This window comes from Myceligenerans indicum (genome assembly GCF_016742955.1).
Classification (GTDB): Bacteria; Actinomycetota; Actinomycetes; order Actinomycetales; family Cellulomonadaceae; genus Myceligenerans; species Myceligenerans indicum.
In genome coordinates this window covers 1-48,156 of record NZ_JABBYC010000036.1, presented here as the reverse complement: position 1 = coordinate 48,156, position 48,156 = coordinate 1, and the positions used below count along the sequence as shown (strand labels likewise).

General features: G+C 71.8%; 43 protein-coding genes. 17 read left to right on the top strand and 26 right to left on the bottom strand.

Annotation, left to right across the window (positions count from 1 at the left end):
• From HGK34_RS16315 to HGK34_RS16305, 3 genes are all read right to left on the bottom strand, one after another.
• Positions 1–249, bottom strand: a 249-nt coding sequence (locus tag HGK34_RS16315; RefSeq protein WP_201849336.1) for an ArsA-related P-loop ATPase, incomplete at its 3' end; no start/stop codon positions are given.
• Positions 250–394: 145 nt separating this feature from the next.
• Positions 395–661 carry a cory-CC-star protein gene (locus tag HGK34_RS16310; protein ID WP_201849335.1) on the bottom strand — a complete coding sequence of 89 codons (267 nt, stop codon included), beginning with the start codon at positions 659–661 and terminating at the stop codon, positions 395–397.
• Positions 662–665: 4 nt separating this feature from the next.
• Positions 666–2,369: a carbon starvation CstA family protein gene (locus HGK34_RS16305; RefSeq protein ID WP_201849333.1), complete on the bottom strand. Its 1,704-nt coding sequence runs from the start codon at positions 2,367–2,369 to the stop codon at positions 666–668.
• A 178-nt stretch (positions 2,370–2,547) separates the two neighbouring features.
• Between HGK34_RS16305 and HGK34_RS16300 the strand changes: the two genes are divergently transcribed.
• On the top strand, positions 2,548–3,381 hold the full coding sequence (locus tag HGK34_RS16300) for a CPBP family glutamic-type intramembrane protease (RefSeq protein WP_201849343.1): 834 nt from the start codon (positions 2,548–2,550) through the stop codon (positions 3,379–3,381).
• 15 nt (positions 3,382–3,396) lie between these two features.
• Here HGK34_RS16300 and HGK34_RS16295 read toward each other — a convergent pair whose 3' ends face one another.
• Positions 3,397–4,113, bottom strand: a complete 717-nt coding sequence (locus HGK34_RS16295) for a DUF305 domain-containing protein (protein ID WP_201849332.1) — start codon at positions 4,111–4,113, stop codon at positions 3,397–3,399.
• Positions 4,114–4,204: 91 nt separating this feature from the next.
• On the bottom strand, positions 4,205–5,674 hold the full coding sequence (locus tag HGK34_RS16290) for an LVIVD repeat-containing protein (protein ID WP_307816015.1): 1,470 nt from the start codon (positions 5,672–5,674) through the stop codon (positions 4,205–4,207).
• A gap of 131 nt (positions 5,675–5,805) precedes the next feature.
• Here HGK34_RS16290 and HGK34_RS22875 point away from each other — a divergent pair, with 131 nt between their 5' ends.
• On the top strand, positions 5,806–6,534 hold the full coding sequence (locus tag HGK34_RS22875; RefSeq protein WP_201849331.1) for a DUF305 domain-containing protein: 729 nt from the start codon (positions 5,806–5,808) through the stop codon (positions 6,532–6,534).
• A gap of 42 nt (positions 6,535–6,576) precedes the next feature.
• On the opposite strand, the gene HGK34_RS16280 is transcribed toward HGK34_RS22875, so the two are convergent.
• A complete protein-coding gene (locus HGK34_RS16280; protein ID WP_201849330.1) occupies positions 6,577–7,392 on the bottom strand; it encodes an MBL fold metallo-hydrolase in 816 nt (271 codons plus the stop codon).
• Positions 7,393–7,595: 203 nt separating this feature from the next.
• Between HGK34_RS16280 and HGK34_RS16275 the strand changes: the two genes are divergently transcribed.
• From HGK34_RS16275 to HGK34_RS16260, 4 genes are all read left to right on the top strand, one after another.
• Positions 7,596–8,510 (top strand): ABC transporter ATP-binding protein, encoded by a 915-nt coding sequence (locus tag HGK34_RS16275; protein WP_201849329.1) that lies wholly within the window; start codon positions 7,596–7,598, stop codon positions 8,508–8,510.
• Positions 8,510–9,694: an ABC transporter permease gene (locus HGK34_RS16270; protein WP_201849328.1), complete on the top strand. Its 1,185-nt coding sequence runs from the start codon at positions 8,510–8,512 to the stop codon at positions 9,692–9,694. The genes HGK34_RS16275 and HGK34_RS16270 overlap by 1 nt, the downstream gene beginning before the upstream one ends.
• Positions 9,695–9,803: 109 nt before the next feature.
• The gene (locus HGK34_RS16265; protein ID WP_201849326.1) at positions 9,804–10,016 is read left to right on the top strand and encodes a hypothetical protein; all 213 of its coding nucleotides are present in this window, start codon (positions 9,804–9,806) and stop codon (positions 10,014–10,016) included.
• Positions 10,017–10,076: 60 nt separating this feature from the next.
• The gene (locus tag HGK34_RS16260; protein WP_201849325.1) at positions 10,077–11,630 is read left to right on the top strand and encodes an outer membrane protein assembly factor BamB family protein; all 1,554 of its coding nucleotides are present in this window, start codon (positions 10,077–10,079) and stop codon (positions 11,628–11,630) included.
• A 12-nt stretch (positions 11,631–11,642) separates the two neighbouring features.
• Here HGK34_RS16260 and HGK34_RS23605 read toward each other — a convergent pair whose 3' ends face one another.
• Genes HGK34_RS23605 through HGK34_RS16245 form a run of 3 tightly spaced genes read right to left on the bottom strand, consistent with a single transcriptional unit; the run spans position 11,643 to position 15,661 of the window.
• Positions 11,643–13,358 carry an outer membrane protein assembly factor BamB family protein gene (locus HGK34_RS23605; RefSeq protein ID WP_201849324.1) on the bottom strand — a complete coding sequence of 572 codons (1,716 nt, stop codon included), beginning with the start codon at positions 13,356–13,358 and terminating at the stop codon, positions 11,643–11,645.
• A 47-nt stretch (positions 13,359–13,405) separates the two neighbouring features.
• Positions 13,406–14,830, bottom strand: a complete 1,425-nt coding sequence (locus HGK34_RS16250; protein ID WP_201849323.1) for a PQQ-binding-like beta-propeller repeat protein — start codon at positions 14,828–14,830, stop codon at positions 13,406–13,408.
• A 42-nt stretch (positions 14,831–14,872) separates the two neighbouring features.
• Positions 14,873–15,661, bottom strand: coding sequence for a deoxyribonuclease IV (locus tag HGK34_RS16245; protein ID WP_201849322.1), 789 nt, complete (start codon positions 15,659–15,661; stop codon positions 14,873–14,875).
• 72 nt (positions 15,662–15,733) lie between these two features.
• Between HGK34_RS16245 and HGK34_RS16240 the strand changes: the two genes are divergently transcribed.
• From HGK34_RS16240 to HGK34_RS16230, 3 genes are read left to right on the top strand one after another with little or no spacing between them, the layout of a single operon-like run.
• Complete coding sequence (locus HGK34_RS16240; RefSeq protein ID WP_201849321.1) at positions 15,734–16,636, top strand: DNA/RNA non-specific endonuclease; 903 nt, start codon at positions 15,734–15,736, stop codon at positions 16,634–16,636.
• Between the two features lie 59 nt (positions 16,637–16,695).
• Positions 16,696–19,392 (top strand): phosphoenolpyruvate carboxylase, encoded by a 2,697-nt coding sequence (locus tag HGK34_RS16235; RefSeq protein ID WP_201849320.1) that lies wholly within the window; start codon positions 16,696–16,698, stop codon positions 19,390–19,392.
• A 17-nt stretch (positions 19,393–19,409) separates the two neighbouring features.
• On the top strand, positions 19,410–20,156 hold the full coding sequence (locus HGK34_RS16230) for a sirohydrochlorin chelatase (RefSeq protein ID WP_201849318.1): 747 nt from the start codon (positions 19,410–19,412) through the stop codon (positions 20,154–20,156).
• Here HGK34_RS16230 and HGK34_RS16225 read toward each other — a convergent pair.
• Positions 20,139–21,128: a 5'-3' exonuclease gene (locus tag HGK34_RS16225; protein ID WP_201849316.1), complete on the bottom strand. Its 990-nt coding sequence runs from the start codon at positions 21,126–21,128 to the stop codon at positions 20,139–20,141. The genes HGK34_RS16230 and HGK34_RS16225 overlap by 18 nt on opposite strands.
• 387 nt (positions 21,129–21,515) lie before the next feature.
• Here HGK34_RS16225 and HGK34_RS23290 point away from each other — a divergent pair, with 387 nt between their 5' ends.
• A complete protein-coding gene (locus HGK34_RS23290) occupies positions 21,516–22,628 on the top strand; it encodes a glycoside hydrolase family 11 protein (protein WP_201849314.1) in 1,113 nt (370 codons plus the stop codon).
• 133 nt (positions 22,629–22,761) lie between these two features.
• On the opposite strand, the gene HGK34_RS16215 is transcribed toward HGK34_RS23290, so the two are convergent.
• From HGK34_RS16215 to HGK34_RS16195, 5 genes are all read right to left on the bottom strand, one after another.
• The gene (locus HGK34_RS16215) at positions 22,762–23,148 is read right to left on the bottom strand and encodes a fluoride efflux transporter FluC (protein WP_201849312.1); all 387 of its coding nucleotides are present in this window, start codon (positions 23,146–23,148) and stop codon (positions 22,762–22,764) included.
• The gene (gene crcB, locus HGK34_RS16210; protein WP_244666838.1) at positions 23,145–23,666 is read right to left on the bottom strand and encodes a fluoride efflux transporter CrcB; all 522 of its coding nucleotides are present in this window, start codon (positions 23,664–23,666) and stop codon (positions 23,145–23,147) included. The genes HGK34_RS16215 and crcB overlap by 4 nt, the downstream gene beginning before the upstream one ends.
• Positions 23,667–23,710: 44 nt before the next feature.
• A complete protein-coding gene (locus tag HGK34_RS16205; RefSeq protein WP_244666842.1) occupies positions 23,711–24,181 on the bottom strand; it encodes a universal stress protein in 471 nt (156 codons plus the stop codon).
• Between the two features lie 72 nt (positions 24,182–24,253).
• A complete protein-coding gene (locus tag HGK34_RS16200) occupies positions 24,254–25,270 on the bottom strand; it encodes a sigma-70 family RNA polymerase sigma factor (RefSeq protein ID WP_201849308.1) in 1,017 nt (338 codons plus the stop codon).
• Between the two features lie 46 nt (positions 25,271–25,316).
• Positions 25,317–27,575 (bottom strand): SpoIIE family protein phosphatase, encoded by a 2,259-nt coding sequence (locus HGK34_RS16195; protein WP_244666837.1) that lies wholly within the window; start codon positions 27,573–27,575, stop codon positions 25,317–25,319.
• A 180-nt stretch (positions 27,576–27,755) separates the two neighbouring features.
• Between HGK34_RS16195 and HGK34_RS16190 the strand changes: the two genes are divergently transcribed.
• Together HGK34_RS16190 and HGK34_RS16185 are read left to right on the top strand one after the other, a co-directional pair.
• A complete protein-coding gene (locus HGK34_RS16190; protein ID WP_307816014.1) occupies positions 27,756–28,451 on the top strand; it encodes a hypothetical protein in 696 nt (231 codons plus the stop codon).
• A gap of 156 nt (positions 28,452–28,607) precedes the next feature.
• Positions 28,608–30,566 (top strand): penicillin-binding transpeptidase domain-containing protein, encoded by a 1,959-nt coding sequence (locus HGK34_RS16185; protein ID WP_307816013.1) that lies wholly within the window; start codon positions 28,608–28,610, stop codon positions 30,564–30,566.
• A gap of 45 nt (positions 30,567–30,611) precedes the next feature.
• On the opposite strand, the gene HGK34_RS16180 is transcribed toward HGK34_RS16185, so the two are convergent.
• From HGK34_RS16180 to HGK34_RS16150, 7 genes are all read right to left on the bottom strand, one after another.
• Positions 30,612–31,097, bottom strand: a complete 486-nt coding sequence (locus HGK34_RS16180) for a hypothetical protein (protein ID WP_201849306.1) — start codon at positions 31,095–31,097, stop codon at positions 30,612–30,614.
• A 100-nt stretch (positions 31,098–31,197) separates the two neighbouring features.
• Positions 31,198–31,503, bottom strand: a complete 306-nt coding sequence (locus HGK34_RS16175) for an SHOCT domain-containing protein (RefSeq protein ID WP_201849304.1) — start codon at positions 31,501–31,503, stop codon at positions 31,198–31,200.
• A 119-nt stretch (positions 31,504–31,622) separates the two neighbouring features.
• Positions 31,623–32,294, bottom strand: a complete 672-nt coding sequence (locus HGK34_RS16170) for a response regulator (protein WP_201849302.1) — start codon at positions 32,292–32,294, stop codon at positions 31,623–31,625.
• Positions 32,291–33,637, bottom strand: coding sequence for a sensor histidine kinase (locus HGK34_RS16165; protein ID WP_201849300.1), 1,347 nt, complete (start codon positions 33,635–33,637; stop codon positions 32,291–32,293). Before HGK34_RS16165 ends, HGK34_RS16170 begins: the two co-directional genes overlap by 4 nt.
• Before the next feature lie 64 nt (positions 33,638–33,701).
• The gene (locus HGK34_RS16160) at positions 33,702–34,937 is read right to left on the bottom strand and encodes an amidohydrolase (protein WP_201849298.1); all 1,236 of its coding nucleotides are present in this window, start codon (positions 34,935–34,937) and stop codon (positions 33,702–33,704) included.
• A 206-nt stretch (positions 34,938–35,143) separates the two neighbouring features.
• Positions 35,144–35,425 (bottom strand): HU family DNA-binding protein, encoded by a 282-nt coding sequence (locus tag HGK34_RS16155; protein WP_201849296.1) that lies wholly within the window; start codon positions 35,423–35,425, stop codon positions 35,144–35,146.
• 228 nt (positions 35,426–35,653) lie between these two features.
• A complete protein-coding gene (locus HGK34_RS16150; RefSeq protein WP_201849294.1) occupies positions 35,654–36,502 on the bottom strand; it encodes a copper resistance CopC family protein in 849 nt (282 codons plus the stop codon).
• 131 nt (positions 36,503–36,633) lie between these two features.
• Between HGK34_RS16150 and HGK34_RS16145 the strand changes: the two genes are divergently transcribed.
• The gene (locus HGK34_RS16145) at positions 36,634–37,983 is read left to right on the top strand and encodes an MFS transporter (RefSeq protein WP_201849292.1); all 1,350 of its coding nucleotides are present in this window, start codon (positions 36,634–36,636) and stop codon (positions 37,981–37,983) included.
• Positions 37,984–38,119: 136 nt separating this feature from the next.
• Here HGK34_RS16145 and HGK34_RS16140 read toward each other — a convergent pair whose 3' ends face one another.
• From HGK34_RS16140 to HGK34_RS16125, 4 genes are read right to left on the bottom strand one after another with little or no spacing between them, the layout of a single operon-like run.
• Positions 38,120–40,231 (bottom strand): NAD(+) synthase, encoded by a 2,112-nt coding sequence (locus HGK34_RS16140; protein WP_201849290.1) that lies wholly within the window; start codon positions 40,229–40,231, stop codon positions 38,120–38,122.
• Between the two features lie 46 nt (positions 40,232–40,277).
• A complete protein-coding gene (locus HGK34_RS16135; protein ID WP_201849288.1) occupies positions 40,278–42,857 on the bottom strand; it encodes a lysylphosphatidylglycerol synthase transmembrane domain-containing protein in 2,580 nt (859 codons plus the stop codon).
• Between the two features lie 46 nt (positions 42,858–42,903).
• Entirely contained in the window at positions 42,904–43,692 is a 789-nt protein-coding gene (locus HGK34_RS16130; protein WP_201849286.1) for a CPBP family glutamic-type intramembrane protease, read from the bottom strand.
• A 48-nt stretch (positions 43,693–43,740) separates the two neighbouring features.
• Positions 43,741–45,264: a S10 family peptidase gene (locus tag HGK34_RS16125; protein ID WP_201849284.1), complete on the bottom strand. Its 1,524-nt coding sequence runs from the start codon at positions 45,262–45,264 to the stop codon at positions 43,741–43,743.
• A gap of 114 nt (positions 45,265–45,378) precedes the next feature.
• Here HGK34_RS16125 and HGK34_RS16120 point away from each other — a divergent pair, with 114 nt between their 5' ends.
• Genes HGK34_RS16120 through HGK34_RS16105 form a run of 4 tightly spaced genes read left to right on the top strand, consistent with a single transcriptional unit; the run spans position 45,379 to position 48,077 of the window.
• A complete protein-coding gene (locus HGK34_RS16120) occupies positions 45,379–46,044 on the top strand; it encodes a hypothetical protein (protein WP_201849282.1) in 666 nt (221 codons plus the stop codon).
• Positions 46,037–46,342, top strand: a complete 306-nt coding sequence (locus HGK34_RS16115) for a transcriptional regulator (RefSeq protein WP_201849280.1) — start codon at positions 46,037–46,039, stop codon at positions 46,340–46,342. Before HGK34_RS16120 ends, HGK34_RS16115 begins: the two co-directional genes overlap by 8 nt.
• Positions 46,339–47,286, top strand: coding sequence for an ABC transporter ATP-binding protein (locus HGK34_RS16110; protein ID WP_201849278.1), 948 nt, complete (start codon positions 46,339–46,341; stop codon positions 47,284–47,286). The genes HGK34_RS16115 and HGK34_RS16110 overlap by 4 nt, the downstream gene beginning before the upstream one ends.
• Positions 47,283–48,077, top strand: coding sequence for an ABC transporter permease (locus HGK34_RS16105; protein ID WP_201849276.1), 795 nt, complete (start codon positions 47,283–47,285; stop codon positions 48,075–48,077). The genes HGK34_RS16110 and HGK34_RS16105 overlap by 4 nt, the downstream gene beginning before the upstream one ends.
• Positions 48,078–48,156 lie beyond the last annotated feature (79 nt).

The window sequence follows — 48,156 nt, the reverse complement described above, 5'->3', positions numbered from 1 at the left end:
GGTCAGGCGGGTGGGGTGGTCCGACAGGGGGCGGCCCCACAGGTGGCCCAGGTTGTGGGCCGGGTCCGTGGAGACCAGCAGGACTCGGCGGCCCGCCCGCGCCTGCGCAAGAGCCAGCGTGGAGGCCACCGTCGTCTTCCCGACGCCACCCTTGCCCCCCGCGAACAGCACCCGCACCCGCGAGGCGAGATCCCCCAGGGCCTGCCCGCCGGGCCCGGTCAGCAGACCGCGGGGTCCGTCGTCGGGCATCCGTCTCATCGTGCACCTCTTCCCTGGCGTCTCGTCCTCACCCGAGGCTCCTGCGCGCCGACCACGCGATGCTGCGCGGCGGGAACGCGACCACCACGCACAACGGCGTGGCGGGGACCGGACGGAGAGCCTGCCGGGCCGGCTGTCAGCAGCACGACACGTTCTCCAGGGGGGACCGGTCCATGCCCATGCGGGTGTGCCAGTCGTGGACCCGCTCGTGGATGAGCGGAAGCAGCTCGATCGTGTAGTACGACGCCGGGTTGGGCACCCCCAGCGCCTCGGACAGCACGATGAGGGTGAAGAGGTCGTCCTCCTCCCGCCGGGCGCGCGCGAAGGTGCGGCGGTAGGGCGCGACGTAGAACTCCCGGAGCCCCTCCGAGACGCCGTGCCACCACCGCCGCACCGTGCTCATCCGGTCAGTCCTCCGATCCACCGGCCGACGCCGACGCCGCCGCGGTCTCGGCGTCGTCCGTGATCTCGGGGCCGCGCCAGGCCCGCACCATGGCGATCGCGGCCTCGAAGGCGACCCACAGGGAGGCGACGAGGATGATCACGTCGAGCACGAGCTGCAGCCACTGGCCGTTCGTGGCGAACGTCCCCAGCTGCACGATCAGGGCGTACACCGACATGATCAGCACGAACACCAGCGGCACGAGTGCCGGGAGCGCGTTGCGCTTGCGCTGCAGCAGGATCACCGCGACCACCGCGAGGGTGAGGGACGCGAGAAGCTGGTTCGTCGTGCCGAACAGCGGCCAGATGACCTGCAGCCCGCCGTCTCCGCCCGCGCCCATGCTGAACGTGATCCCCACGGCGACGCCCACGGCGACGACCGTGCCGACCACCTTGGAGATGCGCAGGCCCATGAGGTCGCCCGCCTCCTGCACCACGAACCGGGACAGCCGCACGCCGGTGTCCATGGTCGTCGCGGCGAACAGGATGGCGGTGGTCGCCAGGATCGTGGCGGACAGCCCGCCGGGAATGCCGAGACCGGCGTTCACGATCGTGGCGCCGCCGGAGACGAAGGCTCCCACACCACCGTTGCCGAACTCGGCATACACCTCCTCCCAGTTGGCCAGGGTGGCGAAACCGGCGGTCGCGGCGATGATCGCGCCGAGCGCGAGCAGGCCCTCGCCCACCGCGCCGAAGTACCCGACGAGGCGGGCGTCGGTCTCCTTGTCGAGCTGCTTTGCCGACGTGCCGGACGACACCATGCCGTGGAAGCCGGAGATCGCGCCGCAGGCGATGGTGACGAACAGCAGCGGGACGAGGCCCGGGGTGCCCTCGGGCACGTTGTGGTTGACGGCCGGCGCGACGACGGCCGGGCTGGCGAACAGCACCGCGCCGTACAGGATGCCGAGGGCGATGAAGAGCTGGACGCCGTTGATGTAGTCGCGTGGCTGCAGCAGCACGTGCACCGGGAGCAGGGAGGCGATCGCCGCGTAGAGGAAGAGGATCGTCAGCCAGAGCGGTGCCGCGGAGTCCTCCGGCAGCGCGATCGGGACGGCGTCGCCCAGCAGGATCAGCGCGTACAGCGCGACGACCCCGATCACCGTGGTCAGTGCGAGGTTCATGCGCCAGCGGTAGATCATCTGGCCCACGACGATCGCCACGACGATCGCGCCCCAGGTGGGGATGACGGCCGAGGGGGTGGCGATGAGCAGGTTCTTGATGACCGTCGCGAACGCGGCGTTCACCATGAGCAGCAGCAGGAAGATGACCACGAGGAACAGCGACCGGCCCCGGGCGCCGATGTAGCGGCCCGAGAGCATGCCCATCGACTGGCCGCGGTGGCGGGCCGATGCCCACAGGGCGCCCATGTCGTGCATGCCCGCGAAGAAGACCGTTCCGAGGGTCACCCACAGGAACGCGGGCAGCCAGCCCCAGATCACGGCCACGGCGGGGCCCACGATCGGTGCGGCTCCCGCGACGGACGTGAAGTGGTGGCCCCACAGCACGAACTTGTTGGTGGGGACGTAGTCCACGCCGTCGTTCTGCGTGTGGGCGGGGGTGGCGTATTCCGGGTCCAGCCGGTACACGCGGCTCGCGAGGTACTTCGAGTAGAGGAAGTAGCCTCCGAGCACCATGGCGATGCCGATCACCGCCAGGAGGAGGGAGTTCATCGGTGCTCCGATCTGTCGTCCTTGACATCCGGCCCTTGGTCGCGACATTGCGCCCAAGTGCGGATCAAACGTTACCGATGAAGAACTCTACGACGACACGTCTCATGCCTGGTTCGTTGCTTCGCACAACGTGAAGCCCCTTCAGTCGTCGGACGTCACCCACCGGGGAGGTAGTTTGCTGCCCGTGACGACCGACGCCGTTCCCGCCCGGACCGCGGCCCGCACCGTGCTGCGGTATGCCGCCGCGTTCCTGGTCTGCTCGTCCGCGGTCCTGCTGTTCGCGGTCCATGTCCGGCCGCTCGCCTACCTGCCGCTCGTGCTGGGTGTCTTGCTGGGGCTGTGGATCGACCGGGAACTCGGCACGGACCTCGTGCTGATCGCCGTCGGGCTCGGGATCATCTCGACGATCTCCCTGGCGGCGGACCTGTCGAACGCCGGGATGCTGCGGTTCACCCTCGCACTCGGCGGTGCGGTGCTCGTTCCGTGGGTGCTGGCACGGTACGTGGTGCGGCACGACGCCGTGAAGTTCCCCGTCGCGACCGGGCGCCGCTGGGGACGGGGCCAGTGGGCCTACCTCGCGATCGTCGTCGCCGTGGGGTATCTGGTCCTGCCGTTCTACTTCCTGGGGTCCGGGGCGTATCTCAACTGGCCGGACCTCGACGGTGCCCAGGACGTCTGGCGCCTGTTCGTCGGGGTCAACGCCGTCGGGATCTGGGACGAGCTGTTCTTCGTCTGCGTCTGCTTCGCCCTGCTGTGCCGGCACTTCCCGGTGGCGCACGCGAACGTGCTCCAGTCGATGATCTTCGTGTCGTTCCTGTGGGAGCTCGGCTACCGCGAGTGGGGGCCGCTGCTGACCGTCCCGTTCGCGCTCGTGCAGGGCTGGATCTTCGCGAGGTTCAAGTCGCTGCCCTACGTCGTGACGGTCCACCTGCTGTTCGACGCCGTCGTCTTCGCGGTTCTCGTCCACGGGCACCGTCCGGACCTGTTCGACATCTTCCTCACGGCGCCGTAGGGGCAGGGCCGGCCGTCAGAGGCCGGCCGAGAGCGCCAGCAGCTCCTCCACCTCGGCCCGGATCCGCTGCCGTTCGGCGTCGGCATGCGCGGTCGCCTCCGTATCCATCCCGCCGGTGACCTCGTCGTCGGCCGGCCGGAGGCCGCCGTTGTGGTGCGCGATCAGCGCATCCACCAGCGCGGTGTCGAACTCGGCACCGCGCAGGCGCGCCAGCTGCGTGACCTCCTCGGGCGTCAGCATGCCGTGGTCGGTCGCCGTGCCGTGGACGTGGTTCAGCCCGGCGGGCGGGCGGGGGCCGGAACCGTCGTCGTCCCGGTCGTCCCCGGCTCCGCGCAGACCACCGGACTCCACCAGGGCGAGTGCCACCGTGGCGGACCCCGGTACGGGGATCGTCCGGTCCCGGAGCCATACGGCCAGCGCGTCGGTCTGCTCCGCCGACGTCGTCCCGACGTCGTGCGCGAGCCGCAGGACCTGCGCGTTCTCGCTGCGGTGCGGTGCGAGCGACGCGAGTTCGACCGCCTGCGCGTTGTGCTCGGCCATGACCTGTGCGTAGATGCGATCGGCGTCGTTGTAGCCGTCCGCGGCCTGGCGTGCGGGAACCGCCACGCCGAGCCAGTACACGAGGGCGAGGATGGTGGCGATGCCGCCGGCTAGGACCGCACCCATGAGCGGCAGGCGTCTGCGCAGGTCATAGCCGCTGGGCAGGGACGACGGCGGGCGCTCCTGAGTCATGCGGAGAAGATTCGCACGACTGCGCACAGGGCCGCCACCGTCCCCTGTGGGACGGCGGCGGCCCGGCACTGCTCAGCGTCCGGACATCAGGTCAGAACCGCCGCTGCGCCTGCGGGTTGAGCGACCACAGGTGCTTCGCCCGGCGGTCGAGGGACGAGTCCAGCTCGAACGTGTCGAAGCCCAGCGACAGGTCGTTCGAGTACACGTAGCCGTTGTAGTAGTACGACGACCACGTGCCCCAGTTCCCCTCGGCCCAGCCACGGTCGAACCAGGCGACCTCCCGGGGGTTCTCGGAGTCCGTGAAGTCGAACACCGAGGTGCCGCCCTGGTACCAGGACTGGACCATGAGGTCCTTGCCCTTGACCGGGATCAGCGACCCGTTGTGCGCCACGCAGTTCTCGTCCTCGGTGTTGATGCGCGGGATCTTGTAGTACGACTTGAGGACGAGCTCCTTCTCGGCCCACCGCTTGCCGCCGCCGTGGTGCCAGGAGGTCTCGATGTCGTAGATGCCGTCGGCGCCCTGCTCGTCCCGGAACTCACCGGTGCAGGTCGCCAGGCCGCCGCCCCCGAGCTCGTCGGTGAACACCACCTTGGTGCCGTCGTTGTTGAACGTGGCCGAGTGCCAGAATGCGAAGTTCTCGGTGTCCCGCACGCTGCTGATGACCTTCGGCTCCTCCCGGTCGGAGATGTCCAGGAGGATGCCGTCACCCATGCAGGCGCCGGCGGCGAGGTCGAGCTGCACGTAGGTGGTGATGTCGTGGCAGCCCGACGTCGAGTAGTAGCTGTCCGGGCCGGACGGTGACTCGTACCCGCCGTCCGGGAACAGCACCGGTTCGGCGACGACCTCGGCCGACTCCAGGTCGCGGGTCGGGATCTTGACCACCGAGATCAGGTCGTGCGGCGGGCGGCAGTTCGCGAGCTGGTCGCTCGGGAAGTACGAGGAGACGTAGACGTAGAGGTTCCTGCCGTCCCTCGTCGGCGCCAGGGAGTTGGTGTGCGAGCCGCAGTCCGTCGCCACGGACTTGACGTACTCGGGGTGCAGCGGATCCGAGATGTCCCAGATCTTGAGGCCCTCCCAGTAGTTCTCGGGGTCCGACGTCGGCGCGCTGCCGCAGGAGTCGTCCGTCCGCCGCGAGTCCGTGGACAGCACCAGGATGTCCTTGTAGACGGAGACGTCGTTCTGGCCGCCCGGGCAGTACACCTGCACCGCCTGAACGGGCTGGGCGGGGTTCGACAGGTCGTAGACCGTGAAGCCGTCGTAGTTGCCGGCGAACGCGTACCTGCCCTGGAACGCGATGTCGGAGCCCGTGCTCAGCAGCGACCCGTTCTTGGGGACGTTGCTGGTGTGCTCCATGTTGAAGCTCTCGACCTCACCCGGCGGAACGTCGGGATCGGCGACCGCCTCCGCCGTCGTGGTCCCTGCCGTCTGCCCGGCTTCGTCGCCGGGCTCGGCAGAGGCCGTCGGTGCCACCGTCGCCACGGCCGCCGTCGCCAGGGTGAGCGACAGAACGGCACCGGCGACGCCCCTGCGGTGGGATCTCTTCAGGGTTGATCGACGCACGTGCGTCACACCTCCTTGTTAGGGTCATTTGCGAGTCTCACCTCCTATTACTGTTTCGTCCAGTAAACTCAGATATTTTTTACATGTCAGTGACACGACTCGCGGGAGGGTCACCAGTGGTTCGAGGCAGTGTGAAGACTTCTCCAGGGCATCGACATGACCCGTCGTGGTGGATCCGGGGCGCCGGGGCGGGCCTTCTCGTCCTCGCGCTGACGGCGACGGCTGCGTGCACCGCCGAGGACGACGCTCCAGGGGCGGTGTCGACGCCGTCGTCGGTGGTCCTCAAGCCCGGGAAGCCGGGCGAGCCCGCCGAGACCGTCGCGCCGGAGGACTTCGACGGCGTCGTCGCCGAGGACGAGTGGAACGAGGCGGACGCCGAGTTCATGACCGGGATGATCCACCACCACGATCAGGCGGTGCTGATGACGTCCTGGGTACCGGACCATGCGGCGTCGGAGCAGCTCAAGACACTCGCCGACCGGATGCACCACACCCAGGAGGCCGAGATCCGCCTCATGTCGCGCTGGCTGTCCGAGCGCGATCAGCCGGTGCCCGTGCTCGCCGAGGGCACCGACGGCACCGGCCCCCGTGCGCCGGAGGACGCGCACGACCACGGGCCCGCACTCCAGCCGGGAATGCTGACCGACGCGGAGCTCGCCGAGCTGGAGGCCGCGTCGGGCGCGGAGTTCGACCGGCTGTTCCTGGAGGGCATGATCAAGCACCACCAGGGTGCGATCACGATGTGCTCGGACGTGGCAGGCTCCGGGATCGACCGGTCGATCCAGCAGCTGGCGGCCAACATCGGCGTCGACCAGGCGGCCGAGATCGATCGCATGAAGGACCTGCTCGCCGAGCTCTGAGCGGCGCGCCGCGTCCGCACGCCGCCGAGAGCTCGGCGCAGGTCACGTCAGGTGGTCGAAGTCGCCCCTCGTCCAGGCGGCGTGCCGCTGCGCGGAGCGCTGCACGACGGTGCGCGCGTCGGCTGCGATGACCGAGTCGAAGTTGTTGTAGAGCCGATCGAACTCGAAATGGCTCACGTGATCCGCGATCCGCAGCGCCACGTTCCCCGACAGCGGGATGCGGTTCGGGTAGCTGCGCATGAAGGAGACCGACTTCCGGTCCGGGTTGGCGAAGATCGTGTCGCCGGTCAGGAGCACCCCACGCCCCTCGGCGCCGGCGGCCCAGTGCGCCACGGCGTTCCCGGGGAAATGGCCTCCCGGCTGCGTGATCGTGACGCCCGGAAGGATCTCCCGGTCCTCCTTCCAGGTCTCGACCGCCGCGTCAGGCCGCGCGACCCACTCCGCGTCGGCCTCGCTGACCAGCACCGGGACCCCGCCCAGCCGCCGGCTCCACTCGACCTGCACGCCGTACATGTGCGGGTGGCTCGCCAGGATGAAGGCCAGCCCGCCGAGTTCCTCGACCCGTGCGACGGCGTCGTCGTCGATGTACCCAGGAACGTCGAACATGAGGTTGCCGGCGGAGGTGCGCACGATCTTCGGGGTGGGGCCGATGCCGACCTCCGGGACGGTGTGGAGGCCGAACAGGTCGGGTTCGAACTCGAAGAACTCGAGACGCTCACCGGCGGCGGCCAGCTCGTCGAGGGTGGTCCACTGCTGGCCGCCGGCCGGTACCCACTGCCGCTCGTCGGCGCAGATGGCGCAGACGTCGGGCCGTACGGCGTGTTCGACGCCGCACGTACTGCAGATCCAGAAGCTCATGATCTGAGAGTAGGGTCTCGGCGGCGCCCGAGGTCAAAGGCATTACGGGCTGCGCGTGGAACGCGCGGGACGCGCCGCCCTCGGCGGGACACGCCGCCCTGGGCAGAGCCCGCCCGCTCCCCGGCGGAACCCACCGGCAGGGGGAGACGACTCCGCCTCCTGGCCGATCCCGACGCCACGGCCCCGGCCTTAGCGTGACGTGCATGAGCACAGCACAACAGGCGGGCGACCTGGAGGTCAGGTCCCTCGTCCGCGTCTTCGGGACGGGTGACGGCGCAGTCCGTGCGGTCGACGACGTCTCGTTCCGCGCGCCGTCGGGCCTGCTGACGGGCTTCGTGGGCGGGAACGGGGCCGGCAAGACCTCGACCATGCGGATGATGATGGGAGTCCTGGCGCCGACGTCGGGCGAGACGTTGTTCGACGGCCGGCCGATCACGGCGGCGGACCGGCGCGCGTTCGGCTACATGCCCGAGGAACGCGGCCTGTACCCCAAGCAGGCGGTCCTCGACCAGCTCGTCTACCTCGGCCGGCTGCGCGGGATCCCCGCCCGGGCCGCCCGGGCCGAGATCCTCGGTCACCTGGAACGCCTGGGCCTGGCCGACAGGGCGAAGGACCCCGTGGAGAAGCTGTCCCTCGGCAACCAGCAGCGGGTCCAGATCATCGCGGCGCTCATGGGATCGCCCCGCGCCCTCATCCTGGACGAGCCGTTCAGCGGCCTGGACCCGGCGGCCATCGACGGCATGGCCGACCTGCTGCGCGAGCACACGGCGCGCGGCGTACCGGTGGTGTTCTCCTCCCACCAGCTCGACCTGGTGGAACGGCTGTGCGAGCGGCTCCTGATCCTGCGGCACGGCAGGGTCGTCGCCGACGGCACGCCCGCCGAACTGGCCACCCGCGGGACCGTGCGGCACCGCCTCGTGCTGTCGGGCGACGCCGGCTGGGTACGCGGCGTGCCCGGCGTCCGCACGCTCGACATCGACGGCTCCGCGGCCCTGATCGAGCTGTCCGACGACGCCGGCGGCCGGCTGCTGCGCTCCGCCCTGGAACGCGGGGACGTCCACGAGTTCTCTCCCGTGCGTCCCAGCCTGACCGAGATCTATCGAGAGGTGGCTGCCTGATGCGTGGCTCGACCGAAACCCCCGCCTGGCTGATCGTCACGCAACGCGAGATCGTCGCGCGCGTGATGAACAAGGCGTACCTGTTCGGCCTGCTGGTCACGATCCTGCTCATCGCGGGCATCGCCGGGTTCTTCGCCTGGCAGGGCCAGCAGGTCGACAGCTATGACGTCGCCGTCACCGCGGGCGACGAGCCGGCGGCGTCCGCCGTCGAGCGGGCCGCGGCCACGCTGCGCGAGTCCGGGGCCGACGACGAGCTGACGGCGCACGAGGTCCCGGACGCCGCCGCGGCGCGCGCCGCGCTCGAGGACGAGTCGGTCGACGCCTGGCTGAGCAGCGGAGGACAGGACGGCTGGACGCTGTCCAGCTGGCGCGAGCCGGACCAGGGACTGGCATCCCTGCTCACGCCCGTGGTCGAACAGGTGACCGTGACGGAGCACGCGGCGGCCCTGGGGACGAGCTTCGACCGGCTCGCCGCCGGCGGAGACCTGGTCACGGAACGGCTCGACGGCGACGACGTGGACCCGGGCGTGCTGCAGTTCGCGAGCTTCGCGCTGGCGTTCCTGTTCTTCATGGGGTCGATCGGCTCCGGACAGATGATCGCGAGCAGCGTCGTGGAGGAGAAGCAGTCGCGCCTGGTGGAGATCATCGCGTCGGCGGTGCCCCTGCGGCACGTGCTGGCGGGCAAGGTCCTGGGCAACTCGGTGATCGCGCTCGCGCAGAACGTGGTCCTGGCGTCGGTCGGACTGATCGGTCTCGCGCTGACGGACTTCAAGGCCGCCGTGCCCGCCATGACGGCGTCGCTCGGCTGGTTCGTGGTGTTCTTCGCCGTGGGCTTCGTGGCGATCGCCTCGCTGTACGCGATGGCCGGTTCCCTGGCTTCCCGGACCGAGGACCTGCAGGGCACCACCGCACCGATGGCCGTGCTGCTCATGGCCGTCTACCTGACCACGTTCGGCGCCGACGGGACCCTGGAACGCGTGCTGTCGTTCGTGCCGGTCACGTCGATCGTCTCGATGCCGGTGCGCGTGCTGTCCGGGGACGCGGGCTGGTGGGAGCCGGTCGTGGCGCTCGTGCTGCTGGCCGCGTTCGCCCTCGCCGTGGTGCTGGTCTCGGAGAAGGCGTACCGCCGCGCTCTCCTGCAGACGAGCGGGCGTGTGGGCTGGAGGCAGGCCCTGCGTGCGTGAAGGCCGGTCACCAGACTGTCCCGCGCCCGCAACACGGGCGAAACTCCCGGACTCCAGCATGGGGACGCGTGGGTGAACAACCCGACGCTGCCGCCTGAGGAGGCCGACCATGGATGCCGCAACCCGGACCAAGCCAACCGTCGCTGCAGTCAAACGTTCCCGAAGCCGTGTGCTGCCGCCGGAGCGTGAGCGCGAGCTCGGCGCACAGGACCGGCGGAACGTCGGTGACGCGCTGACCTGCGACCCGCAGGACCGCAGGCGCCGCGCCAACGCCGCCCTGCTGGATCTCGTGGTGGAGACGGCGGCCAAGCGGGGCATCTGACCCCACCGGAAGGCCCGCGCTCATGGCTCGCGAGGTTGCCCGTGTGGAAAACTCCGGACCATGCCAAAGCAGGAGCACGTCCCGCACGATGGTGACGGCACGCTGCTCGACAGCGTGCCCGAGCACATCAAGAACCCGGCCGGGCCGGACGCGGGCCTGCCCGGCCACGCCGTGGGCCAGGACCGCCGGGCGGGCGCGACGGCCGGACTTCTGAGCCGGGTGCGGCGTCGCGTCGCCGCGACCGGTGCCCGTGCGGGCGCGGCGATCCGTTCCGCGATCCCGCGTGCCGTCCCCTCCGGCAGGAAGAGCCGGGCGATCCTGGCCGCCGGCACGGCGGTCCTGCTGGTCACGGTGGTCGCGGGCGGGCTCGTGGTGCGGGCGCACCAGCGCGACGCGCGGCTCCGTGCAGCCCCCGGCGGCGTCCTGACCCTGGCGGACGCCGCGCGGGAGGCCTGGCACCTCGACCTGGACGACGTCGTCCAGCCGCAGATCGTTCCGGTGGGCGACCTCGCCGGGATCACGGCGGGCGGGCGGGTCCTCGGCCTCGACCCCGCCACCGGCACCCAGCGGTGGGCCGTCGAGGTCCTGGAACCCGGTGAGGTGGCCGACGGTGCCCGGCTGCGCTGCGGCCCGTCGCGGCGGACGGTCGGCTCGGTCGCCGTGCGCACGCCGACGCCGTCGGACCCTCTGGTCTGCGTGACCGAAGGCACCTCGGCGCCCGAGGCCGTCGTCATCACCCCCGGCGGCGGCGTCGCACGGCGCGCGCTCGGCGCGGCCGACGACACCGGCGGGACCGCGCCGGTGTACGCGCCGCTGCCCGACGGCGGACTCGCGGTCCTGGCCCGGGACCGGACGCCCGTCGACCTCGGTGGGGCGCACGTGGTCGAGGACGACGACGGCGTCGCGTCCGTCAAGGGCGCGGTCCGCTCCGCTCCCGGGGTGACCGTGCGGGTGGAGGACGCCGCGACCGGTGAGGTTCGCTGGGGTCCGCGCACGGTGGCGTTCGACGCGGCGCTCGCGAACTCGTCCTGCCTGATGTGGGGCGAGGACGGCCCGGAGCTGGACGTGCTGGACGAGCTCGCGTGGTCCGCCGACGAACGCCTGATCAGCGCCACGGCCTGCGGGGTCGTGGTGCGTCTCGCGACGGTGGACGGCGAGCCCGAGCCGGACGCCGCCCCGTCCGGCCGGATCCTCGAGCCGTGGGCGACCGACGACGCGGAGCTCGCCCCGGTCCCCGCGGGCGAGGACGTCCAGGACGTCCTGGTGCGCACGGAGGACCTCACGCTGGTCCTCCTGGAGGACGGCCGCGTGGAAGGGCGGGACGCCGCGACCGGCGACCGTCGCTGGACCTCCGACGTGCTCGGGGGCGACGCCGCCGCCGTCGCCGGGAGCGCGGCCTTCGGGGCGTACACCGACGGGCGCTCGGCGATGCTGGTGCTCGACGGACCGTCGACCGGTGGGGCGGGACAGCTCCGGCTCGTGGGGATCGACCTGGACTCGGGCGAACTCACCTGGGACGTGGACCAGGGTCAGCCGTATGCGCAGGTCGCAAGCATCGACGGGCATCTGGTGCAGGTGACCGGCACCGGGATCACGGGCCTGGCGACCGGGTAGTTCCCCGCGCGCTCAGCCGTCATGACCCGCAAGGGAGCCGTCGCGGGTCACCGACAGCAGCCGGCCGGCGGCGGCGAACCAGACCAGGTCGTCACGCTCGGCGCTCCAGCGGATCCGGCCCGTCCGGGCGTCGACGGCGAGGAGCCTGGTGCCACCCGGCGCCGCCGAGACGACCGATCCGGCCTCGTCGGACGCCGTGCTCGACCTCGTCCCGACCTGGGCCAGCATGACGGTGGTGCCGTCGGTGAAGGGCAGGGTGGCGGTCTCCGACCGCGCGAGCCCGGCGTCGAGGCCGTCCTGCTCCCAGAGGGTCCGGCCGGTGCGCAGATCGATCCCGCGCAGCGACGTGACGAACTCCTGGAGCATCCCGATGTCGCCGACCCGGGCGACCAGCACCCCGGACCCCTCCGCCTCCCACACCCGCGTCCCGTCCCGGCGGTAGCCCTGGGCCAGGTCGTTCCCGGAACCGCGGATGACGAACACGTCCGACGGCGTGCCGTCGGTGGCCTCACCCTCCGAGACCCAGCCGTCCGTCGTCAGGACCTGCTCCCCGGCGGTGTCCCAGATCGTCGTGGACAGCATGTCCCGCTCGGGGTCGTAGACCTGTTCCGCGATCAGTTCCTCGCCCGCGATCGGGGTGCCGCCGGGCGTCACGGTCCCGTCCGGCCGGAACGCGGCCGCGATGCCACAGGTCCGCACGTGAACCATCGCTCCCCAGTTCCAGATGCTCAGCTGCCCGCCGGGCCCGGGCGGCGGGACGTCGTCGGTCCTGTCGTCGCCGACGATGTTCCGCCAGCACTCGCCGAGATCCCCGGTCCACGGCACCTCCCGCCGCCACACCTCCTCACCGCTGCGGGCGTCCTCGGCCCGGACGACGAGCGTCCGGTCAGGGGTGCTGCCCACGACCGTGCACGCCAGAGGAACCATGACGGCCTCCGAGCAGTTGATCCTGGGCGTGTCCCCCTCGACCCGCGCCCTGAACAGCAGTCCGTTCCCCGCCGGAAGCACCTCCTCGGACAGGGACTCGTCGCGGGCGAGCCGACGGGGCCCGGCGGACTCACCGGTCGCGGTCACCACCACCACGCCCCGCGCGTCGGACCGTCCCGCCAGGCACACCATCTCCTCCAGGACACGGCTCGCACCGCCTGCTCCGGGCGTGGTGCACTCCGGATCGACGCCGAGCGGGACCCGCCACGACTCCTCGCCGGATTCCGCGTTCACGGCGACGAGATCGGCCTCGCGCCACCGGATGCGGGTGTCCGCGGAACCGAGGGCGGACTTGTTCACCCCGCTCTGATCGCCCTCCAGGAAGACCACGTTCGGGCCCATGACGACCGCTCCGACATCGAAGCCGTACCTGCCCACGAGGTTCGTGTCCCCACCGGGTGCGTACCGCCAGGTCTCCGTCGGAGGATCCGCCAGGGACGCGACACCGCCGGGAGCGGTGCCGAGCAGGTCGAGCCGTTCCTGCTCCCGTGCGTTCCCCACCGCCACCGAGGACACGAGTAGGGCCGCGGTGGCACCCGCGGCGACGAGGCTGACCATGCGGTGCCGGGACACCCAGCCCCAGGCCCGCGCCGCGCCCGACACGACCGACGCGCCCAGGCCGCGCAGGAGCTCACTCCCCGCGGACCGCGGCTGGTCTGCGCGATCCTCGCCGTCGTCGTCGCCGCTGACCGTACGCTCGCCCTCGACCAGGTCGAAGACGATCCGTTCTCGTCTCGCCACGTGAGCTCCTTCGCTGCGAACGTTCCCGCAACTCATCGTCGCACCGGTCAGCTCAGTCCGACGAGGTCTCCCTCCGCCTCGGCGACCAGCCTGCCGTCGACCGCGCGAACCTCCCATCCGTCCGGCACGTACCAGGTCCAGCGTTCCTCGCCGGACCGCACGTCGAGCGCGACGGCACGCCGTCCGCTGCTCGGGTCGTCCACCATGATCATCACGCGCCGGCCGTCGGTGAACGACACCTCGTTCGCGTAGCCGTTCCAGGCGCCGGCACCGGGCACGCCGACGTCGGTGCGCCACAACGTGCGGCCCGAGGCCAGGTCGACCCCGATGGCCACACCGTCCTTGTCGACGAGCACGCCCTCACGCACCGTGCGGACCAGGAACAGCTCGGCGCTCTGCTCCACGTCCCAGATGATCCGCCCCTCGGGCCCCACGCGCAGCAGCCGCGCGCCCCGCTGGACCAAGGTGACGGCGTCGGGCGAACCGTCGGTGGCGACCGGGTCCAGCACGGCGCCCGACGCATCCCGCAGCCCGCTCCCGTCCGGGGCGAACATCAGGGTCAGCCCCGTGTGCATCGCCCCCTGCCGAGCCAGGGCCCGGTACCCGCCGTCGGGCCGAGGCAGCACCTCGACGTCGCCGCGTACCGTCCGCGCCCGCTCGATCACCCGCCCGTTGGCCGCCATCCAGGCGTCGATCCCGCAGCCCTTCACGAGGATGGTGTGCTCGGTGGCGGTCAGCGTCACCGACTCCACGTCGAGTTCGTCGCCGTCGGCGCAGTGTTCCGCGCGGCTGACCGTCCGGAACCGCACGGTGCGGCGCCACCGCACCTCGCCGGTGACGACGTCCGTGGCCTGCACGCGGACGTCCCGACCGTGCGTGACGGCACCGAACCACTGGCACTCCCCGTCCTCGCAGGCCGAGCTGACCGGGGAGTCCGCGGGCTCGGGACCCACCCGGACCGCCGTGAGGTACGTACCGGCGGGGCCCGGAACACGGTCCCCGGAGACGCACACCGGGCTCGTGGGACGGCCCACCTCCGGCCCGCACCGCGTGGTCGCCGCAGGGCCGAAGTCCTCCGTGACCTGCCCCGACCCAGGTTCGACGCCGACGACGTCGGCACCCAGCGTCCCGACGACCAGCTTCGCCGACGGCCACGTCCCGGACACACCGGCGACGCGCCACCGCTCGCTCGGCGGATCCGCGAGGGACAGCACCCCGCCGGGCGCAGCGGCCAGCCGCTCGACCCGCTCACGGCGCTCACCCACCTCGTCCGCGGCGACGACCACCACGAGACCCAGCACGAGAGCCGCCACGACCCACCACCGCCGGCGACGCCACCACCGCCGAACCGGCCCCGAGCGCACAGCCGGATCGTCCCCGGACCCAGGTCCGTCGCCGGAGGCGCGTGGCGCGGACTCCCCGTCGTCCTCGAGCTCGAAGACGACGCGGTCCGCGCTCCCGTGCCCGTCCACCCGTCCATCATCCCGGGTCGGGGCAGGCGGGACCAGAGGCCGTCAGGCGGGCAGGCGCTCGCGGAGCCACGCGACGTCGGGGGCCATGTCGCCCTTGGTCTCGAGGATGACCGGCGCTCCGGCTGCCGTGATCACGGCCGTGAGCTGGTCCGGCGGAATGGTGCCGTGCCCGAGGTTCGTGTGCCGGTCCGCACCGGACCCGGCCTCGTCCCGGGAGTCGTTCGCGTGCACCAGGTCGATCCGCCCGGTGATCGCACGCAGCTGCGCGGCGGCCTCCGTGAGGTCGAGCCCGCCCGCCCAGGCGTGGCAGGTGTCGAGGCAGAAACCGACACCGCCGGCACCCTCTGCCTTCTGGATCGCCGCCCACAGCTGCTCGATGCGTTCGAGGGTGCGGGCCATGGAGTGGTCGCCGCCGGCGGTGTTCTCCACCAGGACCGGGACGTCGGTCTCGAGCGCGTCGACGGCCTTGCGCCAGTTGTCGAAGCCCTTGGCCGGGTCGTCGCCGGCCGCGACCGTTCCCCCGTGCACGACGACGCCGCGCGCGCCCACCTCGGCCGCGCGGTCCATCGTGGTCTGCAACAGCTTGCGGCTCGGGATCCGGACGCGGTTGTTGGTCGAGGCCACGTTGATGACGTAGGGCGCGTGGACGAACACGTCCAGCCCGGCGGCCTCGACGTCCGAACGGAACGCCTCGACGCCGCCCGGGTACTCGAGATCCGGGATCTTCCACTGCTGCGGGTTGCTGAGGAACACCTGCACCTGGTCCGCCCCGAGTTCCTTCGCCTGCGGGACGGCGTCGGCGAGTGACACGTGCGCACCGATCTTCACCATGCGCCCCACCCTAGGAGGTGTGACCGACAGCCGCCGTGGTCATGCCCGTCGGACGGCACGCGACCTCCTACGATGTCGCTCGTGACCGGATACGACGCCGAGTTCATCGGCCCCGGCGGCCTCGCGGTGCCGCTGCCCGTTCCAGCCCAGGAGACCCGGCGGCTCGACTACACGCACTTCACCGTGCTGCTGGATCCGGCGCGCCGCCTCGCCTCGGTGACCGCCTGCGTCGTCGACGGCGGCAAGCTGGTCGACCTGCCCCGCACCGGAGGCTGGCGGCTGGACCTCCGGGTGCCGGCCGGGGAGCAGGCGGGGAAGAGCCTGTACGAGAACAACCCGCTGGACCGCGGCCACCTGGTACGGCGGCTCGACCCGGTGTGGGGCGACGCCGCGTCGGCCGAGCAGGCGAACCGCGACACGTTCACCTTCACCAACGCGGCGCCCCAGGTGGACGCCTTCAACCAGTCGAAGGACCTGTGGAACGGTCTCGAGGACCATGTCCTGGAATACGCGGACTCCCACGACCACCGGATCGTCGTGTTCACCGGACCCGTCCTGGACGACGACGACCCGGTCTACCGCGGGGTGGCGATCCCCCGGATGTTCTGGAAGGTGGTCGCGTGGGCCTCGGCCGACGACGGCGGTGAGTCGCGCCTGTACGCCGCCGCCTTCGTCCTCGACCAGACCCCGCAGCTCGACGACGTCGACCTCGCGACGATCACCGCCCAGGCCCTCGCCCGTGACCAGGTTCCGCCGCTCGGGCCGTTCCGCACCTACCAGGTGCCCGTGGTGGACGTGGGATCCCTCACATCGATCGATCTCGGCCCCCTGCTCACCGCGGACGTCCTCGGGCTCCGGCCGCAGCCGTCGTCCGGCGGCGAACCGGGTGGGATCCTCATACACCGTGTGCCCCGGGCGCGGCGGTGGTCCGAGCTGACCCGGCGGGACCAGATCCGCGTGCGGAGCGGTTCGTGACCGTTCGGGGTTCGGACGCAAAGTTCGTCTCAACGCCCGTTACCAATAGTCTCTAGATCGTGAGTGACACAACGACTGCCCGCGGCTCGGCACCTCACGAGATTCCCGACCCGCTGCGAGACGACGTCCGACTGCTCGGCGGCCTTCTCGGCGACATCCTCCGAGAAGCCGGCGGGCAGGAGCTGCTCGACGACGTGGAGCGCCTGCGCGAGCTGACCATCCGCGCCTACGGCGAAGGCCACGACGGCGCGCTCGCCGAAGCGTCCGTGCTGGTCGACGGCTTCACGCTGGAACGCGCCGAACAGGTCGCGCGAGCCTTCACCTGCTACTTCCATCTCGCGAACCTCGCCGAGGAGTTCCACCGGGTGCGCGTGCTGCGTACCCGGGAGGCGCAGACCACCAGTGGTCCCGCGGTCCTCGAGGACACCCTCCCCGAAGCGTTCGCCCGGCTCACCGAGGAGGTCGGCAGGGACGAGGCGCTGCGCCGCCTCGACGAGCTCGAGTTCCGGCCCGTCCTGACCGCCCACCCGACCGAGGCCCGCCGTCGCGCGATCAGCGGCACGATCCGGCGCATCTCGAACCTGCTCGCCGAGCGGGACGCGCAGCGTCCCGGCGGGGTCTCGCTCGCCGAGAACGAGCGCATGCTGCTCGCCGAGATCGACACCATGTGGCGCACGTCCCCGATCCGGCAGGCGAAGCCCTCGGTGCTCGACGAGGTCAAGACCATCATGGGCGTGTTCGACGCGGTCATGGTCGACGTGTTCCCCGACGTCTACCGCCGCCTCGACGACTGGCTCCTGGCCGGGGACGCCGGCAAGGTCACCCCGATGGCCAAGCCGTTCGTCCGGCTCGGGTCCTGGATCGGTGGCGACCGTGACGGGAACCCCAACGTGACCGCCGAGGTCACCCGGAAGGCCGCCACGCTCGCGTCCGAGCACGCCCTCACGGCGCTGGAGCGGGTCGCCGTCGAGGCAGGGCGCCGGCTCACCCTCGACGAGGGCGACACGGCGCCGTCGCCGGAGCTGAACGGCCTCCTGCTCAGCCAGAAGCAGATGTCGGGCGAGCTCGCCGGCCGGGCCGCCGACGCCTCTCCCCGCGAACCGCACCGGGCCGCGATGCTCGCGATCGCCGATCGGATCGCCGCGACGCGCACCCGCGACGCCGACCTTGCCTACGCCGACGCCGAGGAGCTGGAGCAGGACCTGCGGGTCGTGCAGGACTCCCTGGTCGCGGCCGGGGCTCCGCGCGCCGCCTACGGTGACCTGCAGCGCCTCATGTGGCAGGTGCAGACCTTCGGCTTCCACCTCGCGGAGCTCGAGATCCGGCAGCACTCGCAGGTCCACGCCGCGGCCCTCAAGGAGATCCGCGCCAAGGGTGTCCACGGCGACCTGAGCGAGCGCACCACCGAGGTGCTCGACACCTTCCGGGCATTGGGCGCCGTGCAGAAGCGGTTCGGCAAGCAGGCGGCCCGGCGCTACATCGTGTCCTTCACGCAGGAGCCGGCGCACCTGGCAGCCGTCTACGAGCTCGCGGCGTTCGCCTTCGACGGCTCGGACGACGCGCCGGTCATCGACGCGATCCCCCTCTTCGAGACGTTCGCCGACCTGCGCAACTCCGTGGACATCCTGGAGTCGATGCTCACGCTCCCCGTGGTGCAGAAGCGCCTGGCGGACAACGGACGCCGCGTGGAGGTGATGCTCGGCTACTCCGACTCCTCGAAGGACGTCGGCCCGGTCTCCGCCACCCTGGCCACGGACCAGGCGCAGTCGAGGATCGCGGAGTGGGCCGAACGGCACGACATCACGCTCACGCTGTTCCACGGTCGCGGCGGCGCGCTCGGCCGCGGCGGCGGCCCGGCGAACCGTGCCGTGCTCGCGCAGCCGCCCCACTCGGTGGACGGCCGGTTCAAGCTGACCGAGCAGGGCGAGGTCATCCTGGCCCGTTACGGCGACCCGACGATCGCGGCGCGCCACATCGAACAGGTCGCCGCGGCGACGCTGCTCGCGTCGGCCCCGTCCGTCGAGAAGCGCAACGCGGACGCCGCGGCGGGCTTCACCGGGCTCGCCGAGCGCCTCGACGCCGCCTCCCGGGCGCGGTTCCACGAACTCGTGAGGTCCGACGGCTTCCCCCAGTGGTTCGCCGAGGTCACCCCGCTGGAGGAGGTCGGAATGCTGCCGATCGGCTCCCGGCCCGCGAAGCGCGGCCTGTCGGTGAACAGCCTCGACGACCTGCGTGCCATCCCCTGGGTCTTCTCCTGGTCGCAGGCGCGCATCAACCTCGCGGGCTGGTTCGGCCTCGGGACGGCGCTGAAGGAGTTCGGTGAGGCGTCCGACGGCGGCCTGGACCGGCTGAAGGAGGCCCGCGCCCAGTGGCCGTTGTTCGCGACACTGCTGGACAACGTCGAGATGTCGCTCGCCAAGACGGACGAGCGGATCGCGGAGATGTACCTGGGTCTCGGCGACCGGGACGATCTCGCCCGGATGGTGCTCGAGGAGCTTCGCCTCACCCGCGAGTGGGTCCTGAAGATCTCGGGCAACGCCTACCCGCTGGCCGGCCGCCGGGTGCTGGGCCGTGCCGTGCAGCTGCGTTCGCCGTATGTCGACGCGCTGTCGCTGCTGCAGGTCCGCGCCCTGCGTGGCCTGCGCACCGGCGTGGACGGCGAGTCGAAGGTGGACGAGGACTACCGTGGCCGCCTGCAGCACCTGCTGCTCCTGACGGTCAACGGAGTCTCGGCGGGCCTGCAGAACACCGGCTGAGGAAGGGATCGCTCGACATGGGGCCAGTACTGGTGGGGACCTCCCACGGAACGGACGACGCCGTGGGCCGTGCCGCGGTGCGCGCACTCCTGGACGGCGTCCGTGCCGCGCGGCCCGACCTCGACGTGCGTGAGGCGTTCGTCGACGTGCAGACCCCGGAGGTCGACGACGTGCTGGCGGAGTCCGTGGCCGATGCGGGCTCCGCCGTCGTCGTGCCTCTGCTGCTCTCGACCGGGTACCACGTGCGGCACGACATCGCTCGTGCGGTCGTCGCCCATGGCGGTGCGGCGGTCTCCGCCGCGCCGCTCGGCCCGGATCCCCGGCTCGTGGACCTGCTCGCGGACCGGCTGGCGGCGATCGACGACGGCGCGGGACTGCGGCCCGACGACGTCGTGCTGCTGGCCGCCGCCGGGTCGTCGGTCGCCGCGGCGGCGGTCGCGGTCGAGGAGGTCGCGTCCGGCCTCGCGGATCGGCTGGGCCGTCCGGTCACACCGTCCTACGGGGCGGGTGCCGAGCCGCGCGTCCCGGCCGCGGTGGCGGCGGCACGGAGCGGGGCGCCCGGCACCCGCGGCAGGGTCGTCGTCGCCTCCTACCTCCTTGCTCCCGGGTACTTCCACGACCGCGTCCTGGAAGCCGGTGCGGACGTGGTGACGGCACCGCTGGCACCATCACGCACCACGGAGGACCGCCTGGTGCGGATCGTTCTCGACCGCTATGAGGCGGCGGCGGAGCAGCTCGCGGGCGCGTCAGCCGCGGCCCGCTGATCCGTCGCGTGGCCGTGCCTCGACGGAGCGCTCGGCGAGCGCGTCGAGGACCCGCTTGACGCTGGACCGGATCCCCCACCGCTCGGTGAGTGCTTCGAGGGCGATGTCGTCCTGCGGTGCCATCGGCAGCGTGCCCCCGACCGCGGGAAGCGGGGCGTCGCGAGCCACCTGGACGACCCGTGGGGCGACGGCGAGATAGTCCGCGGCCTCGACGAGCCGCTTGCGCTGCGTGGCGGTGAGGCCCTTGTCGGACTCGTCGTCCCGGGCGCGCAGGATGCCGGCCAGGTCGCCGTAGCGGTCGAGCAGTTTGGCGGCGGTCTTCTCACCGATGCCCGGCACGCCGGGCAGTCCGTCGGACGGGTCGCCGCGCAGGGTCGCCATGTCGGCGTAGGCCTGGCCGGTGGGAACCGCGTACTTCTCGGCGAGACGTGCCTGGTCGACCACGTCCGGGTCGCGCACGCCGCGCGCGGGATACAGCACACGGACGCCGTCGTCGTCGTCGACGAGCTGGAACAGGTCGCGGTCGCCGGTGACGATGTCGACGCCCGGCGGCGGTGTCCCGGGCGCCGTGCGTGCCCGGCGTACCTCGCGCTCGGTGAGCGTGCCGATCACGTCGTCCGCCTCGTAGCCGGGCGCACCGACGCGGGCGATCCCGAGCGCGGCCAGGACATCGACGATGACGGGCACCTGCGGGGACAGACCCTCGGGCACCTCCTCGGTCCCGGCGGCCTCGTCCGCGACGCGGTGCGCCTTGTAGGAGGGGATCGCCTCGACCCGGAACGCCGGGCGCCAGTCGTCGTCCCAGCAGGCCACCATGCGGTCGGGTCCGTGCTCGGTGATCAGCCAGGCGATCGTGTCGAGCAGGCCGCGGACGGCGTTGACCGGCTCGCCCCGGGGGGAACGCAGGGAATCGGGCACACCGAAGAAGGCGCGGAAGTAGAGGGAGGCGGTGTCGAGGAGCATCAGGCTCATGGGCTCAGCCTGCCATCCGACACCGACACCGACACCGACACCGACACGGGCGCTGACGCTGACGCCGGCGCCGACACGGGCAGTGACGCCGACACGGGCGCTGACGCCGGCGCCGAATCCGACAGCGGCACGGGCGACGCGGGCACGGGCGACGCGGGCACGGGCGACGCGGGCACGGCCGACGCGGGCACGGCCGACGCGCTGCGGCGACCCGGTGGGCTCGACAGGATCACTGACCTTCTGCCGCGAAAGTCAGCGAAACTATCGAATATCAATGCCTAAACGTTTGGGGCGTTGACCATGTCATCAAACAACCCAAAGAATGACGACCGCGGGGGCGACCCCGCGTGTCTCACTCACGAACGACCGCACGAGGGAGTGCATGCCATGCCGAAATCGTTTACCAAATGGAGGTCCGGACCCGGGCGGCGCGGACGCCTGGCATCGGTGCTCGCGAGCGCCGGTGCGGCGCTCGCGCTGGTCGTCACCGCCGGCAACCCGGCCGCCGCGATCGACACCAACCAGGAGGGAACTCACGACGGGTACTTCTACTCCTTCTGGTCGGACACGCCGGGTACCGTCTCCATGGATCTGGGATCCGGCGGGAGCTACTCGGTCCAGTGGAACGGCACCAACAACTTCGTGGCGGGCAAGGGGTGGAACCCGGGTTCCAGCAGCCGCGTGGTGAACTACTCGGCCCAGTACAACCCGAGCGGGAACTCCTACCTCACGCTGTACGGCTGGACCCGGAACCCGCTGGTCGAGTACTACGTCGTCGAGTCCTGGGGCTCGTGGCGTCCGCCGGGCGACGCGGACTACTACGGCACCGTGACCAGTGACGGCGGCACCTACGACATCTACCGCACCCAGCGGGTGAACCAGCCGTCGATCGACGGGACCGCGACGTTCTACCAGTACTGGAGCGTGCGGACGTCCAAGCGGACCAGCGGCACCATCACCTTCCAGAACCACGTCAACGCGTGGGCGCAGAACGGCCTGAACCTGGGCAGCCACTACTACCAGATCATGGCGACGGAGGGCTACCAGTCCAGCGGCAGCTCGAGCGTCACCGTCGGTGAGGGCTCCGGGGGCGGTGGCACCCCGCCGCCGGACGGTGGTGGGGGCGGCGACGTCACCCGCCTGCAGAACGTCGACACGGGGCAGTGCCTCGACCTCCCCGGGGGCGATACCTCGAACGGCACCGAGCTGCAGACCTACTCCTGCTACCAGGGTGAGAACCAGCGCTTCACGTTCACCTCGTCCGGTGAGCTGACGGTGCGTGGCAAGTGTCTGGACGCACCGTCGGGCGAGAACGGGGCACGCCCGCAGATCTGGTCGTGCGGCGGTGGCGACAACCAGAAATGGACCCGCGAGTCCAACGGCGTGATCCGCAACCGCCAGTACGACGTGTGCCTCGACGTGTGGAGCGGCGAGAACGGCGCGCCGGTGCAGTTGTACAGCTGCCACGGCGGGGACAACCAGCGCTGGAACCGCATCTGAGCGGTCTTTCTCCGGCGGCGGGCTGAGCAGCACGCCGCCGGCGAGGGGCGGGGTGTCCGACAGGCATTCCGCCCCTCGTGGCGCCGGCGGCGAGCGCAGTCGGTCCACTGCCGACGACGGCGACCCCTCCGGTTCAGGTGAGCAGGCCGACGACGGCGATCCCGGCCGCCACCGCGACGACCGTGGCCGCAAGAGTCCCGACCGTGCTGATCAGCGCCACTCTGACGCGGTTCGACCGAGCCAACCGCACCGTCTCCACCATGGCGGTGGAGAACGTCGTGAACCCGCCGCACAGACCCGTGGCGAGGGCGAGGCGCCACGACGCGACGTCGCCGTCCTCGAACCCGCCGAAGAGCACGAGCCCGGCGACGACGCCGATGGCCAGGGAACCCAGCACGTTGACGGTGAACGTGCCCCACGGGAACGGTCCGTGGCTCCGGGTCCGCACCGCGCCGTCGAGCATGAAGCGTGCCGCGGCGCCGACCGCCCCACCGGCGGCCACGAGGAGAAGCCCGGTCATTCCTCCGCGCCGCCTCGCGCCGCCGCGCGGGACCGCCGCAGGTACGCACTGCCCGCCCGCTCCCCGAGCAGGACGCCCGCCAGGCAGGACAGAGCGCCCAGGCAGAGCGTGACCAGCACGTACGCGACGGCCACACCTGCCTGTCCGCCGGTCAGCAGGCGTTCGATCTCCAGCGCGAAGGCCGAGTACGTCGTGAACCCACCGAGAAACCCGGTGCCTCCGGCGAGACGGACGTTGCGTCGGAGAGGCGTCTCCCGGCCGAGCCGTGCCAGAGCCTCCAGCCCGAACCCGAGGGCGAACGCGCCCAGGACGTTCACCGCGAGCGTGGCGAGCGGCCAGCCGTTCGTCGTCGCGGCGGGCGGAAGTAGGACACCCACGCCGTACCGCGCCGCGGTACCGGCTGCGCCACCGAGAGCGACCAGGCCTATCAGGCCGGGGTGGAGGTGTGCGGGCATTCCCCGCCCCTCGCCCTGGCCGGGCGGCGGAGCGGGGGTGGTCCCGGGACTCGGCGCGCTCATCGAGGACCACGATGCCGCATGTGCGCCGACCCGCGCAGCCGTGTTCACGCGGACTCTTCCTCGTCGTCACGAGGGTGCTCGGGCAGAACCACCACAGGACGGCGCTGGTCGTGGATCAGATGGCCGGCCACGGTGCCGCCCACCATGCTCTGTGCCCAGCCCCGCAGGCCCGCGCGCCGGGCACCGATCACGATCATCGCCGCACCCACCTCGTCGGCGACCCGGGCCAGCTCCCGCGCCGGGTCGCCCGCCCCCCGCACCGCCGACCAGGGCAGCCCGACATCCGCCATCGAGCGGTTCAGGCCCTCCAGCACATCGGCCGCGTACTGGTCGTCGGACATCACGATGTCGGGGTCCACCGACACCGCGAACCCGGTGGGTTCCGTCACCGCGGTCTCGTCCACCCACAGGCAGACGAGTTCCACGAGTGATCCTCCCAGGCTCTGCACGAGCGCCGCCGCCCGCCGGGGGAGGTCCGGTTGCCTGTGGTCCACGCCGACCACGACGGATCTCATCGTCACGCCCCGAGGTTATCGGGACATGTGAGCCACGTCACGAGATCCACTCCCGCAGCCGCGGAAGTCACGTCAGGACAAGTGGTCCGCGAGCCCGAACAGCGGGAACAACCGCTCCGGCGAGCGGAACGTCGTGATCCCCGTGATGGCATCCCCGTCGGTCTCCAGGACCGCCAGGCCCCAGGGGGACCAGCCGCCGTTCGGATCGGGCCGGTACTGCCCGTAGGCGAGCGACCCGTTCGCGCGCACGGGGACGCAGCGCGAACCTCGGCACCCGGACCCGACTCCGAGCATCCAGGACCTGATGTCCGCCACGCCCTGGAGCCACATGGCGTACGGCGGCATGTTCATCACGGCGTCCTCGCGCAGCAGCGCGCTGAGCTCGTCCATGTCGTACCGCTCGAACGCGTCGATGTAGCGCTCCAGGAGCTCCCTCTCCTTCGCCGACGGCTCCGTGGACGGGGTGGCGCTCGCCGTGTCGAGATCGAGCGCCCGATCCGACAGCGTGGCGCGGGCCCGCTGCAGGGCGCTGTTCACCGACGCGACCGAGGTCTCCAGCAGGTCCGCCACCTCCCGGGCCGGCCAGCGCAGGACCTCGCGCAGCACGAGAACCGCGCGCTGCTTCTCCGGCAGCGTCTGCAGCGCGGCGACGAACGCCAGCCGCACCGACTCGCGCGCGACCGCCGTGTCCGCGGGGTCTCCCGGTCCGGGCAGCACGCGATCGTCCGGTACCGGTTCGATCCAGCGTTCCTCCGGGAGCTCGGCGGCGAGGCTGTCGACCACCGGGGCCGACGGGCCGCCCAGGCCCATGGGGCGCTCGCGCTTGGCACGGCTCGAGCCGATCATGTCGAGGCAGACGTTGCCGGCGATGCGGTAGAGCCACGTGCGAAGGGACGAACGCCCCTCGAACCGGCCGTAGGAGCGCCACGCGCGCAGCAGTGTCTCCTGGACCGCGTCCTCGGCGTCGAACGCGCCGCCGAGCATGCGGTAGCAGTATCCGGTCAGCTCACGACGGTACTTCTCCAGATCTGCCACGAGCTCGGGATCGATCTTCTCGGCGGCGGGTAGGCCACCTGTCGACTGTGCCATGGCTGCCACGCTACGCCGAGGGTCTGACACCCACGCGGGACGGGACTCACGCCTCCCGGTCGATCTCGAACCAGACGGTCTTGCCCTGCCTGCGTGCCCGGGGGTTGCCCCTGGTCGCGTCGTCCAACTCGGCCCCGTCGTCGTCCTCGAACGGCTCCACCCCCCAGCGCGACGCCAGCCGCTCGAGGAGTTGCGTGCCCCGGCCGCCGAACCATCGCACGTCCTCGTCCTGGGGTTGCGGCCGTGCGGGGGACCCGTCGCGCACCCCGACGCGCACCCTCCCGGGATCGATGTCGAGTTCCGCGGCGATCGGCGCCGAGCCGTGATCCAGTGCGTTCGTCAGGATCTCGGAGGCGAGCAGCGTGATGGTGCGCCGCTGTGCGAGCGGGACTCCGCAGGTCTCAAGCATGTCGTCGATCCAGAGCCGGGCCGGTGCGAGGTCCGACAGGTCGTCCGCCACCTTGCGCTCGACCCGGGCGGTCCCCGGTGCGGAGCGATGCTCCGGGACGGCTGCCATCCGGACCCGCACGGCGAGGACGGCGACGTCGTCGTGCTGCTCCTGGCCGATGATTCGCCGCACGAGAGTGATGGGTAGCGCCGCGGTGGCCGTGTCCGCGAGGCTCGCGAGCGTCTTCTCGAGGCCGGACAGCGCCTCGTCGTCCGAGGAGGAGCGCTGCTCGGTGAGACCGTCGGTGTACAGCAGCAGCGTCTCGCCCGGGCGCAGCAGCGTCGCGTGGTCGGTACGCCGGATGGTCGGGACCACCCCGAGCATCATGTCGCTGCGTGCGTCGAGGCGTTCCACGCTGCCGTCCTGGCGGAGCACGAGCGGCGGTGGGTGCCCCGCGCTCGCCCAGGTCACCTCGTAGGCGCCGCCGCCCCGCTTGACGCGGTCCAGGCGCACGAGGACCGCGGTTCCGGAGGCATGCAGGCCCAGGCCGTCGTTCGCCTTGTCGAGCAGGCGCAACAGCTCGGACGGTGCGGCGTCGTGGCTCCACGCGAGGGCACGGAGCAGGGAGCGGAGCTGGCCCATGGTCGCGGCCGCACGCATGTCGTGGCCGGTGACGTCGCCGACCATGAGGATGGACGCCTCGTCGTCGAGCTTGACGGCGTCGTACCAGTCCCCGCCCACCTGGTCGGAGCGGGTGGCGGGGGAGTAGGTGCAGGCGAGATCGAGATGCGCGATCTGCGGCAGCCGGCTGAGCATGGACCGCTGCAGGGTGGTCGCCGCCCGGCGGCGCTCGTCGAGCAGCCACGCGCGTTCCAGGGCGTCCCCCGCGTACTGCGCGAGTGCGGCGCCGAGTGCGAACACGTCCTGGTCGTTCCGCCCCTCCCGCTCCCAGACGAAGGTGACGACGCCCACGACGCCGCTCGGCCGGATGCCGAACGCGGTGCCGCTCGGCGATATCACCGGGAGGAAGGCCCGCGCCCCCAGCCCGCGGTTGCTGTGGGCGGCGACCTCGGGGAACGTGGCAGCAAGGTCGTCGTCCGAGCTGTAGTAGAGGGGCTTGCCGGTACGGACCACCTCGCAGATCGGGCGGTCGTCGGTGAGGCGGGCGTGCCGGAAGGAGGCGGGGAACCCGGGTTCGACGTGAGCCAGCGAGGTGTAGGTGATTCCCCTCCCATCGGTGTCGATGAGCGCGAGACCGCAATAGCGTGCGCCGATCCCGGTGGTGCCGATGTCGGCGATGACCGCGTCGACGTCGTTCACGGACTGTGCGCCGGCGAAGGCCTCGGACAACGACAGCAGGAAGCGGCTGCGCCGGTTCGCGCGGACCGCGGCGTGCTGCACCCGCCGTGCCCGCTCGCGCTCGGCCTGCAGGCGGGCCTCAGCGCTGCACGCGGAGGCAAGGTCCTCCAGGGACGCGAGGGCTTCCGCGGACCACGTCCGCGCGTTCTCGTCGACGGCGACCAGCGCGCCGATCGGGCGCCCGCGCAGATCGTGCACGGGGAAGCCGGCGTAGGCGACCACTCCCAGCTCCCGCACGACGGCTCCGGGGCTGAACCGCTGGTCCTGGCGGATGTCCTCGGCGACCAGCGGAGCGTCGGCCTCGATCACGGGCATGGCGAGCTCGGTGCGCAGCCGGTCCGGACTGCCGTCCTCCGGCTCCGCCGTGTCGCCGGCCCGTCGGAGACCGTCCGGGTCCGTCGGGGCGATCCCGCCGTCGGCCAGGATCACCACTGCGGCGGCCGGTACGCCGAGATGGCGGCGCACCAGCCGGGCGAACCGCCCGAAGGCGTCGTCCGCGGCCGGGGTCCCGAGGCCGACTTGCGCCAGGTCGTTCAGGGCCTGGAGGTCCGTCGGCATCTGCCCAGTATCACGGGAAACGTCCTGGCACGCCCGTCGGTGGCGGATATCGGCGAGATGACGCGGCGGACAGGCGGTGCGAAGGCACTGCCACCGGACAAACGCATGTGTAGGTATTGCGATCCGCGTCACACCGCGCGCACACTGGACGAAGCATCGAACCCACAGTGGGGGTGGATCGTGACCGCAAGCGCTGGAACTTTCGACATGTTGCCGATGCTCGGACGCGGCAAGCACCGCAGCCCCAAGAAGGGCGCCTGCTTCATGGAGCTCGCGTCGTTCCTGGCGGGTGAGAGATGGAGCGACCACCCATCGTGCACGCACCCGCTGGTGGCCATGCTCGCTCGCGCCGTCAATGACCTGACCTCGGATCACGCGCGGCCGCAGCTCGCTCCGCTGATCCCGTCCGTGATCGGGCTGACCAGCGACGACCCGCGCTGGGACGTCAACATCGCACTGCACTCCGCCCAGGCCGCACTGCCCATCTCGCCGGCTGACCGCCAGCAGACCCTCGCCGTGGCGATCTACGGTGCCGAGCGCATGCTGGACGTCCTCGACGACCGCCCTTCCGGGACCCTGGCCCCGGAGTCGGCGGAGGCGCTGGACTCCGTCCCCAGGACGGCCGCGTGGGCCGAGAGGTTCTGCGCCGGAACCACGGTGCGCCCCAAGCGGTTCGTGCGGGACGCCGCCCCGAGCGTCGTGTCGACGGCGGTCCAGGGCATCTCCGAGGCGTTCGTGCCCGATGTCGACGCCCGGCTGCGCGCCCTGCTCGCCGACACCGTCGACAACGCGCGCCGGTGGGCCGGCAGGGAGGACAGCACCGTGCTCGATCCCGCCGCATGGCGCGAGGTGGTCAAGGAGGCGCCCGTCGGGTGACGTGATCCGGATTCACCCGGGAAACCGCGCCAATTGTGCATGACCTGAGCAAAGGGCTCTACTAGCCTCGCAAAGGTGCATCCCGAACCCGGACCTCACGTTCCGCCGCCACCCACCGAGCAGATGCCACCCGCCGCCGGGCAACAGGCGGCAGCGGTGCCGAGACGTCGACGCGCGGGAGCCGTGCTCGGCATCGTGGCCGTCGTGGCGTTCGCCGCCGCAGCCGTGCTGTTGGGCTGGTTCCTGCTGCGTGAACCGCCGGTCCCGCCGCAGGACGTCGCGGCCGAGGACCTCGGCACCGCGCTGCGCTCGGGCGACCTGGCAGACTTCCCGGTGACGACCACGACGTCCGTCGTGCCGGAGGAGCAGTACGAGGCCGTCTTCGCGGACCTGGTCGACGACACCGCCGAGGCCGACGTCTCCCTGACCGGGACGACTCCCGTCGAGGAGAGCGACGACGGGACCCTGTCGTTCACCGCCACCTATGCCTGGTCCTGGCCTCTCGCCGAGGACGCCACCTGGGAGTACACGACGGACGTGCCGTTCACGTACTCGGGCCCCGACGGCCGGGAGCCCGGCGAGTGGCAGGCCGCCTGGAGCCCCGCGATCCTCGCTCCGGAGCTGGAGTCCGGGGAACGCCTGGCGGTCGAACGGACCGCCGCGCAGCGTGGCGACATCATCGGTGCCGACGGCGAGACGATCGTCACGGAGCGCGACGTCCTGACCGTGGGCGTCGACAAGTCACGGGTGGCCGCCTCGGAATGGAACGCCACCGCGAACACGCTGGCGGACCTCCTGGGCTTCGGCGAGGAGGCGACCGCCGACCTGGTCGCCCGCACAGAGTCCTCCGGGGAGAAGGCGTTCGTGCAGGCGATCGTCATCCGCGTGAACGACCCGGACTACGACCGCAGCGCGCTCGAGGAGACTCCGGGTGTGCTGCTCATCCCCGGGAGCCGGGCGCTCGCACCGACCGCTGGCTTCGCCCGTCCGATCCTCGGCACCACCGGAAAGGCCACCGCGGAGATCATCGAGAAGTCCGACGGGCGTGTCGCGGCGGGTGACATCGTGGGCATCTCCGGCCTTCAGGCCGCCTACGACGACCAGCTCTCCGGCGCACCGGGGATCCGCGTCGTCGCCACCAAGCCGGACAGCGACGACGAGGCTCGCGAGTTGTGGGCCAAGGACGGGGAGAGCGGCAAGCCCCTCGAGCTGACCCTCGATGTGGCGATGCAGAAGCACGCCGAGCGAGTGCTGGCCGACGCCGGGGAGGAATCGCCCAGCGCGATCGTGGCCGTCGACGCCCGGACCGGCGGGGTGCTGGCGGCGGCCTCCGGCGAGGGAAGCCAGGGGTACGACACGGCGATGCTCGGGCAGTACCCGCCGGGCTCCACGTTCAAGATCGCCGCGGCCCTGGGAATGCTCCGCAACGGGCTCACGCCGGACAGCACCGTCTCGTGCCCCGACCGGATCGTGGTGGGCAAGGAGTTCGACAACGTCGACGGCTACCCGAGCAGTGCCACCGGTGACGTACCGCTCCGCACCGCGTTCGCCCATTCCTGCAACACGGCGATGGTGGGTCAGCACGACCTGGTCTCGCAGCAGGACCTGCACGACGCGGCGGCGTCGCTGGGGCTGGGCCTGGAGGGGTCGCGGCTCGGCGCCGCCGGCTACCTGGGTGATGTCCCTGCCGAGGCCAGCAGCGAGGCGGACCACGCGGCGTCGTTCATCGGGCAGGCGCGCGTGCTCGCGTCACCGCTCGCCATGGCGACGGTCGCGGCGAGCGTCGCCGGCGGGAGCACGGTGAGCCCGATGCTCGTGGTCACGGACGACGCCGAGTCGGACCAGGCGCCGGGGACGTTGCGGGAGGACGAGGCCGCCACGCTCCGCGAGCTGATGAGCGGTGTCGTCGAGGTGGGCTCGGCGAGTCAGGCACTGGCCGGCGTCCCGGGAGTGGTCGGCGCGAAGACGGGAAGCGCCCAGGGCAACGACGGCAGGACGAACGTCTGGATGGTCGCGATCAAGGGTGACATCGGGGTGGCGGTCTTCGTCGAGGACGGCGAGTTCGGCTCGACGACGGCCGGGCCGATCATGCGCGACTTCCTGACGGGGAGCTGACCGGCGGGGCTTGTCGGGAGCGTCGTCCCGACAAGCCCCCGGCGGTCAGGCGCCCTTGATCCAGCCCGCCTCGCCGCACTTGGCCTTGAATGCCTCGATGCCGGCCACGACTTCCTGCGGCCGGGCAGGGCTGCCCTGCTTCGCCTGGTCGAACGGCGTACGGATGCGCTCGAGATGCGTGGTCAGGCCTGCCGGGGAGAGCCCGATCAGCGATGAGATCTGGTTGCTCATCTTCGACACCTGGCGCTGAGTGGTGGCCGGGTCCAGCGGCTTGGCGATCACCGGTGCGAGCGCTCGCACCTTGGACGCGATGGGGTTGTTCCCGCCGAAGAACGCCTCGCACGCGCCGACCGTGTCGTACGACTGGCTGAGGCCGACCTGGGTGTCCGGGGCCTGAAGGTCGAGTTTGCTCTCGAAGGAGGGGGTGGCCTCGGCAGCGCTCGTCGATTCGCCGGCCTGGGCGCCGGCTACGGAACAGCCACTCAGCAGGAGTACGCCTGCGATGGTGGCGGCAGCAATGGGGGTACGCATGTGAAGGATTTTTGCCGCTCCACGTAACGTTTCCAAACTGGTGATATGGCGGGTTTATGCCATAGGGATGACGTAAACCCGCCATTGGGGGCGATATGGTTCAGTTCGTTCTTCCGCCAGGCTCCGTCGAGCCGCGGAGCACCGCCAGCCGGCTGCGGTACTCCGACTCGTCGATCTCACCACGCGCGTAGCGCTCGCCGAGGATGGCGACCGGGTCCGTGCCCGCCTGCCGGGCCCACGGCGGCCCCTGGCGGAAACCACGCCGGGCCGCCCTGGCGATCAGCACCACGACCGCCACGATGAGCAGGAACCACAGGATCGGGAAGATGACGAACCAGCCGGGGCCGCCGCCCCAGCCCCAGCCGTCGTGCGGTGCGTGAGCGGCGATCTGCGCCAGGGTGTTCATGTCGGACTCCTCCGGTGTCGCGTTCCGCGGCGGTCCTTCCGCCGCACCATCAGCCTCCTTCTCAGGAGTCGCGCGGTCGTCAGTCCCACGTACCGTCCCGGCTACCGCGTCCGTACCGGTCAGGGCTCTCCGTTCCAGCCGGGCCGGACCAGGCCCGACTCGTACGCCACCACCACGAGCTGCGCCCGGTCCCGCGCCATCAGCTTCGTCAGCACCCGTGACACATGCGTCTTCACCGTGGACTCGGACAGGTAGAGCTTGGCGGCGATCTCGTCGTTGGCCAGCCCGCCCGCGACCTCCACCAGGACCTCACGCTCGCGCGGCGTCAGCTCGGCCAGTCCGGGCGGAGCCGGAACGTCGCGCGCCGCCCCGGCGACCCTGGCGAGCAGCCGGCGAGTCACGCTCGGCGACAGCAGCGCCTCCCCCGACGCCGCGACCCGGACCGCCCGCACCAGATCCGCCGGGTCGGTGTCCTTCACGAGAAAGCCCGCGGCTCCCGCGCGGATGGCCTCGGTGACGTACTCGTCGAGTTCGAAGGTCGTCACGACCACCACGTGCACACCGGCGGCCCGCGGATCCGCGGCGATCCGGCGCGTCGCCGCCAGGCCGTCGGAGCCGGGCATCCGGATGTCCATGAGGATGACGTCGGGCAGGTGCTCCAGTGCCAGCGTCACGGCGTCCTCACCGGTGGCGGCCTCGGCCACGACGCGCATGTCCGGCTCCGAGTCCACCAGGGCGCGGAAGCCGCCGCGGACCAGCGCCTGGTCATCGGCGATCAGGACGTCGATCATGCGGGTTCTCCTCGTGACTCGTCGTTCGGTTCGGGTGGGGCCGCGCCGCCGGGCAGCGGGAACGAGGCCCGGACCAGCCAGCCCACGGCGTCGGGCCCGGCCTCGAGCGTGCCGCCGAGTGCCTCGACCCGCTCCCGCATGCCTCGCAGCCCGTATCCGGGACTGTCGGCGGCCTGCCCGCCGTGACCGTCGTCGGAAACGGCGACCTGGCAGGAGGCGCCGGTCGTCCGGACCGACACGGCGACGCGGGTGGCGCCGGCGGCGTGCCGCCGGACGTTGGTCAACGCCTCCTGCACGACCCGATGCACCGCCCCGGCCACATGGTCGGGGAGCTCGGCCGGGTCGGCATCGAGGGTCACCGCGAGCCCTTCCGCTCGCGTCTGTGCGACGAGTCGCGCCAGCCCCGTCAGGTCCCAGGTCGGGGTGAGCGGCGCGGGCCGGCTCTCCGGCGTCGCCGATCCGCCGTCCGCCTCGTTCCTCACGATGCCGAGCACCGTCCGGACCTCGGCGAGGGCGTCGCGGCTCGTGTCCCGGATCGAGGTGAGCGCGCTCCGCGCCTGCTCCGGGTCACGGTCGAGAAGGTGCAGGCCGACGCCGGCTCGCACGTTGATCCCGGACAAGGAGTGGGCCAGGACGTCGTGCAGCTCGCGGGCGATGCGCAGCCGTTCGGCCGTGACCGCGGTGCGCTCGCGTTCCGCGGCGGTCTCGCGGGCAGCCGTTCGCCGGGCGACGCGATCCCGGATCGCGCCCGCCGCCAGCAGGGCGACGACGGTCCAGGCCGTGCCCGCGCCGAGGCCGACCGGTGAGAGCCCGACGGCCGGCTCCGTCGGAGCGCCGGCACCCCGGTCCCCGTGCGGGCCCCAGCTGCCCATCCGGCCGGGTGGGCCGTCCCAGCTCGGCTGCTGGAAGGCCGGCGGCGTGATCGTCGCCGTCGTCACGATCATGCCGAGCAGGAGCGCCGCACCGGCCCAGGCGATCACCCGCCCTCGCCGTGCCGGGCCGCTGAGGATGATCGCCGCCAGGAGCACCACCGGCCCGAGGATCACGGGACCCCAGGGATAGCCCGCGAGAAGGTGGACACCGGTGGCACCGATTGACACGGCCGCCGCCGTCGCAGGACGCCGGGGCAGGAGCACGACGAGCGCGAGGGGCGTGACCAGGAGCAGGGCCAGCGCGCCGAGGTCCAGCGGTCGGGACTCGGGCTGGGCGATGCGCGCGCCGAGACTTCCCAGCGTGGTCAGCCCGAGAACGGCGGCGGCGACGAAGATCCGTGCGCGCCGCCGTTCCAACGGCCCCTGGTCCGCGGTGGCCGGGGACGAGCGGCCACTCTGCGCGAGCGACATGCTCGCCACGCTAGCGGTGCGCGGCGCTCGGCGCGTCACCCTGGAGTGCCATCCGGACCGGTACTCAGCTGAACCGGTCGGTGCGCTCCACCACGCGCCGGGCACCCCGGCCCCCGTCGGCCTCGTGGTCCCAGCGGTAGACCTCTGTGCCCGTGATGAGGACACGCTCCGCGCGCTGGTCGGAGTCGAACGGGTCCCCGGACCACAGGACGACGTCCCCGTCGAGACCCGGACGGATGGCGCCCACGCGGTCGTCGAGCCCGAGGAACGAGGCGGGATTCGTGGTGATCGCCGCGAGCGCGGTCTCGCGCGGGAGGCCGTCCCGGGCGGCGAAGGATGCCTGGTGCACCAGGAAGTCGATCGGGATGACGGGGTGATCCGTCGTGATCGCCACGCGAACGCCGGCCGCGGCCATCTTCGCGACGTTCACGTTGGCGCGGCGTCGCACCTCGACCTTGGAGCGCGACACGAACATCGGACCGTAGATGACGGGGATGTCCTTCTCGGCCAGGATGTCGGCGATCAGATGGCCCTCGGTGCCGTGGTTGACCACGAGCCGGTAGCCGAACTCCTCCGACAGCCGAATGGCCGTGGCGATGTCGTCGGCGCGGTGGGTGTGCTGGTCCCACGCCAGTTCGCCGGTGAGCACCCGGGCGAGGGTTTCCTTGCCCAGATCGCGGTCGAACGGCTCGCCCTTTGCCGCGGCGGCGTCCCGCTTGGCCACGTAGTTCTGCGCGTCGACGAACGCCTTGCGGATCACGTGCGCCGTGCCGAGACGCGTGGACGGCAGTGTCTTCTGCTCGCCGTAGACGCGCTTGGGGTTCTCGCCGAGCGCCGACTTCACGGACACGGAGTCGCTGATCACCTGCTCGTCGACGATCCGGCCGCCCCAGGTCTTGATCGCGATGGTCTGCCCGCCGATCGGGTTTCCGGATCCCGGCTTGAGGACCGCGCTCGTCACGCCGCCCGCGAGGGCATCCCGGAAGCCTTCGTCGTCGATGTTCACGGCGTCCAGTGCGCGCAGCGCGGAACCGTTCGGGTCCGTCATCTCGTTGGTGTCGTTCCCGGCCCACCCCTCGCCCTCCTCGTGGGTGCCGATGTGGCCGTGGGCCTCGACGAACCCGGGCAGGAGCCACTTGCCCGTACCGTCGATCGTGGGCGTGCCCTCGGGGATCGTGACGTCCTGCCCGACGGCGGTGATCGCGCCGTTCTCGATCAGGACGGTTCCGTGCTCGATGGGTTCCGAGGCGACGGGGACGACGTAGGCGCCGGTGATGGCGACGCTGGAGCGAGTTGTCATGGGCAACATCATGGCGTACGCCCCCGTTGTCCGGGATATCCGGCGGTGAGGGATCCGGCCGGGAGCCGCCGGCGCTCACGTGCGGACATGCCGGAGGCCCGGCACCCTCGAGGTGTGCCGGGCCTCCTGACGCCGATCAGCTCGGCCGTGCCGATCAGCTCGGTCGTCCTGATCAGCTCGGCCGTGCCGAGCGGTTCAGCGTCGCGTCACTTCGCGACAGCCTTCTTCAGGAGCGAGCCCGCGCTGAGCTTCACGCCGAAGTTGGCGGGGATCTGGATCTCCTCGCCCGTCCGCGGGTTGCGGCCGGTCCGGGCGGCGCGCTCGACGCGCTCGGCCGAGAACAGGCCCGTCACCTTGACGGCCTCGCCCTTGCCGAGCGACTCGATCAGCACCTCCTGGAAGGCGTCGAGCGCCTTGTCAGCGTCCGCCTTCGTGAGGCCGGACTTGGACGCGATGGCCGAGACGAGCTCGGTCTTGTTGAGCGACATGCGGTTCCCTTCTTCGGACACGAGTCGGCCGTCACGCCGACATCGATGTCCGATCATGCCAGCAGATCGGCAGAAAATCGCGAAGAACGGCATTTCTGTCGCGAGTCGTCACGTGACGAAGACCTCACCAACGCTTCGCTGGTCGCCAGCGGTGCGCGGCATGGGACGCCGAACAGGCGTTCGTGACTTTCCGCCGGAGCGAGGGGAGTCTCGCTCCTCACGCCGCACTCAGTCGCCGCCGCCTCCGCCGCCGTCCCCGCCGCCGGAACCGCCGCTGTCGCCGCCGCCGGAACCGCCGGCGTCCCCGACGTCGGGCTGATCGCGCTCGCCGTCGAACTCGCCGTCCTCGATCGTGTCGGGACGGGCGCCTCCGTCGTCACGCCGGCGCATGGAGTTGTCCTCCTGCATCCTGCGCCGCATCACGACGAGCAGGGTCACCACCAGGGAAGCCGCGGCGAGGACGGCGATCCACGCCGCCCCGCTAGACAGCCCGGCCGGCGTCCCAGGGGCCGCGGCGCCGGATTCGGCGTCCGCGCCGGCGGGTGTGTCGACCGCGGCATCGGGGGCCGCCGTGGTGGGCTCGGCCGTCTCCTGCGTGGACCCGGCGCCTTCAGGACTCCGGGTGGGCTCCGGCGCGTCCGGACCATCGACCGTGAAGGAGAACGCACCCTCCAGCGGGTGCCCGTCCCCGGACACGATGTGCCAGGCGACGTGGTACTCGCCGCCGGGCAGCGTGGACGGCAGCGAGGCGGAAAGTGCGCTTCCGTCCACCGTGATGTCCTGGAGTGCGACGGTGGCACCATCGCCGTCGGTGAGAACGACCTCGGCGCCCGTCTCCAGCGGCTCGTCGGAGAATGTCAGCGTGACGGCGTCCGGCATGGTGTCGAACTCGTCCCCGTCCGCGGGGTCGCTGGCCAGCAGCTGATCGTGCGCGGCCGCGGGCGGCGAGGCGATCAGGAACATCCCGGCGATACTCACGCACGCGACGACGGCGGCGAGGATCACGACGGCGATCCGGGCCCCCGTCCGCGGGGCGGTGGCGACACATGAGCCGGCCGGGGCGAGAGCTTCAGGCATGCTCCGCACCTTACTCCGGGACCGTGACACTCCTGGGTACTTCGGTGACCGGCGCACGGTGCGCTTCGCCACGTTCCCGTGTCCGTGTCTGCGTCTACTGTGTGGGCATCGGCAGACCGGGAGCGAGCACGATGACAGCAGACACCACGGGCGCGCCGGCGCACGGCAGGCGGAACATCGCCGTGCTGGTCGCCAGCAACTTGCTGGGCGGGCTCGGTGTCGCGTCCGGCGCCGCTGTCGGAGCCCTGCTGGCGGAGAGCCTCGGCGGCACGGCCATGGGGGGTCTGGCGCAGGCGGCGGCCGTGCTCGGCGCCGCGGTGGCCGCCGTCCCCCTGGCGGCCACGGCGGCGCGGCGTGGCCGGCGGATGGCCTTGACCTGGGGATACGGCCTGGCGACCCTCGGCGGGCTGCTCATCATCACGGCAGCCGTGCTGCATCAGGCACTGTTGTTCCTGGGGGCGATGGCGCTGTACGGCGTGGCCACTGCCGCGAACCTGCAGTCCCGGTACGCGGCCGCGGACAACGCCGGTGTCGCGGCCCGCGCCCGGAGCATGGCGATCGTCGTCTGGGCCACCACGGTAGGGTCCGTGGCCGGGCCGAATCTCGCCGCACCGGGCGCCGTGCTGGGCCGGATGTTCGGCCTGCCCGGGCTGTCCGGCCCCTATCTCTTCGCCGTCGTGGCGTACGTCCTGGCGGGGCTGGTCCTCGGCCTGTTCTACCGCGATCCCGGGGCGCCCGCGGACGCGCCGTCCACTGCGCCGTCCACCGCGCCGTCCGGAACGCCGTCCACCCCGCCGTCCGGCACGTCGGAAGACGCCGGCCGGCCGGACGGCGCGTTCGGTGCGCTCGCCTGGGCCTGGCGTCACGGCCGGGTCCGGTTCGCCGTGGTGACGATGGCGGTGGCGCACGCCGTGATGATCATGGTGATGGTGATGACGCCGTTGTACATGCAGCACGGCGGGATGTCGCTGGAACTCGTCGGGGTCGTGATCAGCCTGCATGTGCTGGGCATGTTCGCGCTCAGTCCCGTGTTCGGCTGGCTCGCGGACCGTTGGGGTGCGGTGCGCACCGCCGTCCTGGGTGTGGTGTTGCAGGCGCTGGCCGTCGTCGTCGGGTTCGCCGCAGCGGTCATGTCCGGCCGCGGGACGTCCGCGGGACCGGACCCGGTGGCAAGCGTCGTGACCGCGATCGCGCTGGTCCTGCTCGGGCTCGGCTGGTCGGCAGCCGTCATCGCGACGTCGGCCCTGCTCGCCGACGTCACGGACCCGCACGTCAGAGTGCGGTTGCAGGGTGCCTGCGACGCGCTGATGAACTATGCGGGCGCGGGCGCTGCCGCGCTGGCCGGACCGGTGCTCGCGTTCGGCGGGTTCCAGGCGGTCAACGTCGCGGGTGCGGTCCTGCTCCTCCCGGCAGTGATCGCCTTTCTCGCCCGTGGCCGCGTGCGCGGGGGCGCCGCACTCGCGGGCCGCCAGCTCCCCTGACCCGGGGAGAAGCGGCCGGGGCCGACGCCGAGGCCGCCCGCCGGCCGACGGGCCGCCAGCCGACGTGCCGCCCGGCACCAGCCCGCCGCCAGCCGACGCGCCGCCCGGCCGCCGCCCGGCACCAGCCCGCCGCCCGTCAGCCCGCCGGGACGTTCCGTTCCAGCTCGGCGATCCACGTCGTGGCCCGCGTGTCCGAGGGCATACGCCAGTCCCCGCGGGGCGACAGCGTGCCGCCGGGCAGGACCTTGGGCCCGTTCGGGATCGCGGACCGCTTGAACTGGTTCGCGAAGAACCGGCGCAGGAAGAGGTCCAGCCAGTGCCGGATGGCGGCCAGGTCGTAGGCCGTCCGGTCGGCGTCGCGGTAGCCGGGCGGCCAGGCGCCGGCGTCCAGGTCGCGCCACGCGTGCCAGGCGAGGAAGGCGATCCGGCTGGGTCGCATCCCGTACCGCAACGTCCAGAACAGCGAGAAGTCCTGCAACGCGTACGGCCCCACCGACGCCTCCGTGGACTGGGGTGCCTCGCCGTGGCGAGCCGGGATGAGCTCCGGCGTGATCTCCTGCTCGAGGATCTCGGCGAGCACCACGTTCGCGGGGGACCCGGCGGTCCCGAGCTGTTCGGTGTCGATCGCCCAGCGGATCAGGTGCTGGATGAGCGTCTTCGGCACGCCCGTGTTGACCGCGTAGTGCGACATCTGATCGCCCACGCCGTACGTCGCCCAGCCGAGCGCCAGCTCGGACAGGTCGCCGGTGCCGAGCACGATGCCGCCGCGGTGGTTCGCCAGCCGGAACAGGTAGTCCGTGCGCAGGCCGGCCTGCACGTTCTCGAACGTGACGTCGTACTGCTCGGTACCCGCGGAGTACGGGTGGTCGAGGTCCTTGAGCATCTGTTCGGCGGCCGGCTTGATGTCGAGCTCCTCGAACGTGACGCCCAGCGATCGCGACAGCCGGGTGGCCCTGTCCTTCGTCTCCGGTGACGTCGCGAAGCCGGGCATCGTGAACGCGTGGATGTCGCTGCGCGGCCGGCCGAGCCGGTCCATCGCCTTGGCCGCCACGACGAGCGCATGGGTCGAGTCGAGGCCGCCCGACACCCCGATGATCACCTTCGGCGAGCCGATCGCCGTCAGCCGCCGCTCCAGCCCGCTGACCTGGATGTTGTACGCCTCGTAGCAGTCCTGCGCGAGCCGGTCGGCGTCGTTCGGGACGAACGGGAAGCGGTCGACGGCCCGTCGGAGCCCGAGGTCGCCCGACGGCGGGGCCGCCGTGAACGAGATCTCGCGGAACGCCGCGGTGGCGTCCCGCGCCGGGGCCGCCGGGCCGGGGGCCTCCGTCGTGCCACGACCGCCGTCGTACGCGATCCCGAGGGAGCGCGCGGTGTCCTCGAACGTTCCCTGCCGCTGCCGCTCCTGGCGGATCCGGTCGAGGTCGACGTCGACGACCGTGCGGCGCGGGCCGTCCGGGAAGCGCTCGGTCTCGCCGAGCAGGTCGCCGCACTCGTAGACCATCGCCTGGCCGTCCCAGGACAGATCCGTCGTGGACTCGCCCTGGCCGGCCGCCGTGTAGGCGTAGGCGGCGTCGCAGCGCGCGCTCGCGCTGCGGACCAGCAGCCGCCGGTCCTCGGCGCGTCCCACGGTGATGGGACTGGCACTGAGGTTGAGCAGGACCGTCGCCCCGGCGAGGGCGGCACGGGCCGACGGCGGCACGGGGACCCACAGGTCCTCGCACACCTCGACGTGGATCGCGAGCCCGGGGATGTCCGCGGCCCGGAAGATCAGGTCGGTGCCGAGCGGTACGTCAGCGCCCAGCAGGTGCGTCGTGGTGTCCTGGAGCGTGTACCCGGAGGCGAAGTGCCGCTTCTCGTAGAACTCGCGGTAGTTCGGCAGGAAGGACTTCGGCGCGATCCCGAGGATGCGCCCCCGATGTACGACGACGGCGCAGTTCAGCAGCCGGTTCCCGTGTCGCAGCGGCGCGCCGACCACGATCACCGGCGTCAGGTCGGCGCCCTCGGTGAGCAGATGGCGCAGAGCCTCCAGGACGCCGTCGAGCAGGGCGTCCTGCAGCAGCAGGTCGTCGATCGCGTAGCCGGACAGGCACAGCTCGGGGAACACGGCGACGGCGACGCCGTCGTCGTGGCAGGCGCGGGCCTGTTCGAGGACCGCCGCGGCGTTCGCGGCCGGGTCGGCGGGCGTGACCGGGATGGCGCAGGCCGCGACGCGGGCGAAGCCCTGGGCATACGCGTTGTAGAAGTCCACGACTCCGAGTGTAGGTATGCGGCCGGCCCGGGTGGCCCCGGTCTTGCTACAGGTCGCCCTTGCGTTCCAGGTAGCGCATGGCGACCCAGCCCAGCGGGACGCGTCCCCAGTAGGTGACCACGCGGTACAGCAGCGCGCCCGACACGGCCAGCGCCGGTGAGAGCCCGGCCGCGGCGAGCCCGGCCGTCAGCGCGCCCTCGACCCCGCCCAGGCCGCCCGGTGTGGGCAGGAGTGCGCCGAGGGCGTGGCCCACGAGGTACACCAGCGCGACGTCGACCAGCGCCAGCGACTCCCCGAACGCGCGGAGGCAGGCGTCGAACGTGAGCGCGTAGCCGAGGGTCAGCACGAGGTTCCCCGCGATGCCCAGGGCGAGGCGACCGGGGTGCGACAGCATGGACGCGAGCCGGGGCCACACCTGCCGGAGGCGTGGCCGGATGAAGCCGAGCACCCACCGTCGCACCTGCGGAACCAGGAGTATCGCCACCACTGCCACGGCCACGCCGCCCAGGGCGATCAGTGCCGAGGCCGGTGGCAGCTCGACCAGCACGCCCTCGCCGGTGAAGACGGACATCACGATCAGCAGCAGCACCGTCACGACGAACTGCGACACCTGCACGAGCGCCACCGTCGCCACCGCCATCGGCATCGCGACGTTGCGCTGGGTGAGCAGCCGCAGGTTGAGCGCGGCGGGCCCGATCCCGGCCGGTGCCGCCAGGGCGACGAACGAGCCCGCGGCCTGGGTCATCGTGGCACGGAACAGCGACACCCTGACCGGGGAGAACGCGACGAGCGTCAGCCCGGCGCCCACCCAGGTGATCAGCCCGTAGGCGTAGGCGACGGCCACCCACCACGGGTTCGCCCCGCGCACGGCCTCGGCGATCTGGTCGAAGCTGATGGTGCCGACCACCACGGCCACGGCCACGATGGTCAGCGTCAGCATCACGACGGTGCGTGCGCCGAACCGGGTGATCCGCTGCGGCTGCACGTCGGCCTCGGGCAGGTGCTCCACGATGGCGTCCCGGAGCTCCGCGATCAGGCCCTTCTGCGCGCGCAGGGCCTCACGGGTGGGCCGGGGCAGCGCGATGGACTGGATCAGCGGGCCGATGGCGGCGATGTCCTCGTCGGGCAGGGCGCGGACCGCGGACGCCACGGCCTGCCGCGCGCCGACCTTGACCGACAGCACCGCGAGCATCTGCACCAGGTCGAGCCGGCGGGAGAGCGGCGTCGAGACGATGTCTCCCTGCTCCCACCCGGTGAGCCACACGTGCGGGTCCCCGTCGTCGTCGCGGTGCACGAGCAGCACGTCGGGGGCCAGGGCGCGGTGGGTCAGCCCCGCGCTGTGCGCACGTCCGAGCTGGTCCCAGGCCTCGGCGAGCACCCGCGCGTCGATGTCGTCCGCGGGGACCTCCGCGAAGGGCGTCGCGTGCTGCGGATGCTCCAGCACGAGGGTCACGGAGTCGGCGGCCTCGCCGACGCCGTGCAGTCGCGGCGTGCGCACCCCGGCGGCCATCGCCGCGTACGACAGCAGCGCATGGCGTTCGGCGACCGCCTTGAGCGAGATCGCGGCGCGCCCCTCGATGCCGCGCAGGCGCAGCGCCCGCCAGAGCCGGGTCAGGGTGCCGACCACCTGGCGGTCGCCGTCGAGCACGACGACGTCCCGGCGCACGCCGTCGTCGGTGAACAGTGCGTAGACGCGCGTGTCGCGGGTCCGGGCGAGGGCCAGGGTGGCGGGGTCCGACGGCGGCTCCGCCCCGTCCGGCCGTGGGTCGTGGAACCGTGGTGCGCTCAGCACGCTGACCGGGATGTGGGTGCTGGCCACTCCGTTCTCGTCGACCTCGGTCACGGGCTCGGCCCCCGAGGGGGTGTGGTCCGCGTCGTCGGACATGGCGCGGACCCGCACGAGGGCCTGCGGGCGGAAGCCCGCACGCCGGACCGCGGTGACGAGGTCCGGACCGTAGGCGCGCTCGCTCCTCACGCCCGAGACGTACTGCACGGCCTGGCCGACGACCCGGCCGAGAAGCAGTGCGACAAGCACCCCGGGCAGCGACACCTGGCCGGTGATGAGGACGATGAGCAGGGCGACGAACAGCAGGTTCCACGTCCACCGCACGGTACGACGGCGGGTCGCGGGCCCGGCCACGGTGAGCAGAGCGGTGAGCGCCACCGCATAGGTGGGGATGACGAGCTGGAACTCGCCCGACACCCAGACCGACATGCCGCGGACCAGCTCGCGGCTCCCCAGGTAGCGCACGCCGAGCCCGAACAGGATGCCGATGACCAGGCCGCTGACCCCGGCCACGATCGACTCCACGACCTGGCGGCCGAGCCTGCGCAGGCCGAGTTCCGTGAGGACCGCCACCGGGCCGAGGACGGCCACCACGCCCTGCAGCACCACGACGGGGACAAACAGGATGTCCGCCACGAGGCTGTTGAAGCTCCGGACGTCCTGGGTGACGCCCTCGGTGGTGCCGTGCGCGGCGACCGACATGACCAGGACCAGGACGATGCCGAGCGCGCTGATCACCAGGCCGAGCAGATCGCGAGGGTGCCGGACGCGCACCTCCGGGGTGTCCACGACGCGGACCATGTTCACGGGGTCGGCAGCCCGCTCGGTCGCGTGGGACATACTCGCGAGTCTAGGGCGGCGATCCGCGACGCGAGGAAGAACATCGCTACGCGGCCCCCATCGCCACCAGCCATTCTTCAGGAACCAGTGCATACCCCACGAACGCGACCACGTCGAGCAGGGTGTGCGCGACGACGAGCGGGATGACCCGGTGCCGGCCGTCGGACCGGAATCTCGGGGACGTGTAGAACCACGAGAACAGGACGCCCATCGCGACGTTGCCCAGGAAGGGTCCGATGCCCTGGTACAGGTGGTACGAACCGCGCAGCAGCGAGCTCGCCACGATGAACCGGACGCGCCCCCAGCCCAGGTCGTGCGTGCGCTCGTACAGGTACGCGACCGCGATGATCTCTTCCAGGAGGCCGTTGTAGAGCGCTGACAGGAGCAGCACCGGCACGGTCCACCAGTGGTCGTTCAGCGCACTGGCCTGCACGTGGACCGTGATGCCCAGGGCGCGCCCGACCGAGTAGAACGCGAGCCCGGGAATCCCGATCACCGCCGCCAGCGCCACACCCCACGCCACGTCCAGGCCGGGGCGGGCGCGGTCCAGCCCGATGCGGGCGAGCGAGCCCCGGCCGCGCGCGCTCAGCAGGAAGAGCGCCAGCGCGACCGGGACCAGGCCGAACCCGATGCCGAGCAGCTGGTAGGTCAGGTCCAGCCAGGAGCGTTCAGCCTGGCTCGCGTTCAGCGTGGCGGTCTGCTGGGCGAGCGGCGCGCCGTCGGTCAGGCGCGCCGTGATGCTCACGATCGAGTAGACCGCCGCCTTGCCGAGGCTCAGCCCCAGTACGATCCAGATCTCGGCCCCGATCCGGTGCCGGCTCTCCACAGTGCTCACGAGCGAATCCTCACCCGTCCGCCTGGGCGCATCCTGGAGCCCGCCGGATCACCGGTTGGACGCCCGTTCGACGAACGCCGCCAGGTCCGCGGACTGCTGGACCCGGGCCTCGGGGTGCACGTACATCATGTGCCCGGCCGGGTAGGTCCGGGTCTCGACGCGCTCGCGGGCCTCGCGCGGAACCGGCATCTGGTCCAGGCTGTACTCGATCGCCTCGACCGGGACGCCGCCGTCGTACCGGCCCATGGCCACGTGCACCTGCAGGTGGGGGTTCACGATCATGGCCTCGGCGAGCTTGCCCGCGACGTCGATCGCCCGGCCCTCGAACTCCTTGTACGACCACGGGTGCACGGCGCCGGTCATGACCTCGTACACCGCGTCGTTGCCGTACTCCAGCTCACCGCGCAGGTAGTGGTGGAGGGCGGCCGAGTAGGGGCCCAGGATCGCGGTGAGGAACGGGTCGCCGGGCATGACCTCGTGCGTGTAGTGGTCCGCAGGGCCGGTGAACCGCGTGTCGAGGCGGCCGGTCACCAGGCGCTGCGACCGGAGCAGCTCCGCGTAGGCGCGGGTGTGCTCGGGGCGCAGGTTCGCGCGGTCCACGTAGTCCTCGCTCAGCCCCGTGATCGCGGCGACGCGTGCGACGGCGGCCGCGCGGGCGTCGTCGTCCAGCGCCTGGCCGCGGGCGAGGACGGCGCGGTACTCGTCGGCGTAGGCGCGGGCATCGGCGACCACCTCGTCGAGCGAGCGGCCCGGGTGCAGCCCGTGGTAGTGCGCCGTGGCGGCGTACACCGGCAGGAACAGCGGATTCGGCAGGTCGGAGCCGTCCGCGTGGTAGAGCGTCTCCAGGTTCAGGGCGGGCGCGATCAGCATGAGGCCGTTGAGGAACATCCCGAACCGGCTCTGCAGGTACTCCGCCAGCGAGGCGCCCCGCGTGCCGCCGTACGACTCCCCGATGAGGAACTTCGGGCTCATCCACCGGTCGTGACGGGACGTCCACAGGCGGATGACCTCGCCGACGGACTCCAGGTCGCCCGTGAAGCCGTGGTACGGCCGGGCCTTCTCGCCCTCGGCGGCACGTGAGTATCCCGTGGAGACCGGGTCGATGAAGACGAGGTCGCTGACGCGCAGCAGGGTCTCGTGGTTGTCGATCAACCCGTAGGGCGGCGGGGTCAGGTTCCCCACGTCGCCCGAGTCCACCCGGCGCGGACCGAGGAGCCCCAGGTGGAGCCACACCGAGGAGGAACCCGGACCGCCGTTGAACGCGAACGTCACCGGGCGTCGTGCCACGTCGGCGTCGTCGAGCGTGTAGTAGGTCAGGGACATCTCGGCCTTGGCCTTGCGGCCGCCATACTTCTCGTCCGTGGTGACCTCCTCGCGCAGCACGATCCGGCCGGTCGTGGCGGTGTAGGCCAGGTCGCCGTCCGGGGTGTGCAGCGTGTGGCGAGTGGTGACGAGGTCGTCCTGGGGTTCCTGCCGCGCGGTCGCGGTGTCGCCGCCCGGCGCCGGCCGGTTCGTGCCCGGCTCCTCGGCTTCGGAACGGCTGGTGGATTCTGAGGTGGGAGTGTCGCTCACCCGGGCGAACCTACCCGACCGGATCTTCGTGGGGCTCCGGGACTTGAAATGCGGCGGCGCCAGCGGCAGACTGGTTTGCAGTACAAACCAGTTGGCGATCGGGAAAGGTTGGACATGTCAAAGGACCACGACACGCCGTCGGGCACGGAACGAGGCGGCGACGCCGAGCTCGACGCCGCCGCGCGCCTACGCCTGATCAGCGACCAGCAGCAACTCACCCGCAGCATGCTCGAGCCCGACGCGCGACTGCTCTACCTCGCCTGGGGAGCCGCCTGGATGGTCGGCTACCTCGCGATGTGGTTCACGTCGCGGGACGGCAGCGACCCCGCGCCCTGGGCCGGCTGGACGCTCGGCATCGCCGTCGTCGCGGCGATCGCCGTCACCATGATCCACTCGATCCGGCGAACCGCCGGAACACGGGGCACCTCGGCGCGCGCGGGAGCGATGTACGGCTGGGGATGGATGCTCGGCTTCGTGACGATGTGGGCCATCCTCAACGGCCTGATCCGCACCGGCGCCGACGGCGAGATGATCGCGGTCACCGCGAACGGCCTCGCCTGTCTCATCGTGGGGCTGATGTACCTGGCCGGAGGGATGGCCTTCCAGGAGGACAGCCTCTACGCCCTCGGCGTGTGGATGCTGGTCACGGCAGCCGTCGCCAGCCTCGTCGGGGTCCCCGGGACCAACCTCGTCATGGCGCTGCTCGGCGGGGGCGGCTTCCTCACGATGGGGGCCGTGTCCGCCGTCCGGGTGCGACGGCGCGGGAACCTCGATGTCTGAGAACGAGCTCGACGCCGTCATCCACGCCCCCGCGCGCCTGCGCATCGTGGCCACCCTCGCCGCCCTCGGCCCCGGCGACGAGATCGCGTTTCCCAAGCTGCGCGCGCTGCTCGCCATGACAGCCGGCAACCTGTCCACCCACCTGCGCAAACTCGAGGACGCCGGCTACGTCGAGGTCACCAAGACCCACGAGGGCCGCACCCCGGCGACCTACCTGAAGCTCACCGACCGCGGCCGGGCCGCATTTCGCGACTATCGCGCCGCCCTTTCCGACCTCCTGAAGGGAACCGGAGCATGAAACCGGACCACCACGACGACGGCACCGTCGTCTCCGTCACGGACGTGACCCGCACGTTCGGGGACATCCTCGCCCTCGACCACGTCTCCCTGGACGTGGGGCCGGGCGAGCTCGTCGGCCTCCTCGGCCCGAACGGAGCCGGGAAGTCCACACTCCTCTCCCTGGTCAGTGGCCTGCGCCGGCCCGACACCGGCAGCGTGCGGCTGCTCGGCCAGGACCCCACCCAACCCGCCGCACGCATCACCCTCGGCATGACGCCGCAGGAAACCGGACTCCCCGCCACACTGCGCGTCGGCGAGGTCGTCGACTTCGTGGGCGGGCACTACCCCGACCCCGTACCCACGCCGGAACTGCTGGCCCAGTTCGGCATCGAGGACCTGGCCCGCCGCCAGACCGGGTCGTTGTCGGGCGGGCAGAAGCGCAGGCTCGCGGTGGCGCTCGCCATGACCGGACGGCCGCGCGTCGTCCTGCTCGACGAGCCCACCACCGGACTCGACGTCGCAGGCCGTACTGCACTGTGGGACGCGATCCGGGCCTGCCACCGGTCCGGCGTGACCGTACTGCTCACCTCGCACTACCTGGAGGAGATCCAGGCGCTCGCAGAGCGCGTCGTCGTGATCGATCAGGGTCGCGTCCTCGCCGACGACAGTCTGGAGGCGATCCTCGAACGTGTCGGAGGCACCCGGGTCTCCTACGCCGGGCCCGACGGGACCCAGCGCGAGCACGTCGTCGCCGACTCCGACGAGTTCGTGCGCGACCTGGTCCGCTCCGGCACGGAGTTCAAGGGCCTGGAGATCCGGCGAGCCTCGCTCGAGGAGGCGTTCACCCAGCTGACCGAGGGCACCAGGAGCGGCGCACGTCCCGGCGCGACACCCGGGCCAGGAGCGCAGACCGACGACGCTCCGCAGGACGGCGGCCACCTGACCGAAGGAGCGAACCGATGACCACCCCGACGACGGGGCCCGGCCCCGCCACGAACCTGCGCCCCTTCTGGGCCCTGTCCTGGCTGCACCTGAAGTACCAGTTCCTCGAGACCGTGCGGATCCCCATCGCCGTGTTCGGCAACATGCTCTTCCCCGCGCTCGCGATGGCGTTCTTCGTGGTGCCGCAGGAGGACGTGGCCGGCGACCCGCAGTGGGCCACGATGGCGGTTGCCGGGCTCGCCCTGTTCGCGGTCTGCTCCGCCAGTCTGTTCACCTACGGGCTGGGCGTCGCCGAGGACCGGCAGCTGCCGTTCTACCCGTACCTGCGCTCGCTGCCCACCGGGCCCGGGCCGCAGATGGTGGGGCGTGTGCTCAACGGCGGGATCTTCGCACTGTTCGGGCTGGTCCCGCTGATCCTGGTCGCGGTCCTGTTCACGGAGGCGACCGCGACGCCGCTGCGGCTCGTCGCGGGCATCGGGACGATCCTCGCGGTGTCGGTGCCGTTCGTGCTGCTCGGACTCGGCGTGGGCTACGCCCTGCCCGCCAAGGCGGCGCTCCCGGTGGTGCAGGCGATCCTGTTCCCGCTCGCGTTCGCCGGCGGGCTGTTCCTGCCACCCGAGTTCTTCCCGGGGTGGCTGGACGGGATCTCCCAGGCAACCCCGACCCGGGCCGGGCGCGACCTGCTGGTGCAGGCGCTCACCGGCACCGAGGCCTACTCCCTGGCGATCCCGGTCCTGGTGGGCTGGACCATCGCGATCGCCGCCCTGGCCACCTGGTCCTACCGCCGCGACGAGGGCCGCAGATTCCGCTGACCCCCGCCGCGGCCACCCGCCGCGGCCCACCCGCCGCGGCCCTGTCTCTTATACACATCTGACGCTGCCGACGATAAGG

Bases quoted from the DNA above. Each gene is read 5' to 3' on its own strand.
- HGK34_RS16265 (WP_201849326.1), top strand. From the start codon at position 9,804: ATGGATGCCGCAACCCGGACCAAGCCAACCGTCGCTGCAGTCAAACGT.
- HGK34_RS16105 (WP_201849276.1), top strand. From the start codon at position 47,283: ATGACCACCCCGACGACGGGGCCCGGCCCCGCCACGAACCTGCGCCCC.
- HGK34_RS16245 (WP_201849322.1), bottom strand. From the start codon at position 15,661: ATGGTGAAGATCGGTGCGCACGTGTCACTCGCCGACGCCGTCCCGCAG.
- HGK34_RS16295 (WP_201849332.1), bottom strand. From the start codon at position 4,113: ATGACTCAGGAGCGCCCGCCGTCGTCCCTGCCCAGCGGCTATGACCTG.
- HGK34_RS16155 (WP_201849296.1), bottom strand. From the start codon at position 35,425: ATGTCGCTCAACAAGACCGAGCTCGTCTCGGCCATCGCGTCCAAGTCC.
- HGK34_RS16240 (WP_201849321.1), top strand. From the start codon at position 15,734: ATGTCGCTCGTGACCGGATACGACGCCGAGTTCATCGGCCCCGGCGGC.
- HGK34_RS16195 (WP_244666837.1), bottom strand. From the start codon at position 27,575: ATGCCGACGGACCTCCAGGCCCTGAACGACCTGGCGCAAGTCGGCCTC.
- HGK34_RS23290 (WP_201849314.1), top strand. From the start codon at position 21,516: ATGCCGAAATCGTTTACCAAATGGAGGTCCGGACCCGGGCGGCGCGGA.
- HGK34_RS16115 (WP_201849280.1), top strand. From the start codon at position 46,037: ATGTCTGAGAACGAGCTCGACGCCGTCATCCACGCCCCCGCGCGCCTG.
- HGK34_RS16275 (WP_201849329.1), top strand. From the start codon at position 7,596: ATGAGCACAGCACAACAGGCGGGCGACCTGGAGGTCAGGTCCCTCGTC.
- HGK34_RS16175 (WP_201849304.1), bottom strand. From the start codon at position 31,503: ATGAACACCCTGGCGCAGATCGCCGCTCACGCACCGCACGACGGCTGG.
- HGK34_RS16270 (WP_201849328.1), top strand. From the start codon at position 8,510: ATGCGTGGCTCGACCGAAACCCCCGCCTGGCTGATCGTCACGCAACGC.
- HGK34_RS16135 (WP_201849288.1), bottom strand. From the start codon at position 42,857: ATGTCCCACGCGACCGAGCGGGCTGCCGACCCCGTGAACATGGTCCGC.
- HGK34_RS16205 (WP_244666842.1), bottom strand. From the start codon at position 24,181: ATGAGATCCGTCGTGGTCGGCGTGGACCACAGGCAACCGGACCTCCCC.
- HGK34_RS16120 (WP_201849282.1), top strand. From the start codon at position 45,379: ATGTCAAAGGACCACGACACGCCGTCGGGCACGGAACGAGGCGGCGAC.
- HGK34_RS16200 (WP_201849308.1), bottom strand. From the start codon at position 25,270: ATGGCACAGTCGACAGGTGGCCTACCCGCCGCCGAGAAGATCGATCCC.
- HGK34_RS16180 (WP_201849306.1), bottom strand. From the start codon at position 31,097: ATGCGTACCCCCATTGCTGCCGCCACCATCGCAGGCGTACTCCTGCTG.
- crcB (WP_244666838.1), bottom strand. From the start codon at position 23,666: ATGAGCGCGCCGAGTCCCGGGACCACCCCCGCTCCGCCGCCCGGCCAG.
- HGK34_RS16215 (WP_201849312.1), bottom strand. From the start codon at position 23,148: ATGACCGGGCTTCTCCTCGTGGCCGCCGGTGGGGCGGTCGGCGCCGCG.
- HGK34_RS16150 (WP_201849294.1), bottom strand. From the start codon at position 36,502: ATGCCTGAAGCTCTCGCCCCGGCCGGCTCATGTGTCGCCACCGCCCCG.
- HGK34_RS16170 (WP_201849302.1), bottom strand. From the start codon at position 32,294: ATGATCGACGTCCTGATCGCCGATGACCAGGCGCTGGTCCGCGGCGGC.
- HGK34_RS16145 (WP_201849292.1), top strand. From the start codon at position 36,634: ATGACAGCAGACACCACGGGCGCGCCGGCGCACGGCAGGCGGAACATC.
- HGK34_RS16225 (WP_201849316.1), bottom strand. From the start codon at position 21,128: ATGAGCCTGATGCTCCTCGACACCGCCTCCCTCTACTTCCGCGCCTTC.
- HGK34_RS16110 (WP_201849278.1), top strand. From the start codon at position 46,339: ATGAAACCGGACCACCACGACGACGGCACCGTCGTCTCCGTCACGGAC.
- HGK34_RS16310 (WP_201849335.1), bottom strand. From the start codon at position 661: ATGAGCACGGTGCGGCGGTGGTGGCACGGCGTCTCGGAGGGGCTCCGG.
- HGK34_RS16165 (WP_201849300.1), bottom strand. From the start codon at position 33,637: ATGTCGCTCGCGCAGAGTGGCCGCTCGTCCCCGGCCACCGCGGACCAG.
- HGK34_RS16230 (WP_201849318.1), top strand. From the start codon at position 19,410: ATGGGGCCAGTACTGGTGGGGACCTCCCACGGAACGGACGACGCCGTG.
- HGK34_RS16260 (WP_201849325.1), top strand. From the start codon at position 10,077: ATGCCAAAGCAGGAGCACGTCCCGCACGATGGTGACGGCACGCTGCTC.
- HGK34_RS16305 (WP_201849333.1), bottom strand. From the start codon at position 2,369: ATGAACTCCCTCCTCCTGGCGGTGATCGGCATCGCCATGGTGCTCGGA.
- HGK34_RS16160 (WP_201849298.1), bottom strand. From the start codon at position 34,937: ATGACAACTCGCTCCAGCGTCGCCATCACCGGCGCCTACGTCGTCCCC.
- HGK34_RS16280 (WP_201849330.1), bottom strand. From the start codon at position 7,392: ATGAGCTTCTGGATCTGCAGTACGTGCGGCGTCGAACACGCCGTACGG.